General features: G+C 72.0%; 58 protein-coding genes and 1 tRNA gene (2 of these 59 running past the window's edge). 38 read left to right on the top strand and 21 right to left on the bottom strand.

Going from position 1 to position 54,788, the window contains the following annotated elements:
• The 5 genes from JNO54_RS09765 to JNO54_RS09745 form a co-directional block, all read left to right on the top strand.
• Positions 1–379 carry the 3' end of an ABC transporter ATP-binding protein gene (locus JNO54_RS09765; protein ID WP_204143729.1) on the top strand. The gene continues 407 nt to the left of window position 1, outside the view, so 379 of the gene's 786 nt are visible here — the last part of the coding sequence; the start codon falls outside the window, past its left edge; the stop codon is at positions 377–379.
• A gap of 35 nt (positions 380–414) precedes the next feature.
• Complete coding sequence (locus tag JNO54_RS09760; RefSeq protein WP_204143728.1) at positions 415–867, top strand: NfeD family protein; 453 nt, start codon at positions 415–417, stop codon at positions 865–867.
• Between the two features lie 62 nt (positions 868–929).
• Positions 930–2,132, top strand: a complete 1,203-nt coding sequence (locus JNO54_RS09755; RefSeq protein WP_204143727.1) for an SPFH domain-containing protein — start codon at positions 930–932, stop codon at positions 2,130–2,132.
• Positions 2,133–2,177: 45 nt separating this feature from the next.
• The gene (locus tag JNO54_RS09750) at positions 2,178–2,951 is read left to right on the top strand and encodes a sulfite exporter TauE/SafE family protein (RefSeq protein WP_204143726.1); all 774 of its coding nucleotides are present in this window, start codon (positions 2,178–2,180) and stop codon (positions 2,949–2,951) included.
• A gap of 116 nt (positions 2,952–3,067) precedes the next feature.
• Positions 3,068–3,883 (top strand): TrmH family RNA methyltransferase, encoded by an 816-nt coding sequence (locus tag JNO54_RS09745; RefSeq protein ID WP_204143725.1) that lies wholly within the window; start codon positions 3,068–3,070, stop codon positions 3,881–3,883.
• Between the two features lie 3 nt (positions 3,884–3,886).
• Here the strand turns inward: JNO54_RS09745 and JNO54_RS09740 are convergent, their stop codons facing one another.
• Genes JNO54_RS09740 through JNO54_RS09730 form a run of 3 tightly spaced genes read right to left on the bottom strand, consistent with a single transcriptional unit; the run spans position 3,887 to position 5,618 of the window.
• Entirely contained in the window at positions 3,887–4,447 is a 561-nt protein-coding gene (locus JNO54_RS09740; protein WP_204143724.1) for a YbhB/YbcL family Raf kinase inhibitor-like protein, read from the bottom strand.
• A 17-nt stretch (positions 4,448–4,464) separates the two neighbouring features.
• Complete coding sequence (locus JNO54_RS09735) at positions 4,465–4,845, bottom strand: DUF3037 domain-containing protein (RefSeq protein WP_204143723.1); 381 nt, start codon at positions 4,843–4,845, stop codon at positions 4,465–4,467.
• Positions 4,842–5,618 carry a HipA family kinase gene (locus tag JNO54_RS09730; protein WP_204143722.1) on the bottom strand — a complete coding sequence of 259 codons (777 nt, stop codon included), beginning with the start codon at positions 5,616–5,618 and terminating at the stop codon, positions 4,842–4,844. The genes JNO54_RS09735 and JNO54_RS09730 overlap by 4 nt, the downstream gene beginning before the upstream one ends.
• Before the next feature lie 117 nt (positions 5,619–5,735).
• On the opposite strand from JNO54_RS09730, the gene JNO54_RS09725 reads away from it, so the two are divergent.
• Positions 5,736–6,083 carry an HPF/RaiA family ribosome-associated protein gene (locus tag JNO54_RS09725; RefSeq protein WP_204143721.1) on the top strand — a complete coding sequence of 116 codons (348 nt, stop codon included), beginning with the start codon at positions 5,736–5,738 and terminating at the stop codon, positions 6,081–6,083.
• 63 nt (positions 6,084–6,146) lie between these two features.
• Here JNO54_RS09725 and JNO54_RS09720 read toward each other — a convergent pair.
• Positions 6,147–6,232 (bottom strand) — tRNA-Leu (locus JNO54_RS09720).
• 94 nt (positions 6,233–6,326) lie between these two features.
• Here JNO54_RS09720 and JNO54_RS09715 point away from each other — a divergent pair.
• Positions 6,327–6,983 carry an LON peptidase substrate-binding domain-containing protein gene (locus tag JNO54_RS09715; protein ID WP_204143720.1) on the top strand — a complete coding sequence of 219 codons (657 nt, stop codon included), beginning with the start codon at positions 6,327–6,329 and terminating at the stop codon, positions 6,981–6,983.
• On the opposite strand, the gene JNO54_RS09710 is transcribed toward JNO54_RS09715, so the two are convergent.
• On the bottom strand, positions 6,970–7,386 hold the full coding sequence (locus tag JNO54_RS09710) for a bile acid:sodium symporter family protein (protein ID WP_204143719.1): 417 nt from the start codon (positions 7,384–7,386) through the stop codon (positions 6,970–6,972). The genes JNO54_RS09715 and JNO54_RS09710 overlap by 14 nt on opposite strands.
• Before the next feature lie 198 nt (positions 7,387–7,584).
• Here JNO54_RS09710 and JNO54_RS09705 point away from each other — a divergent pair, with 198 nt between their 5' ends.
• Positions 7,585–8,907 carry a M20/M25/M40 family metallo-hydrolase gene (locus JNO54_RS09705; protein ID WP_204143718.1) on the top strand — a complete coding sequence of 441 codons (1,323 nt, stop codon included), beginning with the start codon at positions 7,585–7,587 and terminating at the stop codon, positions 8,905–8,907.
• Here the strand turns inward: JNO54_RS09705 and JNO54_RS09700 are convergent.
• Positions 8,891–9,103 (bottom strand): DUF5703 family protein, encoded by a 213-nt coding sequence (locus JNO54_RS09700; RefSeq protein ID WP_204143717.1) that lies wholly within the window; start codon positions 9,101–9,103, stop codon positions 8,891–8,893. The genes JNO54_RS09705 and JNO54_RS09700 overlap by 17 nt on opposite strands.
• 37 nt (positions 9,104–9,140) lie before the next feature.
• On the opposite strand from JNO54_RS09700, the gene JNO54_RS09695 reads away from it, so the two are divergent.
• Positions 9,141–9,467 carry a primosomal protein gene (locus JNO54_RS09695; protein ID WP_204143716.1) on the top strand — a complete coding sequence of 109 codons (327 nt, stop codon included), beginning with the start codon at positions 9,141–9,143 and terminating at the stop codon, positions 9,465–9,467.
• A 9-nt stretch (positions 9,468–9,476) separates the two neighbouring features.
• Here the strand turns inward: JNO54_RS09695 and JNO54_RS09690 are convergent, their stop codons facing one another.
• Positions 9,477–10,523, bottom strand: coding sequence for a magnesium and cobalt transport protein CorA (locus tag JNO54_RS09690; protein WP_204143715.1), 1,047 nt, complete (start codon positions 10,521–10,523; stop codon positions 9,477–9,479).
• A 31-nt stretch (positions 10,524–10,554) separates the two neighbouring features.
• Between JNO54_RS09690 and JNO54_RS09685 the strand changes: the two genes are divergently transcribed.
• Genes JNO54_RS09685 through mshC form a run of 4 tightly spaced genes read left to right on the top strand, consistent with a single transcriptional unit; the run spans position 10,555 to position 13,861 of the window.
• Positions 10,555–11,250: an MSMEG_4193 family putative phosphomutase gene (locus tag JNO54_RS09685; RefSeq protein ID WP_204143714.1), complete on the top strand. Its 696-nt coding sequence runs from the start codon at positions 10,555–10,557 to the stop codon at positions 11,248–11,250.
• A 10-nt stretch (positions 11,251–11,260) separates the two neighbouring features.
• Positions 11,261–11,794 carry a DUF3090 family protein gene (locus JNO54_RS09680; protein WP_204143713.1) on the top strand — a complete coding sequence of 178 codons (534 nt, stop codon included), beginning with the start codon at positions 11,261–11,263 and terminating at the stop codon, positions 11,792–11,794.
• The gene (locus JNO54_RS09675; RefSeq protein WP_307818241.1) at positions 11,764–12,594 is read left to right on the top strand and encodes an SCO1664 family protein; all 831 of its coding nucleotides are present in this window, start codon (positions 11,764–11,766) and stop codon (positions 12,592–12,594) included. The genes JNO54_RS09680 and JNO54_RS09675 overlap by 31 nt, the downstream gene beginning before the upstream one ends.
• A gap of 19 nt (positions 12,595–12,613) precedes the next feature.
• Complete coding sequence (gene mshC / locus JNO54_RS09670; RefSeq protein ID WP_204143712.1) at positions 12,614–13,861, top strand: cysteine--1-D-myo-inosityl 2-amino-2-deoxy-alpha-D-glucopyranoside ligase; 1,248 nt, start codon at positions 12,614–12,616, stop codon at positions 13,859–13,861.
• On the opposite strand, the gene JNO54_RS09665 is transcribed toward mshC, so the two are convergent.
• Positions 13,862–14,716: a PAC2 family protein gene (locus tag JNO54_RS09665; RefSeq protein WP_204143711.1), complete on the bottom strand. Its 855-nt coding sequence runs from the start codon at positions 14,714–14,716 to the stop codon at positions 13,862–13,864.
• Positions 14,717–14,852: 136 nt separating this feature from the next.
• Between JNO54_RS09665 and JNO54_RS09660 the strand changes: the two genes are divergently transcribed.
• Positions 14,853–15,506 (top strand): HAD family hydrolase, encoded by a 654-nt coding sequence (locus tag JNO54_RS09660; RefSeq protein WP_204144648.1) that lies wholly within the window; start codon positions 14,853–14,855, stop codon positions 15,504–15,506.
• Here JNO54_RS09660 and JNO54_RS09655 read toward each other — a convergent pair.
• Positions 15,483–16,328: a RecB family exonuclease gene (locus tag JNO54_RS09655; protein ID WP_204143710.1), complete on the bottom strand. Its 846-nt coding sequence runs from the start codon at positions 16,326–16,328 to the stop codon at positions 15,483–15,485. The genes JNO54_RS09660 and JNO54_RS09655 overlap by 24 nt on opposite strands.
• 173 nt (positions 16,329–16,501) lie before the next feature.
• Between JNO54_RS09655 and JNO54_RS09650 the strand changes: the two genes are divergently transcribed.
• The gene (locus JNO54_RS09650) at positions 16,502–18,238 is read left to right on the top strand and encodes an HNH endonuclease signature motif containing protein (protein WP_204143709.1); all 1,737 of its coding nucleotides are present in this window, start codon (positions 16,502–16,504) and stop codon (positions 18,236–18,238) included.
• A 15-nt stretch (positions 18,239–18,253) separates the two neighbouring features.
• Here the strand turns inward: JNO54_RS09650 and metH are convergent, their stop codons facing one another.
• A complete protein-coding gene (metH, locus tag JNO54_RS09645) occupies positions 18,254–21,925 on the bottom strand; it encodes a methionine synthase (RefSeq protein ID WP_233703669.1) in 3,672 nt (1,223 codons plus the stop codon).
• A 110-nt stretch (positions 21,926–22,035) separates the two neighbouring features.
• Here metH and JNO54_RS09640 point away from each other — a divergent pair, with 110 nt between their 5' ends.
• Genes JNO54_RS09640 through arc form a run of 3 tightly spaced genes read left to right on the top strand, consistent with a single transcriptional unit; the run spans position 22,036 to position 25,937 of the window.
• The gene (locus JNO54_RS09640; RefSeq protein WP_204143707.1) at positions 22,036–23,172 is read left to right on the top strand and encodes a site-2 protease family protein; all 1,137 of its coding nucleotides are present in this window, start codon (positions 22,036–22,038) and stop codon (positions 23,170–23,172) included.
• A 30-nt stretch (positions 23,173–23,202) separates the two neighbouring features.
• Positions 23,203–24,237: a tRNA (adenine-N1)-methyltransferase gene (locus tag JNO54_RS09635; protein WP_204143706.1), complete on the top strand. Its 1,035-nt coding sequence runs from the start codon at positions 23,203–23,205 to the stop codon at positions 24,235–24,237.
• 35 nt (positions 24,238–24,272) lie between these two features.
• Positions 24,273–25,937, top strand: a complete 1,665-nt coding sequence (gene arc / locus JNO54_RS09630; protein WP_204143705.1) for a proteasome ATPase — start codon at positions 24,273–24,275, stop codon at positions 25,935–25,937.
• A 3-nt stretch (positions 25,938–25,940) separates the two neighbouring features.
• Here arc and JNO54_RS09625 read toward each other — a convergent pair whose 3' ends face one another.
• From JNO54_RS09625 to JNO54_RS09615, 3 genes are read right to left on the bottom strand one after another with little or no spacing between them, the layout of a single operon-like run.
• Positions 25,941–26,369, bottom strand: a complete 429-nt coding sequence (locus tag JNO54_RS09625) for a DUF3054 domain-containing protein (RefSeq protein WP_204143704.1) — start codon at positions 26,367–26,369, stop codon at positions 25,941–25,943.
• Entirely contained in the window at positions 26,362–27,345 is a 984-nt protein-coding gene (locus JNO54_RS09620) for a ribose-phosphate diphosphokinase (protein ID WP_204143703.1), read from the bottom strand. Before JNO54_RS09620 ends, JNO54_RS09625 begins: the two co-directional genes overlap by 8 nt.
• A gap of 9 nt (positions 27,346–27,354) precedes the next feature.
• On the bottom strand, positions 27,355–28,338 hold the full coding sequence (locus JNO54_RS09615) for an alpha/beta hydrolase (protein ID WP_204143702.1): 984 nt from the start codon (positions 28,336–28,338) through the stop codon (positions 27,355–27,357).
• Between the two features lie 47 nt (positions 28,339–28,385).
• On the opposite strand from JNO54_RS09615, the gene dop reads away from it, so the two are divergent.
• From dop to JNO54_RS09590, 5 genes are all read left to right on the top strand, one after another.
• Positions 28,386–29,891, top strand: a complete 1,506-nt coding sequence (gene dop / locus JNO54_RS09610) for a depupylase/deamidase Dop (RefSeq protein ID WP_204143701.1) — start codon at positions 28,386–28,388, stop codon at positions 29,889–29,891.
• A 34-nt stretch (positions 29,892–29,925) separates the two neighbouring features.
• Positions 29,926–30,126 carry a ubiquitin-like protein Pup gene (locus tag JNO54_RS09605; RefSeq protein ID WP_204143700.1) on the top strand — a complete coding sequence of 67 codons (201 nt, stop codon included), beginning with the start codon at positions 29,926–29,928 and terminating at the stop codon, positions 30,124–30,126.
• A gap of 5 nt (positions 30,127–30,131) precedes the next feature.
• Positions 30,132–31,523, top strand: coding sequence for a Pup--protein ligase (gene pafA / locus JNO54_RS09600; protein WP_204143699.1), 1,392 nt, complete (start codon positions 30,132–30,134; stop codon positions 31,521–31,523).
• 87 nt (positions 31,524–31,610) lie between these two features.
• The gene (locus tag JNO54_RS09595; RefSeq protein WP_204143698.1) at positions 31,611–32,573 is read left to right on the top strand and encodes an FKBP-type peptidyl-prolyl cis-trans isomerase; all 963 of its coding nucleotides are present in this window, start codon (positions 31,611–31,613) and stop codon (positions 32,571–32,573) included.
• Positions 32,574–32,619: 46 nt separating this feature from the next.
• Positions 32,620–33,006, top strand: coding sequence for an FKBP-type peptidyl-prolyl cis-trans isomerase (locus JNO54_RS09590; RefSeq protein WP_204143697.1), 387 nt, complete (start codon positions 32,620–32,622; stop codon positions 33,004–33,006).
• A 13-nt stretch (positions 33,007–33,019) separates the two neighbouring features.
• On the opposite strand, the gene JNO54_RS09585 is transcribed toward JNO54_RS09590, so the two are convergent.
• Positions 33,020–34,132: a DUF3866 family protein gene (locus JNO54_RS09585; protein WP_204143696.1), complete on the bottom strand. Its 1,113-nt coding sequence runs from the start codon at positions 34,130–34,132 to the stop codon at positions 33,020–33,022.
• 34 nt (positions 34,133–34,166) lie between these two features.
• Here JNO54_RS09585 and JNO54_RS09580 point away from each other — a divergent pair, with 34 nt between their 5' ends.
• The 6 genes from JNO54_RS09580 to JNO54_RS09555 are packed head-to-tail and all read left to right on the top strand — an operon-like array spanning position 34,167 to position 41,003.
• Entirely contained in the window at positions 34,167–35,168 is a 1,002-nt protein-coding gene (locus JNO54_RS09580) for a helix-turn-helix transcriptional regulator (protein WP_204143695.1), read from the top strand.
• Positions 35,165–36,127 carry a helix-turn-helix transcriptional regulator gene (locus tag JNO54_RS09575; protein ID WP_204143694.1) on the top strand — a complete coding sequence of 321 codons (963 nt, stop codon included), beginning with the start codon at positions 35,165–35,167 and terminating at the stop codon, positions 36,125–36,127. The genes JNO54_RS09580 and JNO54_RS09575 overlap by 4 nt, the downstream gene beginning before the upstream one ends.
• Before the next feature lie 55 nt (positions 36,128–36,182).
• Entirely contained in the window at positions 36,183–36,485 is a 303-nt protein-coding gene (tatA, locus tag JNO54_RS09570) for a Sec-independent protein translocase subunit TatA (RefSeq protein ID WP_204143693.1), read from the top strand.
• Between the two features lie 31 nt (positions 36,486–36,516).
• Positions 36,517–37,338, top strand: a complete 822-nt coding sequence (gene tatC, locus JNO54_RS09565; RefSeq protein ID WP_307818152.1) for a twin-arginine translocase subunit TatC — start codon at positions 36,517–36,519, stop codon at positions 37,336–37,338.
• Between the two features lie 14 nt (positions 37,339–37,352).
• Complete coding sequence (locus JNO54_RS09560) at positions 37,353–38,246, top strand: diacylglycerol kinase (RefSeq protein ID WP_204143692.1); 894 nt, start codon at positions 37,353–37,355, stop codon at positions 38,244–38,246.
• Between the two features lie 27 nt (positions 38,247–38,273).
• Positions 38,274–41,003, top strand: coding sequence for a DEAD/DEAH box helicase (locus JNO54_RS09555; protein WP_204143691.1), 2,730 nt, complete (start codon positions 38,274–38,276; stop codon positions 41,001–41,003).
• A gap of 8 nt (positions 41,004–41,011) precedes the next feature.
• Here the strand turns inward: JNO54_RS09555 and JNO54_RS09550 are convergent, their stop codons facing one another.
• Positions 41,012–41,950: a 5'-3' exonuclease gene (locus JNO54_RS09550; protein WP_204143690.1), complete on the bottom strand. Its 939-nt coding sequence runs from the start codon at positions 41,948–41,950 to the stop codon at positions 41,012–41,014.
• 54 nt (positions 41,951–42,004) lie between these two features.
• Between JNO54_RS09550 and JNO54_RS09545 the strand changes: the two genes are divergently transcribed.
• Genes JNO54_RS09545 through JNO54_RS09530 form a run of 4 tightly spaced genes read left to right on the top strand, consistent with a single transcriptional unit; the run spans position 42,005 to position 45,336 of the window.
• Positions 42,005–42,430, top strand: a complete 426-nt coding sequence (locus JNO54_RS09545; RefSeq protein ID WP_204143689.1) for an Lrp/AsnC family transcriptional regulator — start codon at positions 42,005–42,007, stop codon at positions 42,428–42,430.
• Positions 42,431–42,462: 32 nt separating this feature from the next.
• A complete protein-coding gene (gene lnt, locus JNO54_RS09540; RefSeq protein WP_307818151.1) occupies positions 42,463–44,049 on the top strand; it encodes an apolipoprotein N-acyltransferase in 1,587 nt (528 codons plus the stop codon).
• Positions 44,042–44,824 (top strand): polyprenol monophosphomannose synthase, encoded by a 783-nt coding sequence (locus JNO54_RS09535; protein WP_204143688.1) that lies wholly within the window; start codon positions 44,042–44,044, stop codon positions 44,822–44,824. Before lnt ends, JNO54_RS09535 begins: the two co-directional genes overlap by 8 nt.
• Complete coding sequence (locus JNO54_RS09530; RefSeq protein WP_307818150.1) at positions 44,821–45,336, top strand: FxsA family protein; 516 nt, start codon at positions 44,821–44,823, stop codon at positions 45,334–45,336. The genes JNO54_RS09535 and JNO54_RS09530 overlap by 4 nt, the downstream gene beginning before the upstream one ends.
• A gap of 72 nt (positions 45,337–45,408) precedes the next feature.
• Here the strand turns inward: JNO54_RS09530 and JNO54_RS09525 are convergent, their stop codons facing one another.
• Positions 45,409–45,765, bottom strand: coding sequence for an RNA polymerase-binding protein RbpA (locus JNO54_RS09525; protein WP_204143687.1), 357 nt, complete (start codon positions 45,763–45,765; stop codon positions 45,409–45,411).
• Positions 45,766–46,017: 252 nt separating this feature from the next.
• Between JNO54_RS09525 and JNO54_RS09520 the strand changes: the two genes are divergently transcribed.
• Positions 46,018–47,409, top strand: a complete 1,392-nt coding sequence (locus tag JNO54_RS09520) for an MFS transporter (protein ID WP_307818149.1) — start codon at positions 46,018–46,020, stop codon at positions 47,407–47,409.
• Between the two features lie 21 nt (positions 47,410–47,430).
• Here JNO54_RS09520 and JNO54_RS14545 read toward each other — a convergent pair whose 3' ends face one another.
• Both JNO54_RS14545 and JNO54_RS09510 read right to left on the bottom strand, forming a co-directional pair.
• Positions 47,431–48,759, bottom strand: a complete 1,329-nt coding sequence (locus JNO54_RS14545; RefSeq protein WP_233703222.1) for a M15 family metallopeptidase — start codon at positions 48,757–48,759, stop codon at positions 47,431–47,433.
• Between the two features lie 56 nt (positions 48,760–48,815).
• Positions 48,816–49,976 carry a methyltransferase domain-containing protein gene (locus tag JNO54_RS09510; protein ID WP_204143686.1) on the bottom strand — a complete coding sequence of 387 codons (1,161 nt, stop codon included), beginning with the start codon at positions 49,974–49,976 and terminating at the stop codon, positions 48,816–48,818.
• Positions 49,977–50,108: 132 nt separating this feature from the next.
• Here JNO54_RS09510 and JNO54_RS09505 point away from each other — a divergent pair, with 132 nt between their 5' ends.
• From JNO54_RS09505 to arfB, 3 genes are all read left to right on the top strand, one after another.
• Positions 50,109–50,441, top strand: a complete 333-nt coding sequence (locus tag JNO54_RS09505) for a single-stranded DNA-binding protein (RefSeq protein WP_204143685.1) — start codon at positions 50,109–50,111, stop codon at positions 50,439–50,441.
• A gap of 498 nt (positions 50,442–50,939) precedes the next feature.
• Positions 50,940–51,707 (top strand): alpha/beta fold hydrolase, encoded by a 768-nt coding sequence (locus JNO54_RS14810; protein WP_204143684.1) that lies wholly within the window; start codon positions 50,940–50,942, stop codon positions 51,705–51,707.
• Entirely contained in the window at positions 51,700–52,155 is a 456-nt protein-coding gene (arfB, locus tag JNO54_RS09495) for an alternative ribosome rescue aminoacyl-tRNA hydrolase ArfB (protein WP_204143683.1), read from the top strand. Before JNO54_RS14810 ends, arfB begins: the two co-directional genes overlap by 8 nt.
• A gap of 10 nt (positions 52,156–52,165) precedes the next feature.
• On the opposite strand, the gene JNO54_RS09490 is transcribed toward arfB, so the two are convergent.
• The 3 genes from JNO54_RS09490 to JNO54_RS09475 form a co-directional block, all read right to left on the bottom strand.
• Complete coding sequence (locus JNO54_RS09490; RefSeq protein WP_204143682.1) at positions 52,166–52,573, bottom strand: DUF309 domain-containing protein; 408 nt, start codon at positions 52,571–52,573, stop codon at positions 52,166–52,168.
• On the bottom strand, positions 52,570–53,496 hold the full coding sequence (locus JNO54_RS14990; RefSeq protein ID WP_307818148.1) for a VOC family protein: 927 nt from the start codon (positions 53,494–53,496) through the stop codon (positions 52,570–52,572). Before JNO54_RS14990 ends, JNO54_RS09490 begins: the two co-directional genes overlap by 4 nt.
• A gap of 71 nt (positions 53,497–53,567) precedes the next feature.
• Positions 53,568–53,918: a hypothetical protein gene (locus JNO54_RS09475; protein ID WP_204143681.1), complete on the bottom strand. Its 351-nt coding sequence runs from the start codon at positions 53,916–53,918 to the stop codon at positions 53,568–53,570.
• A gap of 114 nt (positions 53,919–54,032) precedes the next feature.
• Here JNO54_RS09475 and tdh point away from each other — a divergent pair, with 114 nt between their 5' ends.
• Positions 54,033–54,788, top strand: partial view of an L-threonine 3-dehydrogenase gene (tdh, locus tag JNO54_RS09470; protein WP_204143680.1) — the 5' portion only. 282 nt of this gene lie beyond the right edge of the window; only the first 756 of its 1,038 coding nucleotides appear in the window; its start codon is at positions 54,033–54,035; the stop codon falls past the right edge of the window.

Genomic DNA, 54,788 nt, shown 5'->3' with positions numbered 1-54,788 from the left:
CGCAGAGCGCACCTTCGGCACCCTCTCCGAGGGGGAGCGCAAGCGCGTGCAGATCGCCCGGGCGCTCATGACCGACCCCGAGCTCATGCTCCTCGACGAGCCCGCCGCGGGTCTCGACCTCGGCGCGCGCGAGGACCTCGTGGCGCGCCTCGGGTCGATCGCCGCGGACCTCGCCGCCCCGGCGCTCGTCATGGTGACGCACCACGTCGAGGAGATCCCGCCGCACTTCACCGACATCCTGCTGCTCCGTGAGGGGCGCGTCGTCGCGCAGGGCCCGATCGAGATCACGCTGACCGCGGAGAACCTCTCGCGGACCTTCGGCCTGGACCTCGTCCTCGAGCAGCACGGCGACCGCTGGTCGGCCCGGGCAAGGCGTTGAGGGCATGACACCAACAGAGAGCAAGGGGTGCTGACATGGAGTGGCTCGCGGACAACCTGTGGCTGGCGTGGCTCGCGCTGGCCTTCATCTTCATCGCGATCGAGGCGAGCACGGTCGACTTCGTCTTCGTCATGCTCGCCGGGGGAGCGCTCGCCGGCGCGCTGACCGCCGTCGCCGGTGGGGGCCCGATCCTCCAGGTCATCGTGGCGGTGCTCGTCGCGATCCTCCTCATCGGCGTGATCCGCCCGATGGTCAAGCGACAGTTCATGTCGAGCGAGGCGTCGGGGACCATCGGGTCGGCGGCGCTCGAGGGGCGGCTAGGGCGGGTGCTCGAGACCGTGACGCCGACCGACGGCCGGATCAAGCTCGCCGGCGAGGTCTGGAGCGCCCGTGTGGCGCCCGGCTCCCCGGCCTGCGAGCCCGGTGAGGAGGTACGGGTCGTCCGCATCGACGGTGCGACCGTGATCGTGACCAACCAGCCTGCCTAGCAGGCTCATGCAGGGGGCGCCGGCGACCGCCGGGCCATGACGTACGACGGAAGGACAGCCTGATGGAGGGCCTCGGCATCCTCATCTTCCTGGCCGCGCTGGTGTTGTTCGCGCTGGTCATCCTCTTCAAGACGGTACGCATCGTGCCGCAGCAGACCGCGCTGATCATCGAGCGCCTCGGTCGTTACTCCCGCACGCTCGAGGGCGGCATCCACATCCTCATCCCGTTCGTCGACAAGGTGCGGGCCAACATCGACCTCCGTGAGCAGGTCGTGAGCTTCCCGCCGCAGCCGGTGATCACGAGCGACAACCTCGTCGTCAACATCGACACCGTCATCTACTACACGGTGATCGACGCCAAGAGCGCGGTGTACGAGATCGCCAACTTCATCCAGGGCATCGAGCAGCTCACCGTGACGACGCTGCGTAACGTCATCGGCTCGCTCGACCTCGAGCAGACCCTGACGAGCCGTGACCAGATCAACGCCCAGCTCCGCGGGGCGCTCGACGAGGCGACCGGCCGGTGGGGCATCCGCGTCAACCGGGTCGAGCTCAAGGCGATCGACCCGCCCTTCTCCATCCAGGAGTCGATGGAGAAGCAGATGAAGGCCGAGCGGGACCGCCGTGCGGCGATCCTCAACGCCGAGGGCACCAAGCAGTCCGCGATCCTCACGGCCGAGGGTGAGAAGCAGAGCCAGATCCTGCGTGCCGAGGGTTCGGCCCAGGCCCGCATCCTCGAGGCCCAGGGCCAGGCCCGGGCCATCCAGCAGGTCTTCGACGCGATCCACCGTGGCAGGCCGACGCAGAAGCTGCTCGCCTACCAGTACCTGCAGGTCCTGCCGCAGATCGCCCGCGGTGACAGCAACAAGATGTGGATCATCCCCTCGGAGCTCACCGACGCCCTCAAGGCGATGGGCGGCATGCTCGGGAAGGGCGACGGGGGACCCGACGGCGGCGGTGACGACGACGCCTGGGTCGTGCCCGAGGGCCCGATCGACAACGCCTTCGCCGAGACCTCGCTGGAGGACCCCGCCGAGGCCCTCAAGGAGGCCCGCGGCCAGGCCGGCCAGGCCAGCCGTGAGGCGAGCGAGCACGCGACCCCGACGAGCCGGGTCCAGCCCTCCCAGGAGCGGCCCCGCATGCCGGAGGCCGACCCGGTCGCCGCGCCGCAGGTCGAGGACGTCGTGCCCCCCACGCCGCCCGTCCTCCCGCCGGTCGCCGACGGTCCGCAGACCCCGCCGGAGCCGCCGCGCACCTCGCTCTGAGGAACCCCCTCCGGCGACACCCGGTCAGCCACCTAGGCTGACCGGGTGTCGTGGTGGGAGGTGCTGCTCGTCGTCGTAGCAGGCGTGTGGGCGGGCGGGATCAACACCGTCGTGGGCTCCGGCACCCTCGTCACCTTCCCCACCCTCCTCGCACTCGGCGTGCCGCCCGTGACGGCGAACGTGTCGAACTCGGTCGGGCTCGTCGCCGGCGGGATCACGGGCACGTGGGGCTACCTGCCTGAGCTCAAGGGTGCGGGGCGCTTCGTCGCCCGGCTCGTCCCGATGTCGCTGCTCGGTGCCGTGACCGGCGCCCTCCTGCTGCTGTGGCTGCCGCCGGAGGCCTTCGAGGCGGTCGTGCCGGTGCTCATCGGGCTCGGCGTCCTCCTCGTGATCCTCGGGCCCCGCATCCAGGCGTGGGCGCGCCGGCACCACGTCGAGGGCTCTCCCGACCCCGCCTGGCACGTCGTCGCGCTCATGGCCGGTGTGCTCGTCGCGGGGGTCTACGGCGGCTACTTCGGGGCTGCCCAGGGAGTCATCCTCATGGGGCTGCTGAGCACGCTGAGCACCGAGCCGATCCAGCGGCTCAACGGGATCAAGAATGTCCTCGGGATGGTCGTCAACGCCGTGGGCTCGCTCGTCTTCATCATCGTCTCGCCCGAGCTCGTCTCGTGGCCGGTCGCCCTGATGGTCGGGACGGGCGCCCTCCTCGGCGGGGTCATCGGCGCGCGCGTGGGCCGGCGCCTGCCGCCGGACGTCCTACGGGCCGTCATCGTCGTCATCGGTGTCGTGGGCATCGTCAAGATGGTCTTCTTCCCGTGACGCGCCCGGCGCTCCTCGTGCTCGGGGTCGCGGTCCTGCTGGGCGCGGGTGCGGGCGACGCTCGCGGTCTTCCTCGTCGCCGGACGATGGCGCTGAGCGCGCACTAGGCTGCCGCGGTGCCTCTCGAGATCTCCGATCCGTCAGACCCGCGGCTGCGCGACTACGTCGGCCTCACCGACGTCGCGCTGCGGCGCGTGCTCGAGCCCGAGGGCGGTCTCTACCTCGCCGAGTCCGAGAAGGTCATCCGCCGGGCGCTGGCGGCCGGTCACGAGCCACGCTCGCTCCTCATGTCGCCGCGGTGGTTGGAGGACCTCGCGGACGTCATCGAGATGGTGGAGGCGAAGGGGGCGCCGGTGTACGTCGGTGACCCGGTGGTCGTCGCGGGGATCACCGGCTTCAACCTCCACCGTGGGGCGCTGGCCTCGATGCACCGGCCCGAGCTGCCGAGCGTCGCGGAGGTATGCGCTGACGCGCGGCGGGTGCTCGTCCTCGAGGACCTCGTCGACCACACCAACGTGGGGGCGGTCTTCCGCTCCGCGGCGGCGCTCGGGGTCGACGCCGTGCTCGTGACGCCCCGCTGCGCCGACCCGCTCTACCGCCGGTCGGTGCGGGTCTCCATGGGGACGGTCTTCCAGGTCCCGTGGACCCGGCTCGAGCGGTGGCCGGCGGACGTGGCCACCCTCCAGGCGCTCGGCATGACGGTGGCCGCCCTCGCGCTGGCCGACGACGCGGTCTCGCTCGACGACCTCGCCGGGGACCCGCCGGAGCGGCTCGCGCTCGTCGTCGGCACCGAGGGGGACGGGCTCTCGCGGCGCACCCTGGCCCAGGCCGATGTCACCGTCACCATCCCCATGGAGGGCGGCGTGGACTCGCTCAACGCGGCGGCGGCGAGCGCGGTGGCGGCCTGGGCCCTGCGGGTGCGCGGTGGCTGACCGTCAGCCCTTGTTCTCGTACGTCCCGGTGATGACACCGCGGGCGATCGTCTGGCCGAGGTAGTTGAAGGCCGCGACCGTGCACGAGACCGAGTCGTCGATCGGCAGGCCGTCGGGCTCGACGTCGAGGGCGTGCACGGCGAAGACGTAGCGGTGCGGCCGGTCGCCCTCCGGGGGAGCGGCGCCACCGAAGGCCTTGGTGCCGTAGTCGGTGGCGGTCATGAAGGCACCGGCGGGGAGCCCCTCGCCCCCCTCGTGGCCCGCATCCTCGGCGAGCTCGGTGACGTCGGCGGGGATGCCGACGACGGTCCAGTGCCAGAAGCCGGCCGGCGTGGGGGCGTCCGGGTCGAAGCAGGAGACGGCAAAGCTCTTCGTCCCCTCCGGGGCGCCGCTCCACGAGAGCTGCGGGCTGCGGTTCTCGCCGCTGAATCCCCAGTCGTCGAAGACGTGGGTCTCGGACAGCGCCGCTCCGTCGGTGAAACTCTCGCTCGTCACCTCGAAGGAGGGCACCTCCGGCAGGAGGGAGTACGGGTCGGGGGCGGTGGGACGGCTGTCGATGTCCATGTCCCGACCCTACGACCTCAGCGCACGAGTCGGTCGAGAAGGCGCTCGAGCTCTGCGGCGGGGTCGGTCGTCAGGCCGGTGTGGACAGGACCGGGGCGCACGACGGTGGACCTGGGTGCACTGAGCCACCCGAAGCGGCGGCCGTCGTCGGGCAGGTCGGGCAGCCCTCCGCCGCTGCGGCCCTGGGTGATCTCGCAGAAGGTGCGCAGCGACGCGCGGACCGCCTCGACGTCGAGGTCGGGGGCGAGCGCCCGCAGCCGTGACGCGTCGACGTCGAAGCCGGCGCCGAGGTAGTCGGCGGCCTGGCAGCGCAGCACGACGCCGACGTTGACGAACTCCTCACGCTCGGCCCGCGGCACGCACCGCAGGACGACGTACTGGTAGGTCTGCGCGGTCATCGTCGACCCCCGGGCAGCCAGGCAGCCGGGCTGGCGAGCCGGGCGAGGAGGTGCTCGACGTATGCCTCGCGGACGGCGTCCGGCGACGGCAGGTGCACCCCGTCCTCGTCACTCTCCAGCCACTCGTCCGGGACGATGTCGACGACCCCGCGGACCACCCCTTCGTCGAGGACGTCGACGGCCCGGCCGTGAAAGGCCCCGACGTCCGACGTGAGGTCGCGCAGGACGTGGGTCGAGGCGTCGAAGGGCTGCGCCGCGAAGCGCTCGGCACTGGGTGCCTTGCGTACCCAGCCGTGGTGGAACCACAGCGCCGCACCGTGGTCGATGGCCCAGACCCGGTCGTGCCAGAGCAGCAGGTTGGGGTTGGACCAGGTGCGGTCGACGTTCGCGGTGAAGGCGTCGAGCCAGACGATGGCGTCCGCGACGTCGGCGGGTGCGGGCCGCGAGCCGTCGTAGCCGAACGCCCCCGGCAGGTAGTCCATGCCGAGGTTGAGCCCGACGGAGGCGGTGAGCAGGTCCTGAACCTCCTCGTCGGCCTCGAAGCGGGCGATCTCGCGGGAGAGGCCGACGGTCACGAGGTCGGGGACCGCGATGCCCAGGGCTCGGCCGATCTCGCCGACGATGACCTCGGCGACGAGGACCTTGAGGCCCTGGCCGGCCCCACGCATCTTGACGACGTACATCCCGAGGTCGTCGGCCTCGACGAGACCGGGCATGGATCCCCCTTCGCGCAGGGGGACCGCGTAGCGGGTCGCGGTGACGTGGGGGAGCACGGCGGCAGCCTACGTCGGACCCCGGCGCCTCCTGGGAGATGGGGCGGCATAGGGTGGAGGTGAGCTGCTGGGAAGCACCTCGGTCGCTCGACCCACTCGACGACGAGGAGCGCCACCATGAGCGACGCAACCAGCACCTTCACCGCTGAGGACATCCGTCTCGCCGGGGGAGTGGGTGAGTCCGACCGGGCGCTCGTCGCGGAGACGATGCAGGAGATCATCGGTCGCCTCGGGCAGCTGCGCGAGCAGGCCGACGCCGAGCTGAGCGTCAAGGACCGCGACTCCGCCGACCCGCGCACCACCCTGGAGGTCACCGTCCACGGGCTGCCGAAGGTCGTCGCCGCCTCCTCGGAGGTCGAGCTGCGCGACGCCCTCAACGAGGTCAGCGACCTGGCCGTCCGCCAGCTCCGCAAGGTCATGGAGCGGCGTGACCCGAGCAACAGCCGGGACACCATCCGCGGCTGAGCCCCCGGCTCCCGAGCACGGCGAAGGCCCCGAACCATGCGGTTCGGGGCCTTCGCCGATCTGTGTCCGAGGGGGGACTTGAACCCCCATGCCCTAATACGGGCACTAGCACCTCAAGCTAGCGCGTCTGCCAATTCCGCCACCCGGACGAGGTACCGATGTCCGACCCAGGGAGGGCCGTGCACCGAGGAGAAAACTTAGCACGCGCCCCGCGGGACGGTGAAATCCGCCAGGATGGCCGACATGCCCGTCCTGCCGGTCTTCCCGCTGGGAGCCGTCCTGCTCCCGGGGGCGCCGCTGCAGATGCAGATCTTCGAGCCGCGCTACGTCCAGCTGCTCATGGACCTGCGTGAGCTCGAGCCGCTCGCCCGGGTCTTCGGGATCGTCGCGATCCGGCGTGGTCACGAGGTCGGTCCGGGCCAGGCGAGCGATCTCTACCCGGTCGGGTGCCTCGCCCGGATCCACGCCGCCGAGGTCGTCCGGCCCCAGGGTCGGCCGGTGTACCGGCTCGTCGTCGTGGGCACCGAGCGCTTCCACCTCGACGCGCTCGTCGACGTCGGCCGGCCCTACCCGACGGCCGAGGTCACCGTGCTCGACGAGACGGACGGGGAGAAGCCGGTCGAGACCCGCCGCGCTGCGGAGCGGCTCGTCTCCGCCTTCGTCACCTACCGACGGGCGGTCGGCGCTCCCGAGACCGACATCCCCGGACCCGAGGAGCGGGTGGCGGCCCAGGTCGTCGACGCGATGCCGATGGGCCTGCGCGACCGGCAGCGGGTCCTGGAGGCGGGCGGGACGACGGCCCGGATCCGGGCGGCCCTCGCGCTCGTGCAGCGGGAGAACGCCATCATCGCGACGTTCGGGGCCGTCGCCGGACCCCGGGGTGAGGTCAGCCCGAACTGACGGTGCGGTCGCCGCGGCGGCTCATGATCGCGCCGAAGGCCGCGGCGAGGAAGAACATCGCGATGCCGTAGACGGCCGGGGGTACCGCCATCTGCGCGGAGTCGAGGACCGTGAGCGCGACGGTGATGGCGAGCGTGCTGTTGTGCAGCCCGATCTCGAAGCCGGACACGAGCGCCTCAGGGTGGGTCATGCCGAGCACCTTGGGCACGATGTAGCCGACGGTCAGCGAGATGGCGCAGAAGAGCACGCTGATGAGGCCGACGTCCTTGATGTAGCCGCCGATGCTGTCCTTCTCACCGAGCATCGCGCCGGCGATGACGAGGACGAGGAAGATCGCCGAGGCGATGCGCACCGGCTTGTCCATCCGCTCCGCGAACGCGGCCGAGCGGTGCCGAACGGCCATGCCGATGGCCTGTTGCGCGCCACGTCGCCGCGGAAGTGGTGGCTGTAGAGGTTGGCCGTGGTCCCGCCGGGGGAGGCCGCCAGGAGCATGAAGCCGACGGCGAGCACAGTGACGAGTCCATGGGCGGGAGGGTAGGCGCAGGGCTACCCGTCGGTAGGAACGAAGGGGTGGATCCGTCGCGTGTCTACAGTGGCCGTCATGGAGATCACCGCGCCGCAGGACGAGGTCGTCCGGCTCTGCCAGGAGCTCATCCGGATCGACACGACGAACTACGGGCCCGACCGCGAGGGTCCGGGCGAGCGTGAGGCGGCGGCCTACGTCGCCGAGCGGCTGCGCGAGGTGGGGCTCGAGCCGCAGACCTACGAGTCCGCCCCGGGACGGGTGAGCGTGACCGTCCGGATCCCCGGTGCCGACCGCGAGCGCGGGGCCCTCTGCATCCACGGGCACCTCGACGTCGTCCCCGCCGACGCGGCGGACTGGAGCGTCGACCCCTTCGCCGGTGAGATCAAGGACGGCTGCGTGTGGGGCCGCGGCGCCGTCGACATGAAGGACATGGACGCGATGATCCTCGCCTGCGTGCGCCATCTCGCACGGACGGGCACGGTGCCACCCCGCGACCTCGTCGTCGTCTTCTTCGCCGACGAGGAGGCCGGTGGTGACTTCGGCAGCCACTTCATGGTCAAGGAGCACCCCGAGGTCTTCGACGGGGTGACCGAGGCGATCAGCGAGGTCGGCGGCTACAGCGTGACCGTCCCGACGAAGGAGGGCGGCGAGAAGCGGGCCTACCTGCTCCAGACCGCCGAGAAGGGCATCGCCTGGCTGCGCCTCCACGCCGAGGGTCGCGCCGGGCACGGGTCCGTCCCGACGGACGACAACGCGATCGTCCACCTCGCCGAGGCGATCGGCCGGATCAACGCGCACAAGTGGCCGCGGGAGTACATCGCGTCGGTGCGCGAGCTGCTCGACGGGCTGAGCGAGATCACCGGTGTCGGCTACAGCGACGAGGACCTCGACGAGCTGCTCGACCACCTCGGCGGCGCGCAGGGCTTCGTGCGCGGCACCCTCCAGGACACGGCCAACGTCACGATGCTCGAGGGCGGCTACAAGCACAACGTCATCCCGCAGACCGCGTCCGCGGCGCTCGACGCCCGATTCCTGCCCGGCCACGAGGAGCAGCTCATGGAGACGATCCGTGAGCTCGCCGGCGACAAGGTACGGGTCGAGGTGGAGCACCGCGACATCGCCCTGGACTCTCCCTTCGGCGGGGAGCTCGTCGAGCGGATGAAGGAGGCGCTGCGCTCGGAGGACCCCGGCGCAGAGATCCTCCCGTACTGCCTCTCCGGCGGCACCGACAACAAGGCGCTGTCGATGCTGGGGATCGTCGGCTACGGCTTCGCGCCGCTGCGGCTGCCGGCCGACCTCGACTTCGCCCCGATGTTCCACGGGATCGACGAGCGGGTGCCGACCGAGTCCCTCGAGTTCGGGGCGAAGGTCCTCCTGCGGCTCATCGAGACGTGCTGAGCGACCTGCGGGAGTCGTCGCGCGGGACCCGGATGATCTTGCGGCGCAGCCACGAGCGCTGCTGACCGCCCATGTAGCGCACCGTGCGATGCAGCTCCCAGCGGCCGTACTCGGCGTGATCGGCGAGGGCCGCGCGGATCTGCGACCGCGTGGCGTCACGGGGGAAGCGCAGGACCTGGAACTCGTACTCAACCATTGTGCGCCATTGTGGCCCGGGACGGTACGTTGATGCCATGACCGCCGACCCGCGCGCCGCACTCAACAAGCTCATCGCGACCTTCGAGCGGCACCTCGAGGCATCGGCGGGTCGCAACGGGGAGGACGACCCCCGCGTCGTCGCCGCGTACGAGGACCTCGCGGACGCCTTCGAGGCCTACGACGACGCCCTCAACGACGCCTACGGCGAGATGACCCCGCTCATCGTCGTCGACGACTCCGACCTCGAGGGGATCGACAGCGGCGACGAGGAGTACGACGACGACGAGGACGACGACACCTACGTCGGGCTCGACGACGAGGAGTACGACGAGGACGACGACAGCGACGACGACCGTCGCTGAGGGGCTGCCTCAGAGCCAGCCGGAGCGCTTGAAGAGCCGGTAGAGCGTCAGGCAGGCCAGCAGCATGAGGCCGATGACGACGTAGTACCCGTAGTAGATCTCTCGCCCCGCCAGCTCGACGCTCGCGTCGAGCTCGGGCATGTGGGTGAAGTTCATCCCGTAGATGCCGGCGATCATCGTCGGCAGGGCGGCGATGGCGACCCATGCCGAGATCTTGCGCATGTCCTCGTTCTGCTGCACCGCCACCCTGTTCTGCTCGACCCCGACCTGCGCGAGGTGCGCGCTGAGCACGTCGGTGAGCAGCCGGTCCATCGACTCGAGGTTGTCGATCGCCTGCGAGAGGTGGTCGGCGACGTCGCGGAAGAGCAGCCGCACCTCGTCGTCGCCGACGGGTGACGACAGCGAGGTGAGCAGCGAGAGCGGCCGGGTGAGCGGGACCGCCGCGCGCTTGAACTCGAGGACCTCGCGCTTGAGCCGGTAGATGTCCCCTGAGCTCACGGACGAGTGCTCGGCGAAGACCGCGGACTCGATCTCCTCGAGGTCGATCTGGAGCTCGTCCTCGATCCGCAGGTACTCGTCGACGACGGTGTCGAGGATGCCGTGCAGGACGCCCCACGGCCCGTGGCGAAGGGTGCCCGGGTCACCCTCGAGCCGCTGCCGGAGGTTGGCCAGCGGGCTCGCCTCCCCCCGCCGGACGGTGAGCACGTAGGTCGGGCCGACGAAGACCATGAGCTCGCCGGTCTCGATGTCGGACGTCGCGTCGTCGTAGCGCAGCGGCTTGAGCACGGCGAACCACGTCTCGTCGTAGCGCTCGATCTTGGCCCGCTGGTCACCCGTGACGGCGTCCTCGATCGGGAGGGGGTGGAGGCGCAGCTCGTCACCGACGATGTGCTGGAAGGTCTCCGGGCTCGGGTCCTTGAGGCCGATCCACACGAAGTCGGACACCGGGGTGCCGCCCTCGGGGGCCGTCTCGGACCGGATCGCGTTCACCGTCTCGCTGATGTCATGGCACGGGAGGCGCTGCCCGTCGCGGTAGCGGGCCTGGTCGACGATCACCGCGCCATCATGACGCACGTAGCCTGGGCACGTGGCCTACTGCGTCCTGCTCCGACATGCCCGCTCGAGCGCGAACTCCGCCGGCGTGCTCGCCGGCTGGGCCGAAGGGGTCAGCCTCGACGACTCGGGGCGGGAGCAGTCGGCCGCCGTCGCCGACCGGCTGGCCGACCTCCCCTTCGTCCGGATCGTGAGCAGCCCGCTGCCCCGGTGCCTCGAGACGGTCGCCCCGCTCGCCGACCGGCTCGGGGTCGACGTCGAGCAGAGCGACGACCTCGGCGAGGCCCGCTACGGCGCCTGGACCGGACGCCCGCTCGCCGAGCTGGCCAAGGAACCCCTCTGGGAGACCGTGCAGCGCACGCCGAGCCGGGCCGTCTTCCCCGCCTCGGACGAGCACGAGCACGAGTCGATCGCCGAGATGGCCCAGCGGGCCGTCGCCGCGGTGCGACGCATCGACGCCGAGGTCGAGGCCGAGCACGGTGCCCACGCGATGTGGCTCGCGGTCAGCCACGGCGACATCATCAAGTCGGTCGTCGCCGACGCCGCGGCGACCCCGCTCGACGACTTCCAGCGCATCGTCATCGACCCCGCGTCGGTCAGCCTCGTGCGGTACACCCAGGACCGCCCCTTCGTCATGCGGCTCAACGACACCGGGACCCTGCGTGCCGTCCCGGCACCGGACCCGCAGACCCCCGACGGCGACGCCGTCGTCGGCGGGGGAGCGGGCTAGGGTCGGCAGCATGAGCGTCATCGAGTTCGACCCGCCGGAGCGCTTCGTCGTCGGCACCGTCGGCCCGCCCGGGCAGCGCACCTTCTTCATCCAGGCTAGCGACGGCAGCCGCCGCACGCAGGTGTCGGTCGAGAAGATGCACGTCGGGGTCCTCGCGGAGCGGATCGAGACCCTCCTCGACGAGGTCGGCGGGCACGAAGGGGGAGTGAGCGCGGCCGTCGAGGCGGCCGACAACGCCCCCCTCGACACCCCGATCTCCGAGGACTTCCGGGTGCAGGCGCTCTCGCTGGCGTGGGACGTGGAGCGCCGCGTCGTCGTCATCGAGGCGCACGACCACGACCCCGACGAGGTCGACGAGGCGCTGGCCGCCACGAGCCCCGACGTCAGCACCCTCAAGGTGATCCTCAGCCCGAGCCAGGCCCGGGCCTTCGCCCGTCGCTGCGAGACCGTCGTCGCCGCCGGGCGCCCCTCCTGCCCCTTCTGCGGCGGGCCGCTCGACCCCGAGGGGCATATCTGCCCGCGGGCCAACGGGTACAAGCGCTGACCGGGACCGCGGCCTCGCTCACCGAGGACGACCTCGCCCTCGGTGAGCTGAGCGTGCTCGGCGCCCACCCCGCCGCGAGCAACCTCGCACTCGTCGGCACGGTCGAGCGTGAGGGTCGACGCCGGCTCGTCATCCACAAGCCGGTGCAGGGGGAGCGACCGCTGTGGGACTTCCCCGACGGTCATCTCGCCCATCGGGAGCGGGCTGCCTATCTCGTGGCGCGGGCGGGGGGATGGACGTGCGTGCCGGTCACGGTGCTCCGTGAGGGACCGCTGGGCCGCGGGTCGGTGCAGGAGTGGATCGGCGGCCTCGACGAGCCGGCGCCCACCCCCGTCGCGGTCTCGGCCCCCCCGGCGGTGCCGGCTGGTCACCTCGTCGTGCTCCACGGCGAGGACGAGGAGGGCCACGAGGTGGTGCTCAGCCACCCCGACGACCCCGCCCTGCGCTCGCTTGCGGTCCTCGACGTGATCCTCAACAGCAGCGACCGCAAGGGCGGCCACGTCCTCACGGACGAGCGCGGCGTCCACGGCGTCGACAACGGCGTGAGCCTGCACGTCGAGCCCAAGCTGCGCACCGTCCTCTGGGGCTGGGCCGGCCAGCCGCTCACGGCAGGCGACCACGCCGCCGTCGAGCGGGTCGGGCGATCGCTCGACGGCGGTGCTCTCGCCGCCGAGCTCGCCGATCTGCTCACCCCGGCGGAGCTCGACGCCCTGCGCGCCCGGTGCGCCGACCTGCTCGACGACGGCCACCACCCGCTCCCCGGTACCGGGTGGCCGAACCTCCCGTGGCCCCCGATGTGACGGACCGTAGGCTGACCCGGTGAAGTCCTGGTCGCCCCCCTTCGTCCCCACGCTCCCCGGCACCGGACGCGCCCCCGAGGTCCACGACGTGCTCGACGACACCGTCCGGCCCGTGACGCCCGTCGACGGCCGGGTCAGCCTCTACGTGTGCGGGGTGACGCCCTACGACACGACCCACATGGGGCACGCCGCGACCTACGTGACCTTCGACCTGCTGCACCGGGCCGCGCTCGACGCCGGCCTGCCCGTGGACTACGTGCAGAACGTCACCGACGTCGACGACCCGCTGCTCGAGCGCGCCGCACGGGACGGCATCGACTGGCGCGACCTCGCCGTCGACCAGACGGCGCTCTTCCACGAGGACATGACGGCGCTGCGGGTCATCCCGCCGAAGGCCTACGTCGGCGTCGTCGAGGCGATGCCCACGATCGTCGCGGTCGTCGAGCGTCTCGTGGATGCGGGCGTGACGTACGGGCTCACCGACGACAGCGGTGCCACCGACAGCTACCTCGACCTCGAGGCCGTCGGCGGGACCGAGGGCGTGAGCGTGCTCGACGAGGCGACCATGCTCGAGTACTCCGCCGAGCGGGGTGGCGACCCGGACCGGCCCGGCAAGCGCGGGCGCCTCGACCCCATGCTCTGGCGCGGGCACCGCGACGGCGAGCCGTCCTGGGAGAGCGAGCGGCTCGGCCCCGGCCGGCCAGGCTGGCACATCGAGTGCACCGCGATCGCGATGGAGCACCTCGGCGACACGATCTCGGTCCAGGGCGGCGGCTCCGACCTCGTCTTCCCGCACCACCCGATGACTGCCGTCCAGGCGGTCGCGGCGACGGGACGCTCCCCCTTCGCCGCGCACACGACGCACCAGGCCATGGTCGGGCTCGACGGCGAGAAGATGAGCAAGTCCAAGGGCAACCTCGTGCGGGTCAGCGACCTGCGGCGCGAGGGCGTCGACCCGGCCGCGATCCGGCTCGTGCTGCTCGCGCACCACTACCGCACCGAGTGGTCGTGGACCGACGACGCGCTCACCGAGGGCCGCGAGCGGCTGGCCCGCTGGCGAGCCGCGACGGCCCTGCCGGCGGGACCGGACGCGGCCGAGACACTGGCGGCGGTGCGGGCGGCGCTGGCCGCGGACCTCGGCACGCCGGCTGCCCTCGCCGCGGTCGACGCCTGGTGCGCGGCCGCTGAGGCGGGAGAGGGCTCGGACGCCGTGGCGCCCGGGCTCGTCCGCGACACCGTCGACGCGCTGCTCGGCGTCGCGCTCTAGTCAGCTGCGCCCGGGCCCCTCGGGTCTGCGCCGCAGGTAGCGCTCGAACTCCTTGGCGATCGCCTCGCCGCTCGCCTCGGGGAGCTCGGCCGTGTCGGTGGCGTGCTCGAGCTGGGCGACATACTCACGGATGTCGTCGTCGGTCTCCGCGGCCTCGTTGACCCCGAGCTCCCAGGCCTGACCGTCGACCTCGAGGTCGGCATGGGGCAGCTCGACGTCGAGGAGCGACTCGAGCGCCCGGACGATGGCGAAGGTCGCCTTCGGCGAGGGGACGTGACCCGCGTAGTGGGGGATCCCCGCCCACAGCGAGATGGAGGACATGCCCTCGAGCCGGGCAGCCTCGGCGAGCACGCCGACGATGCCCGTGGGCCCCTCGTAGGTGGCCGCCTCGAGGTCGTGGCGGTGGACCGTGCGCTCGTCGTCGCTCGTCGCGGTGACCGGGATCGGGCGGCTGTGCGGCACGTCGGCGAGCAGCGCCCCGACCGCGATGACCGTGCGGACCCCGAGCGCCTGCGCCATGCCGACGATCTCGTCGGCGAAGGTCCGCCACCGGAAGGACGGCTCGATGCCGTGGACGAGCACGACGTCACGGTCGAGCTCCTCGGGGGAGGCGATGAGGATGCGCGTCGTGCGCCAGTCGATCCGCCGCTCGCCAGGACGGCCGAGGACGAAGGGGCGGGTGACCTGGAAGTCGTAGTAGTCCTCCGGGTCGACCGCCGCGACGGTGTCCGCCTCCCACTCCTGGGCGAGATGGAGGATCGTGGCGGTCGCCGCCTCGCCGGCGTCGTTCCACCCCTCGAAGGCGAGGATCATCACCGGGTCGTGCAGCTCAGGGATGTCCTGCAGCTCGATCACGTGCGCGCTCCTGACCTCTGTCGACGGGCCCCGGCGTCCACCGAGGGGCCTTCCCGCCAGCCTACGTCTCGAGCCTGGGTAGCGTGGCCGCGTGACGTCACCCGCCACCGCCCGGCCCGCCGCGCTCCTGTGGGACATGGACGGGACCCTCGTCGACACCGAGCCCTACTGGATCGAGGCCGAGTACGCCCTCGTCGAGCGCTTCGGCGGCCGGTGGAGCGACGAGCTGGCCCACCAGCTCGTCGGCAACCCGCTCCTCGTGAGCGCCGACGTCATCATCGCGAGCTCGCCGGTGACGCTCACGCCCCACGAGGTCGTCGACGAGCTCATGACGGCCGTCATCGGGCGGGTGCGCGAGCACGTGCCGTGGCGGCCGGGGGCGCGCGCGCTGCTCGACGAGGCGGTGGCTGTGGGCGTGCCCAACGCGCTGGTGACGATGTCCTGGCAGCCGCTGGCCCGGGCCGTGGCCGACGCGCTGCCGGGGTCCCCCTTCGCCGTCCTCGTCACGGGCGACGAGGTGACGCACGGGAAGCCCCACCCCGAGCCGTACCTCCGGGCGGCGGAGCTGCTCGGGGTGGCGCCGCGCGACTGCGTGGCCCTCGAGGACAGCCCGACCGGGGTGCGTTCGGCGACGGCCGCGGGTGTGCCGACGGTCGCGATCCCGCACGTCGTCCAGATCCCCGACATCGCCGGGGCGGTGCGGGTCGACAGCCTCGACGGGCTCGACCTCGCCGGGCTGACCCGGACCGCCCGCGAGGGTGTGCGCTCAGTCGTCGCCGGGCAGGGCTGAGCCGGAGACCGCCGGGTCGGCAGCCCTGGCCTGCTCCCCGCGGTCGGGGAGCGGCGGTGGGGTACCACCCCACGCGGGGCACAGCGGCTTGAAGTCGCACCAGTCGCACAGCCGCGAGGTCCTCGGCCGCCAGTCGCCGGTCTCGGTGGCTCGCTCGATGGCGGCCCAGACGGCGTGGACGTTGCGCTCGAGCGCGCGCAGGTCGTCCTCGTCGGGGACGTAACGGACGACCTGGGAGTCCTTGAGGTAGACGAGCTGGAGGAGGTCCGGGACGCGGCCCGTGAGGCGCCACAGGACGAGGCCGTAGAACTTCATCTGGAAGAGCGCGCTCGACTCGAAGCGCTCGGAGGGGGAGCGGCCGGTCTTGTAGTCGACGACCCGGACCTCGCCGGTCGGGGCGATGTCGAGGCGGTCGATGATGCCGCGCAGGGTGAGCCCGTCGACGTCGACCTCGACGAGCAGCTCGCGGTCGGACGGCTCGAGGCGGGTCGGGTCCTCGAGGGTGAACCAGCGTCGGACGAGGTCCTCCGCGTCGGCGAACCAGGTGCTCTCGTCGAGCTCGCGGTCGGTGAGCATCGGGGCGAGCTCGGGCCGCTCCTCGACGAGCTCGGCCCAGCGCTGCGGCAGCATCGCGACGGCGGCCTCCGGCGTGCGCTCGGTCGCCGGCAGGTCGAAGAGGGTCTCCAGCGCCGCGTGCACGAGGGTGCCCCGAGCAGCCGCCGGCGACGGCGCCTCGTAGAGGCGGTCGATCGTGCGGAAGCGGTACTTCAGCGGGCACTGCTTGAAGTCCGCCGCTCGGCTGGGGGAGAGGGCGGGAGGCATGACCCCACCCTACGAAGGGGGGCCGACAACCCCCTTCGCACTGCTCGAGACGCGCTCCTCAGAGGTCCATGAGCGGTCTCAGCTGCTGCTCACGCGCGCACGCGGAGCGTGCCAGCACTCCTGTGCTGTGCAGGTCAGCATCGTTGTCGGTGGTCACCTCTAGCGTTGTTCCCATGACGACGACGTCCACGATCGACCACCCGGAGCAGGCGGCTGCCGACCTGCTCGGTGGTGACGTGGATGCCGTGCGGCAGATGGGGATCGGCGATCTGGCCAGGGTCCTCACCGCGCTCGGCGATGACGTCCTCCAGACCCTGTCGCGGGCAGAGGCAGAGGTCGTCGTCGCGGCCACCCAGAGGGTCGCCAACGTCATGGCGGCCATCCAGGCCGAGGCGATCACGACCTTCGCCGACGAGACCGAGCGGCGCCTGGACGAGCTGGAGCGCGAGCGTCGCCGTGACTACGAGGAGCGACGGGACGCGGCCGAGCGGCGCGGGGAGCGCTTCACCGAGCGGTGGCACCCGATCCCTGGCGGGCAGGGTTTCGCCGCGGCGGAGCTGGCACCTCTGCTGCACGTCTCACCGCGGTCCATGGCCACCCGGGTCACCCGCGCGCGGCGGCTTGTCTGCCATCTCCCGGGCATCCGGGCGATGGCACGAAGGGGTGAGCTCGAGCCCTGGCGGACCGAGGCCGTCGTCCGGGCCGGCGAGGTCCTCGAGGTGGCGGACCTCGAGGAGCTCGAGGCCCGGGTCCTCGCGACCGATGTCCGCGACATCTCCACCGCAGAGCTGAGGAGGCGTGCCCGCCGGGCGGCCGCGGCCACGGACCCGAAGGGGTTCGAGGAGGTGGCGCAGCGCGCGCGGGCCCGGCGCGGTGTCGGGTGCGGGCCGGACCCCGACCTGCCCGGCCTGACCACGTGGACGCTCCGACTGCCTACCGACGTGTCCGCACGGGTCTGGAGCGCTGTCGACGCCCTCGGGCGGGAGCACCACGCAGCCCGACGCGAGGCCGGAGACCCGGTGACGCTCGACCAGGCACGAGCCGACGCCCTCGTCGACCTCGTTCTGTCGCGCGCAGACATCACGACGACCCTCGAGCTCGTCGTTCCCGTCGCCGCGCTGGCGACGGGGGAGGAGGGCATGGGGGCCGCGCCCGGGATCTACCACCAGGCAGAGCGCTCGAGCCCGTCCGAGATCCTGCAGGGACAGGGCACCACAGACCCGCTCATCCTCAGCTGGGTCGAGGGCCGCGACCTCCACCTCGCATCGGTCGTCGAGGCCGAGGTCGCGCTGATGCTCATGGGGCACCTCGAGGTCACCGGCAACCCGCACCTCACGCCCAGCCCACCAGGGACGGGTCTGCCACCGGATCCGGACCGACCTCCAGATGCTGATCCACCTCCAGATCCTGCTCGACCCCACGATGCCGCTCGACCATCAGATGGTGATCGATGGCCGCGCACGTCATGGTTCGTCCCCGGTCTCGTCGAGGCCGGCCGGGTCGGAGAGCTCCTGCCGCAGGACATCAGCGCGATCCTCGCCGACCCCGACACGCGGATCCGGCTCCTCGGGTCCGGCGGCGCCGAGGTGGGGCAGGTCGTCACCGACGCCACGACCGCCTACCGCCCCGGCCAGACCCTCGCGAACCGCGTCCGACGACGCGACGGCGCCTGCCGCTTCCCCGGGTGCGGGACGCCGGCCGGGCGCTGCCAGCTGGACCACGTCGAGCCGTGGCCCGAGGGAGAGACCACCGACGGCAACCTCGTCGCCCTGTGCGTGAGCCACCACGGCTTCAAGCACCATGCCGGCTGGCGGCTGAGCATGACCGCCGACGGCACCTGCACCTGGACCGCCCCGACCGGGCGCACGCACGTCACCCGACCGCGGGCCGTCCACGACCCCGCGACGTGAGCAGGTGACCGCGGGTCAGTCCTCCGGGTGGTAGCCGAGGTTCGGCGACAGCCAGCCCTCGGCCTCCTTGAGCGACCAGCCCTTCCGCTCCGCGTAGTCCTCGACCTGGTCGCGGCCGATCCGCCCGACGACGAAGTACTGGCTCTCCGGGTGCCCGAAGTACCAGCCCGACACCGCCGCACCCGGCCACATCGCCATCCGGTCGGTGAGCTTCATCCCGATCTCGTCGACATCGAGGAGCCGCCAGAGCGTCTCCTTCTCGGTGTGCTCGGGGTTCGCCGGGTAGCCGGGGGCGGGCCGGATGCCCTGGTACTGCTCCTTGATGAGCTCCTTGTTGTCCAGCGACTCGTCGGGGGAGTAGCCCCAGTACTCCTTGCGGACGCGCTCGTGGAGCAGCTCCGCGAAGCCCTCGGCGAAGCGGTCGGCGAGCGACTCGAGGAGGATCGCCGAGTAGTCGTCGTGCTCGGCCTTGAACTCCGCGATCCGGTCCTGCACACCGAGCCCACCGGTGACCGCGAACGCACCCACGTGGTCGGGCAGCCCGCTCTCCTTCGGCGCGACGAAGTCCGCCAGGCTCCGGTTCGGCACGCCCGCGCGGTGCTGGCCCTGCTGCCGCAGCATGTGCAGCCGCTCGAGCACCTCGGTCCGCGAGTCGTCCGTGTAGATCTCGATCGAGTCGCCGACGGTGTTCGCGGGGAAGAGACCGATGACGCCGTTGGCCTGCAGCCACTTCTCCTCGATGATCCGGCCGAGCATCTCCTGCGCGTCGTCGTACAGCCGGCGCGCGGCCTCCCCGGTCGCCGGGTTGTTGAGGATGTCGGGGAAGGAGCCCCTCATCTCCCACGCGTTGAAGAACGGCTGCCAGTCGAAGTACGGCACGATCTCGGCCAGCGGGTAGTCCGTGAGCACGGTCCGACCCGGCGTCGCCGGCGAAGGGGGGATCCCCCCTTCGTCCCAGTCGATGGGGGTGCGGTTGGCCCGGGCCGCCTCGACGGAGAGGAGCGGCCGCTCGTTCTGCTTCGCGGCGTGGCGGGTGCGGATCGAGTCGAAGTCCGCGGTCACCTCGGCCATGAGCTGGGTGCGGCCCTCCTCGGAGAGCAACGCGGCGACGACCGGCACGGAGCGGGAGGCGTCCTTGACCCAGACGACCGGACCGTCGTACTTCTGGTCGACCTTGACCGCGGTGTGCGCGCGCGAGGTCGTCGCACCCCCGAGGAGCAGCGGGATGTCGAAGCCCTGCCGCTTCATCTCCTCGGCGACCCCGACCATCTCGTCGAGGCTCGGCGTGATGAGGCCGGAGAGCCCGATGATGTCGGCCTTCTCCGCCTTGGCCGTGTCGAGGATCTTCTGCGCCGGGACCATGACGCCGAGGTCGACGACGTCGTAGTTGTTGCACTGGAGGACGACGCCGACGATGTTCTTGCCGATGTCGTGGACGTCGCCACGCACGGTCGCCATGACGACCTTGCCCTTGGCGGTCGGCGGCGCGTCCGGGTCCTTCTCCGCCTCGATGAAGGGGATGAGGTAGGCAACCGACTTCTTCATGACCCGCGCCGACTTCACGACCTGGGGGAGAAACATCTTGCCGCTGCCGAAGAGGTCGCCGACGACGTTCATGCCGTCCATGAGCGGCCCCTCGATGACCTCGATCGGCTTGCCGCCGCGTGCGGCGATCTCCTGCCGCAGCTCCTCGGTGTCGCTCTCGGCGTAGTCGTCGATGCCCTTGACGAGGGCGTGCGTGATCCGCTCGGCGACGGGCAGCGAGCGCCACTCGTCCAGGGCCTTCTCAGCGACCTCACCCGTGCCGCGGTGCTCCTCGGCGATCTCGAGCAGCCGCTCGGTCGCGTCCGCGCGCCGGTTGAGCACGACGTCCTCGATCCGCTCGCGCAGCTCGGGGTCCACGGTGTCGTAGGGGACGAGGGCGCCCGCGTTGACGATGCCCATGTCCATGCCCGCGGCGATCGCGTGGTAGAGGAAGACCGCGTGGATCGCCTCCCGCACGGGGTTGTTGCCGCGGAAGGAGAACGAGACGTTGGAGACGCCGCCGGAGACAAGGGCGTGGGGGAGGTTCTCGGTGATCCATCGCGTGGCCTCGATGAAGTCCGTGCCGTAGGCGGCGTGCTCCTCGATGCCCGTCGCGACCGCGAAGATGTTCGGGTCGAAGATGATGTCCTCGGCGGGGAAGCCGACCTCGTCGACGAGGATCCGGTACGCCTTCTCCGCGATCTCGACCCGCCGCTCGTATGTGTCGGCCTGGCCGTCCTCGTCAAAGCCCATGACGACGACCGAGGCGCCGTACTTGCGGCACAGCCGCGCCTGCTCGACGAAGGGCTCGACGCCCTCCTTCATCGAGATCGAGTTGACGATGCACTTGCCCTGCGCGCGCTGCAGGCCCGCCTCGATGACCTCCCACTTGCTCGAGTCGATCATCAGCGGCACCCGGCAGATGTCCGGCTCGGACCCGACGAGGTTGACGAAGCGGGCCATCGCGGCGACGCCGTCGAGCATCCCCTCGTCCATGTTGATGTCGATGACCTGGGCGCCGGCCTCGACCTGCTGCCGCGCGACGGTCAGGGCAGCCGGGTAGTCCTCGGCCTGGATGAGCTTGCGGAAGCGCGCCGACCCGGTGACGTTGGTCCGCTCGCCGACGTTGACGAAGAGCGAGTCCGCCGTGACGGTGAAGGGCTCGAGCCCCGAGAGGCGCAGCGCCGGCTCGACCTCGGGGACCTGCCGCGGAGGGATCCCGGCGACGGTCTCACCGATGAGCCGGATGTGGTCGGGGGTGGTGCCGCAGCACCCGCCGAGGATGTTGACGAGCCCGGCGCGAGCGAACTCCTCGACGATCCCCGCCATGTGCTCGGCCGTCTCGTCGTACTCGCCGAAGGCGTTCGGCAGGCCCGCGTTGGGGTAGACCGACACGAAGCAGTCGGCCACCCGCGAGAGCTCGGCGACGTAGGGCCGCATCTCCTCGGCGCCGAGCGCGCAGTTGAGCCCGACGGCCAGCGGCTGGGCGTGGCGCACCGAGTTCCAGAACGCCTCGGTCGTCTGACCGGTGAGGGTGCGCCCGGAGGCGTCGGTGATCGTGCCCGAGATGATGACCGGCCAGCGTCGACCGGTCTCCTCGAAGAGCGTCTCGATCGCGAAGATCGCCGCCTTCGCGTTGAGCGTGTCGAAGATCGTCTCGACGAGCAGGATGTCCGAGCCGCCGTCGACGAGCCCCCGGGCCTGCTCGAGGTAGGCCGTGACGAGCTCGGGGAAGGTGATGTTGCGCGCGCCGGGGTCGTTGACGTCGGGGGAGATCGACGCGGTCCGGTTCGTCGGGCCGAGGGCGCCGGCGACGTAGCGGGGGCGGTCGGGTGTCTCGATCGTGTCGCACGCCTCGCGGGCCAGCCGCGCCGCCTCGTAGTTGATCTCGTAGGACAGGTCCTCCATGCCGTAGTCGGCCATCGAGATCCGCTGCGCGCTGAAGGTGTTGGTCTCGATGATGTCGGCGCCGGCCGCGAGGTAGTCGTCGTGGATCTCGCGGATGACCTGCGGCTGGGTGATCGAGAGCAGGTCGTTGTTGCCCTTGAGGTCGCTCGGCCAGTCGGCGAAGCGCTCGCCCCGGAAGTCCTCCTCGGACAGGCCCCGCCGCTGGATGTAGACCCCCATCGACCCGTCGAGCATGACGACGCGCTCCCGGAGCATCGCGGTCAGCGCATGGGTGGCGTCGGGGCGGTGGAGCGGGGCGGTCACGTCGAGTGGGTCCTGTTCATGGCTCGGGCAGGGGACATCGCATTATCGCCTAGGGTTCCCTCATGCCCTCGCCGCCCGACGATCCGCGAGACGGCTGGCGCATCGCGACCGTCGCCGGCATCCCGATCTTCATCGGCCGGTCCTGGGTCATCCTCGCGGTCGTCGTCGTCGCCCTCGTCGGGCCGAACATCGCCGCCCAGCGGCCAGACCTCGGCGCCCTCGCCTACGGGGTGGGCTTCCTCTACGCCCTCGGCCTGCTCGTCGCCGTCCTCGTCCACGAGGGGGCGCACGCCGTCACCGCCCGGGTCTTCGGCCACGAGGTGCACCGGGTCGTCGCGGACCTCTGGGGCGGCCACACGACGTACGACCCCTCGCGTGGGGCGCCGGGCAGCGCCGCCGCGATCGCGGTCGTCGGGCCGCTGAGCAACGCTCTGCTCGGCCTCCTCGCCTTCGCCCTCCTGCCGGTCGTGCCCGAAGGGGTGCCGAGCGGCCTTGTCGGGGCGTTCGCCTTCGTCAACGGACTCCTGGCCATCTTCAACCTCCTGCCCGGCCTGCCGCTCGACGGCGGTCAGCTCGTCGAGGCCGGGGTGTGGAAGCTCACCGGGAGCCGTCCCCGGGGTCGGGTCGTCGCCGGGTGGTTCGGCCGGGCGGTCGCCATCCTCGTGGTCCTCTGGGCGATCGGGCTCCCGCTCCTCTCGGGGGGACGGCCGGACCTCTTCCGGGTCGTCTGGACCGTGCTCATCGCCGGCTTCCTCTGGCAGGGAGCCTCCGCCGCGATCAACGCCGGGACCTCGCTCGGGGTGCTCGCCCGGGTCGACCCGCGCCAGGTCATCCGCCCGGCCCGGCCGGTGCCCGCGCGCGCGACCGTCGCCGAGATCGACGGCCTCGACACCCGCCGGTCGGTCCCGGTCGTCGTCGACGGGCGGGGCCTGCCCATCGCGATGCTCTCCGGCCCGGCCCTCGACGGCGTGCCCGCCGAGGTGCGGGACCGCACGCCGGTCTCGGCCGTCATGGCACGCCAGCCCCCGGAGTGGGTCGTCCCCCTCGACGGAGCGCCCGAGGACGACCTCGTCGCCCTCGTCCGCGCCTTCCAGACGACGAGGGTCCCGCTCCTCGCGGTGACCCGCCAGGGTCGGCTTGACGGCGTCGTGTCAGCGCACGAGCTCGGGGCCGCCCTCGAGGCCGTCGATGGTCGGTAGGCGCCGGCGGCGTCCGTAGACTCGTGACTCATGAGTGCCACCGGATCCCAGTACCGCCGCGGACCCTTCCGTGAGGGCGACCGTGTCCAGCTGACCGACCCCAAGGGACGGCTGCACACGATCACGCTGACGCCGGGCAAGCAGTTCCACACCCACCGCGGTCACGTGAGGCACGACGACCTCATCGGGGCCCCCGACGGCTCGACGATCACCAACACCGCCGGGACCGAGTACCTCGCGCTGCGTCCGCTGCTGTCCGACTACGTCATGTCGATGCCGCGAGGTGCTGCCGTCGTCTACCCCAAGGACGCCGGGCAGATCGTCACGATGGCCGACATCTTCCCCGGCGCGACCGTCGTCGAGGCGGGCGTGGGCTCGGGCGCCCTGTCGATGTCGCTGCTGCGGGCGGTAGGGGAGCACGGCCTTGTCCACTCCTTCGAGCGGCGCGCCGACTTCGCCGAGATCGCCCGGGCCAACGCTCGTGCCTTCTTCGGCGAGGACCACCCTGCCTGGACCGTGACGGTCGGTGACCTCGTCGAGTCCCTCCCCGGCACCGTCGAGCCGGGCACGGTCGACCGGGTGGTCCTCGACATGCTCGCCCCCTGGGAGTGCCTCGAGGTCGTCGCCGACGCGCTCGCGCCGGGCGGCGTGCTCATCTGCTACGTCGCGACGGCCACCCAGCTGAGCAAGGTCGCCGAGGCGATGCGCGACCACGGCACCTTCACCGAGCCCGAGGCGTGGGAGTCGCTCGTGCGCGGCTGGCACCTCGAGGGGCTCGCGGTCCGCCCGCAGCACCGCATGCACGGCCACACCGGGTTCCTCATCACCACCCGGCGGCTCGCCCCCGGTACGACGCCACCCCTTCGCAAGCGTCGGCCGGGTCGCGGCTACGCCGCTGCCGAGGAGCAGGCGGGCGAAGGGGTGGAGGCGCCGGCCAGCGACGCGGCGAGCGTCCTCGGCCCGGAGCACCAGGACTGGAGCAGCGAGGCCCTCGGTGAGCGGGTCGCCTCGGAGAAGAAGATGCGCAAGCTCGTCCGGGGCGTGGTGCCGCCCGAGCCGCGCTGACCTGCGTGAGTGATGATGGGACGAGGAGGTAGTCGATGAGCACTGGACCCACGAGCGGCGCTGCCGGCTCGACGCCCGACCGACGTGACGCCGCGGCGGAGACCGCCCGCGTGACCTCGCAGGTCTCGACCCTGTCGTCGCAGAACGAGCGACTCGTCCGCACCCTCAAGGAGGCGCGCGAGCAGATCGTCACGCTCCGCGCCGAGATCGACCGGCTCGCCCAGCCACCCTCTGCCTACGCCCAGATCGTCGGCGTCCACGACGACGGCACCGTCGACGTCCTGAGCAACGCCCGCAAGATGCATGTCGCCGTCTCGCCGACCGTCGAGGCGTCCGACCTCGAGGTGGGCCGCGAGGTCCTCCTCAACGAGGCGATGAACGTCGTGTCCGTCCACGGCCACGAGGACGCCGGCGACGTCGTCCTCGTCAAGGAGGTCCTCGACGACGACCGTCTGCTCGTCCTCGCCCGCCAGGACGAGGAGCGCGTCGTCCGCCAGTCCGCCGGGCTCGCCCGCGACACCGTCCGGGTCGGCGACGCCGTGCTGCTCGACGCCCGGAGCAACATCGCCCACGAGCGCATCCCCAAGGCCGAGGTCGCCGACCTCGTCCTCGAGGAGGTGCCGGACCTCTCCTACGAGGACATCGGCGGTCTCTCCGGCCAGATCGAGGCGATCCGTGACTCGGTCGAGCTGCCCTACCTGCACGCCGACCTCTACCTGCGTCACCAGCTCAAGCCGCCGAAGGGCGTGCTGCTCTACGGCCCGCCCGGGTGCGGCAAGACGATGATCGCCAAGGCGGTCGCGGCCTCGCTGGCCCGCAAGGTCGCCGAGCGCGAGGGGGCCGCCTCGGGGCGTGAGCGCACCGCCTACTTCCTCAACATCAAGGGCCCGGAGCTGCTCAACAAGTACGTCGGCGAGACCGAGCGGCACATCCGGCTGATCTTCCACCGTGCCCGCGAGAAGAGCAGCGACGGCACCCCCGTCGTCGTCTTCTTCGACGAGATGGACAGCCTCTTCCGCACGCGTGGCTCGGGTGTCTCCTCCGACGTCGAGACGACGATCGTGCCGCAGCTGCTCGCCGAGATCGACGGTGTCGAGGGGCTGGAGAACGTCATCGTCATCGGTGCGACGAACCGTGAGGACATGATCGACCCGGCGATCCTGCGCCCGGGACGGCTCGACGTGAAGATCAAGATCGAGCGCCCCGACGAGGCCGGCGCCCGCGACATCTTCGGCAAGTACCTCACCGCGGACCTCCCGCTCCACCCGCACGACCTCGAGGCGCACGGCGGCGACCGCGAGGCGACCGTCGCCGGCATGATCGAGGCCGTCGTCGAGCGGATGTACGCGCTCATCCCGGAGAACCAGTTCCTCGAGGTGACCTACGCCGGCGGGGACAAGGAGATCCTCTACTTCAAGGACTTCTCCAGCGGCGCGATGATCCAGAACGTCGTCGACCGGGCCAAGAAGCTCGCGATCAAGGAGCTGCTCGTCACCGGCGTGGAGGGTCTGCGCGAGGAGCACCTGCTCGCCGCCTGCCTCGCCGAGCTCCGCGAGAACGAGGACCTGCCCAACACGACGAACCCCGACGACTGGGCCCGCATCTCCGGCAAGAAGGGGGAGCGGATCACCTACATCCGCACGCTCGTGGGGACCGGGTCCGGCCGGACCTCTGGCAAGAGCCTCGACCTCGACAGGTAGCGGTCAGCGGGCGGTCAGCCGCCCCGCTCTCCCGGTCGCGAACGTCCGCACCGCTCGCCAGGCGAGCAGCCCCAGCCCGAGCGTCCCGGTCGCGACGAGGACGAAGGGCAGCGCCGTCCCCTGGTCGGTCATGTCACGCAGCGCCATGCCGCCACCGACCGTGGCCAGCCACACGGGGAGGCCGGTGAGGATCGTCACCGGCGCGCGTCGCGTCATGAGGACGACCGTCAGCCACCCGATCCCGAGCCCGACGAGGAAGGGCCAGGTGGTGTGCCACCAGCCGGCGAGAGTCATCGCCTCGTCGTGACTGCGCCGTCCGGCCAGCGCGAAGGCCGCGACGACGAGGACGTCGAGGGCGAGCGCGGCGGCGACCAGCCGTGCAGACGCGGCCTCGTCGTGCCGACGCCGGGCCTCGCGGCTCGCCTCAGCCACGGTCGAAGAGGGAGAGCTGCGGGGGCGCGTGCGTCGGGTCGACACCGTCGAAGAGGCTGGAGACCGACTCGCCGGCGTGGATGCGTGAGATCGCCTCCGCGAAGAGCTTGCTCACCGAGCGCACCTGGAGCGCGTCCCAGCCCTGCGGCGCGGGGAGGGTGTCGGTGGTGATGACCTGGTCGATCATCGGGTGGTCACGGAGCCGCTCGACCGCCCGGCCCGCGAAGAGGCCGTGGGTGCACGCGACGGAGGCGCTGGGGCAGCCGAGCTCCTCGAGCTTGTCGAGCAGCTCGATGATCGAGCCGCCCGTCGCGATCTCGTCGTCGAGGATGATCGCCCGCCTGCCCGCGACATCGCCGACGATCGAGTCGATGACGACCTTGTCGTCGGACTTGCGCTGCTTGCTCCCGGCGGCGACCGGCAGGCCGAGCAGCCGGGAGAACTGCGTGGCCTCCTTGGCGTTGCCGAGGTCGGGGGAGACGACGACCGAGTCGCCGAGGTCGGTGCCGCGGAAGTGCTCGGCGAGCACCCCGAGGGCCGTGAGGTGGTCGACGGGCACGGAGAAGAAGCCGTGCACCTGGGGGGCGTGCAGGGTCATCGTGATGACCCGGTTGGCCCCGGCGGCGGTGATCATGTCGGCGACGAGGCGCCCCCCGATGGAGATCCGGGAGGCGTCCTTCTTGTCCGAGCGCGCGTACGCGTAGTGCGGGATGACCGCGGTGACCTGCGCGGCCGAGGCGCCCCGGGCCGCGTCGATCATCATGAGCAGCTCCATGAGGTGGTCCTGCGTCGGCGGCGCGAGCGGCTGGACGATGTAGACGTCGCGCAGGCGGCAGTTCGCGAGGAGCTGGGTCTGGAGGCAGTCGTTGCTGAAGCGGGTCGTGGTGCTCGGTGAGAGCGGGACCCCGAGGTGCGCGCAGATGCGCCCGGCGAGGTCGCGGTGGGCGCTCCCGGAGAAGACCACGATCTCGCGCATGTCCAAAGCCTACCCAGGCGAAGGGGTGAGATGTCGGGCGATCTCGCCGGCCAGCTCCTCGAGGGCCGGCCCGCCGGCGGCGGTCAGGCCGGGGAGGTTGAGGTAGCCGTGGGGTGAGCCGCGGTAGCGGGTCTGGCGGACCTCCACGCCCGCCGCCTCGAGGGCCGCGGCGAAGGCCTCCCCGTCCGAGCGAAGGGGGTCGAGCTCGGCGGTCTGGATGAGCGTCGGCGGCAGGCCGACGAGGTTGCCCAGTGCGGGGGAGACGAGCGGGTCGGAGCCGTCGGAGTCCCCGAGGTAGAGGCTGCGGAAGGCACGGAGCATGTCGGGGGTGATCACCGGGAAGCCGCGCGGCGGCTCCTCGACGTCCTGACCGAGGAGCACCTCGGCCTCACGCTCGGTGAGGTCGGGGGCGGGGTAGACCAGCGCGAGGTGGCGCAGCCCGGCGAACCCCTTCGCCACGAGCGTCTGGGCGACCGCGGCGGCGAGGTTGCCGCCCGCGCTGTCCCCGGTGAGGGCCACCCGCTCGGGGTCGACCCGCAGCGACGCGGCGCTGGCGAGCGCCCACTCCGTGATGTCGAGGCAGTCGTTGATCGCCGCCGGCGCCTTGTGCTCCGGTGCCATCCGGTAGCCGACGCTGATGACGACGGCCTGGGCCTCCTGCGCGATCCGGGAGCACACAGGGTCGAAGATCGTCGGGTGCCCCATGACGAAGCCGCCGCCGTGGAAGTGCAGGACGAGAGGCAGGACCCCTTCGACATAGCTCGGGCGGTGCACCCGGATGCCGACCGACCACCCGTCGCGGACGGTGACCCGACGCGCGGTCGTGGTCACCCCCTTCGCCGGACGCCCGATGACCCAGGTGACCGGGCGGTGGACCGGCACCGCCCGACGGGTCATCCTCAGCTGGCGCGGGTTCATCGCGTCGACCGGGCCGCTCGTCGCGCGCAGGAGGGCGGCGAGCGCCCGGGTACGGAGAGGCATCCAGACGGGCATGCCTCCATTGAACATCGCCGCCGACGGGGCTCTCTAGGGTGGGGCCCATGACTGTCCGTCGGATCATGGGGATCGAGACCGAGTACGGCATCGCCGTCCCGGGCCAGCCGTGGGCGAACCCGATCGAGACCTCCGGGATCGTCGTCTCGCGCTACGCCCGGGCGCACGGGCTGCGGGCCACCCACGGTGCGTGGGACTACTCCGACGAGCAGCCGCTCGTCGACGCCCGCGGCTTCTCGATGCCCCGCGCCGACGCGCACCCGAGCCAGCTCACTGACGAGGACGACCCGAGCCTGGCCAACGTCGTCCTGCCCAACGGCGCCCGGCTCTACGTCGACCACGCGCACCCCGAGTACTCCACCCCCGAGGTGACGACGCCACGCGACGCTCTCGTCCACGACCGGGCCGGCGAGCTCGTGATGCGCGAGGCCGTGGCGCTCGTCGCTGCCGGCGGGACCCCGTACCCGGAGATCAACCTCTACAAGAACAACACCGACGGCAAGGGCCAGTCCTACGGCACCCACGAGAACTACCTCATCGCCCGGGAGAGCCCCTTCGACCGGGTCGTGCGCGACCTCACCCCCTTCTTCGTCGCCCGCCAGGTGATCATCGGTGCCGGCCGGGTCGGCCTGGGCCGCGAGAGCGAGGGGGAGGGCTACCAGGTCTGCTCGCGGGCGGACTTCTTCGAGGCGGAGGTGGGGCTGGAGACGACCTTCCGCCGGCCGATCATCAACACCCGTGACGAGCCGCACGCCGACCCCGACCGCTACCGGCGGCTGCACGTCATCGTCGGCGACGCCAACCTCGCCGAGGTCGCGGGGCTGCTCAAGATCGGCGTGACCTCGCTCGTCCTCACCCTCATCGAGGCGGACGCGGTCCGGGGCGCGCTGACGCTGCGCGAGCCGCTCCGCGCGCTGCGGGAGGTGTCGCACGACCCGACGTGCACGGCCCTCGTCGAGCTGAGCGACGGTCGCCGGATGACGGCGGTCCAGCTGCTGTGGGCCTACCGCGAGCTCATCGGGGAGCACCTCGAGCAGCGGGGGAGCGACCCCGCGACCGACGAGGTCCTCGGACACCTCGACCGGGTGCTCAGCCTGCTCGAGCGCGACCCGATGTCCGCCGCCCGAGACCTCGACTGGGTGGCCAAGCTCGCCCTGCTCCAGGGCTACCGCGACCGCGACGGCCTCTCGTGGGGCGACCCGCGGCTGCGGGCCATCGACATCCAGTACTCCGACGTCCGCCCGGACAAGGGGATCTTCGCCCGGCTCGAGGCGGCCGGCCGCGTCACCCGGCTGACCACGCCGGAGGAGGTGGAGACGGCCGTGGGCACTCCACCCGCAGACACCCGTGCCTGGCTGCGTGGCGGGCTCGTCGCCCACCACCCGGGCTCGGTCATCTCGGCCTCGTGGGACTCGGTCGTGCTGCGGGTCCCCCGCGGGATCGCGCGGGTCTCCATGCCGGAGCCGACCGCCTTCGGCCGGGAGCAGACGGCCGGCGCGCTGGCCCACGAGGACATCCTGGACGTCGTCGCCGATCTCGAGAGGCTGGCCTAGGGTTGAGCCGACCGGACGAGCAGAGGAGCGGCTGATGGCAGGCCAGGAGCAGGTACGACGCAGCGGCGGCGGGGGAGGGGACGAGCTCCCCGAGGACGACGCCTTCGGCCAGGTCAGCGCGAGCAACGCGGCCCGCGACGAGGGGCTCGACTCCGTGCTCGCCGACATCGACGGGGTCCTCGAGACCAACGCCGAGGAGTTCGTCAAGAGCTTCGTGCAGAAGGGCGGCGAGTAGCCGGCGTGCATCGGCGGATCTACGGGATAGAGACCGAGTTCGGCGTCACCTGCACGAGCGAGGGACGCCGACGGCTCACCCCTGACGAGGTGGCGCGGTACATGTTCCGCTCCGTCGTGCGCTGGGGCCGCTCGAGCAACGTCTTCCTCGGCAACGGCGCACGCCTCTACCTCGACGTCGGCAGCCACCCCGAGTACGCGACCGCCGAGTGCGACGACCTGCTCGACCTCATCGCCCACGACCGCGCCGGCGAGGTGATCGTCCAGCAGCTCGTCGACGATGCGCAGGCCAAGCTGCGCGAGGACGAGGTCGACGGCGAGATCTTCGTCTTCAAGAACAACGTCGACTCCGCCGGTAACTCCTACGGCTGCCACGAGAACTTCCTCGTCGCCCGCACCGACGACTTCGCCGCCGTCACCGAGGCGCTGCTGCCCTTCCTCATCTCCCGCCAGCTCATCGCCGGCACCGGCAAGGTCATGCAGACGAGCAAGGGCGCCGTCTTCTCGGTCAGCCAGCGCGCCGACCACATCTGGGAGGGCGTCTCGTCGGCGACGACGCGCTCCCGCCCGATCATCAACACCCGCGACGAGCCGCACGCGGACGCCGAGCGCTACCGGCGCATGCACGTCATCGTCGGGGACTCGACGATGACCGAGACGACGACCCTGCTCAAGGTCGGCTCCGCGGCGCTCGTGCTCCGGATGCTCGAGGAGAGGGGTGTCGGCGAGCTTGCCGACACCCGGCTCGACAACCCCATCCGGGCGATCCGTGACATCAGCCTCGACATCACCGGCCGGGCCCCGGTGAGACTGGCCACCGGCGAGACGATCACCGGCCTCGCGATGCAGCAGCGCTACCTCGCGGCCGTGCAGGACTTCGTCGCCGCGGCCGGCATCGACGACCCGGTCTCGGCCCAGGTCCTCGACCTCTGGGAGCGCACCCTCACCGCGATCGAGACCGACCGGCTCGACCTCGTCGGCACCGAGATCGACTGGGTCATCAAGCACCGGCTGCTCGACGCCTACGCCACCCGTGACGGGCTCGACCTCGACCACCCCCGGCTCGCCCAGCTCGACCTCGCCTACCACGACATCGACCCCCGACGCGGGGTCCACCACCTGCTGCAGAGGGCGGGACGGGTCGCCCGGGTCGTCGACGACGCCCGCGTCGCCGCCGCCGTCGACACCCCGCCGCAGACGACCCGGGCCAAGCTCCGCGGGGACTTCGTCCGGGCCGCGCGGGAGCACGGACGAGACTTCACCGTCGACTGGGTCCACCTCAAGCTCAACGACACGACCGCGCGCACCGTCCTGGTCAAGGACCCCTTCGCCGCCGAGGACCCGCGCGTCGCCGGACTCATCGACTCGATGACCGCCGCCACACCCACGACCCCCTGACCGATCCGCCGTCGCCCGCGATCAGGCCCCTCCCAGCCGCTTCTGGTTATGGTGGAAACGATCTACCCCCGAACCAAGGACATATCTGTGCTCTCTTCGCGTGCCCGTGCGGCTGCCGCCCTCACCGCGGCTGCCGCCCTCACCCTCGCTGCCTGCGGCAGCGACGAGCCGTCTCAGGCCGATCGCACGGCCACCGGCGTCGTCGACCAGGTCGAGGTGACCCCCGGGACCGACAAGGACGCCCCGAAGATCACCCTCGAGGACAAGACCGTCTCGGTCGAGAAGACCGAGGTCAAGACCGTCAAGGAGGGCAAGGGCGCACCCGTGGCCGAGGACGACATCGTCGTCCTCGACATCGCCCTCTTCAACGGCAAGGACGGCTCGGCGCTCGAGGGCACCGAGACCTACACGCAGGAGCCCCTCGCCTTCGACCTCGGCAACGCGCAGATGATCCCAGGCCTGCGCAACGCCATCCTCGGGCAGAAGGTCGGCAGCACCGCCACCGCGATCGCCCCGCCCGCCGAGATGTTCGGCGAGGCCGGCAACGAGCAGCTCGGCGTCTCCGGCACCGACTCGATCGTCATGGTCTACGACCTCAAGAGCACGATGCTCAAGGAGGCGAAGGGCAAGGAGGCCAAGCCCAAGAAGGGCGTCCCGGTCGTCCAGTACGCCACCGACAAGCCGGCGACCTTCACCATGCCCAAGGGCACGGCGCCCAAGGAGACCGAGGTCGAGACCCTCGTCGCCGGCGAGGGCCCGGAGGTCAAGAAGGGCGACACCGTCTACGTCACGTACACCGGGGCGCTCTGGAAGGACGGCAAGGTCTTCGACTCGAGCAAGCAGGAGGGGCGCCGCCCCTTCCCCGTGACCCTCGGGGGCGGCCAGGTCATCAAGGGCTGGGACGAGGGCCTCGTCGGCACCAAGGTCGGCGACCGCGTCCTCATCACCGTCCCGCCGAAGGACGGCTACGGCAAGGCCGGCAGCCAGGACGGCTCGATCAAGGGCGACGACACCATCGTCTTCGTCGTCGACGTCCTCGGCGCCGTCTGACCCGCACGACAGCACACCCACCCCACCCGAACCCCAAGGAGCACCGATGCCGTTCGACCCCAGCACCACCAAGCCCGAGATCGAGTTCCCCGGCGACACCCCGCCCACCGAGCTCGTCGTCGAGGACATCACCGTCGGTGACGGCGCCGAGGCCACGCCCGGCGACCCGATCCAGGCGCACTACGTCGGTGTCGCGCACAGCACGGGCGAGGAGTTCGACGCCTCGTGGAACCGTGGCGCCCCGCTCGCCTTCACCGTCGGCGTCGGCCAGGTCATCCAGGGCTGGGACCAGGGTCTGCTCGGCATGAAGGAGGGTGGTCGTCGCAAGATCACCATCCCGCCGCACCTCGGCTACGGCGACCGGGGCGCCGGCGCGGCGATCAAGGGTGGCGAGACCCTGATCTTCGTCGTCGACCTCGTCAAGGTCGGCTGACCGACCTCAGCGATCACTGCAGCAGCCGGGCGGCGTACCGCCCGGCTGCTGCTGTCGTGAGGAAGGCGGCCGGGTCGTCGTCGAGGCCCCGGCCCATGGTGCGCAGGGGGACCGGGCAGGCCCGCAGGGCCTCCTCCAGCCCCGTCGCGAGGACCGAGACGGGTCGCAGGTCCCCGGCAGCCCGGGCGCACAGGTCCTCGACGGCCGCCCGGAGCCCGGGGGAGAGGGCCTCGTCGTCGGCGAAGGGGAGGTCGGCCGCCCCGAGGACGACCCGACCGAGCGCGGTCCCGGCGTGGTGGGAGAGGCCGCGGTGGCGCTCTCGCGGGTCTGCGCCGGAGACGCGCAGCGCGGCGATCCCGCGACCGCCGAGGGTGTGGACGGCGTTGAGCGACTCGCCCTGGCTGATCCCGGAGTAACCCCACGTCGTCGCCGACCCGGCGTTGCCCGGGCCCTGGGCGACGACGATGACGTCCGCGCCGAGGACGTAACGGGCCGCCAGCAGGCCGGAGTGCAGGGTGATCGCCTCGTGCTCGCCGCCGTAGGCCTGGCCGACGGTCACCGTGCTCGCGAGCATGCCCCGTGCACGCATCTGCGCCACTCGTCGGGAGAAGGCGAGCGGGAGCGCACCCGTGTCCGTCATGACGTAGACGACGCGCGCGCCGGGACGCTCGAGGTGGAGCCCGGCGACGACGGCGGGCAACGCCGAGTGCAGCTCGGCGACGACGACCGGCATCCCGTCGAGGTCGCCGGCGACCACCTCGGCCCGGGTCCGGAGGGCGTCGTGCGCCGCCGACTCCTGCTCCTCGAGGGCGAGGACCATCGTCTGCAGCGGCGTGTACCTCGCCTTGACGATGTGCCCCGCGGGCTGGGCGCCCGTCTCGTCGGCCGGGTCCGGCGGCAGCCGGTCGGGGAGCGCGACGACGAGGGCATGGCCGCCCGTGCCCAGGCTCTTGAGCAGCGCCGAGACGTTGAGCACGACGGTGTCCCCGACCTCGGGGGACCCGACCTCGGGGCTGTAGGCCAGCGCGGGGACGCTCGACCCGTCCTCGAGGGCCACCTCGCAGGTGATCACCTCGCCCCAACCGCCGGTGAGCGCCGAGACCTCGCCACGTCGCCAATGGATCATGGCTGGAGGCTAACGGTCGGGTAGGTTCGCGGGCATGGCCGCACCGAACACGCCGAGGGCCAAGACCGAGCGCCTGATGAACCTCACGATGTGCCTGCTCTCGACCCGGCGAGCGTTGCCCAAGGCGAGGATCCGTCGCATGGTCGAGGCCTACCAGGGTGTCGAGTCCGACGAGGCCTTCGACCGGATGTTCGAGCGGGACAAGGACGAGCTCCGCGGGCTCGGCATCCCGCTCGTGACGGAGAACATCGGCGGAGCCTTCGAGGACGAGCCCGGCTACCGGATCGACCAGCGTGACTACGCCCTGCCCCAGATCGAGCTGACGGGCGACGAGCTGGCCGTCGTCGGCCTCGCGACCCGGATGTGGTCGCACGCCGCGATGGCACCGAGCGCGGCGACCGCGTGGCGCAAGATCGCGGCGGAGAGCACCGAGGACGACGGGGGCACCGACCCCTTCGTCGGGATCGAGCCGAGCCTCGGAGGCAGCGAGCCCGCCTTCGCACCCCTGCAGGAGGCCGCGACGAGGGGCCGCTCGGTCCGCTTCGGCTACCTCGGGGCGGGCTCCGGCGAGGCCGCCGAGCGGCACGTCGACCCCTGGGCCCTCACGTCGTGGCGCGGGCGGTGGTACCTCGCCGGGCACGACCACGACCGGGACGCGCCCCGGGTCTTCCGCCTCTCGCGTGTCGTCTCCGACGTCCGCGACGCCGGGGCGGTCGAGGTGCCCCGCCCCGACGACTACGACGCCAGGAAGGCCGTCGCCGACCTCGCGCGGACCGACCAGGAGTCGGGGACCGCCACGCTCCGGGTCCGGACGGGCGCCGGTCACTCGCTCCGCTCGCGGGCCACGACAGTCGGGCCGGCTGCGACGGACGACGGGTGGGACGAGCTGAGGCTGCCCTTCGGCTCGGTCCGCGCGCTGGCCGACGAGCTGGCCTCCTACGGCCCCGACGTCGTCGTCGCCGACCCGCCGGAGCTGGTCGCCGAGGTCCGCGGGCGACTCGAGGGTGTCCTCGCCAGCCTGGAGGTGGCCGGATGAGCCCCCGGACGCCGGCCGAGCCGGCGACGAGCCGGGTGTCGCGCCTGCTCACCATGGTCCCGTGGCTCGTCTCCCGGCAGGGCATCTCGATCGCCGAGGCCGCCGCGGGGCTCGGCGTCAGCGAGAGGCAGCTGCGGGACGACCTCGACCTCCTCTTCCTCGTCGGCTACGGGCCGATGACCGACGAGCTCATCGAGGTGAGCTACGAGGAGGACCGGGTCTACATCTCCAACGCCGACGCGATCCGTCGCCCTCTGCGCCTCACCGTCGCCGAGGCGGTCACCCTGATCACCGGCCTGCGGGCCCTCCAGGCCGCCGGCGTCGCGCCCTCGGACGCCGTCGGTCGCGCCCTGGACAAGGTCGAGGGCGCCGCGGCCTCGCTGCCCGGTCTCGAGGCCGTGGCGGTCGCCGAGGAGGACGGTGCCGGTCTCGAGACGCGGCGCGTCGTCACCGATGCGCTGCGCCGCCGGCGACGCCTGCGCCTGGCCTACCTCGTGCCGTCGAGGGACGAGCGCACGGAGCGCGAGGTCGACCCCATGCGGGTCGTCTCGCAGGACGGCCAGTGGTACCTCGAGGGCTGGTGCCACGTCGCACGCGACACCCGCCTCTTCCGGCTCGACCGCATCGAGCGGGTCGAGGTGCTCGACGACGACGGCACCCCGCCGCCCGAGGCCGAGCAGCGCGACCTCAGCCAGGGTGCCTACGCGGGCCGCGAGAGCGACCCGGTCGTCACGCTCCGGCTGCGCCCCGGGGCCCGCTGGGTCGCCGAGTACTTCCCCGTCCTCGGGCGCGAGGAGGCCGGGGCGGACCTCCGGGTGCGGCTCACCGCCCGGGACGACGCCTGGCTCGCCCGGCTCGTGCTGCGCTGCGGCGGCGACGCGGTCGTCGAGGGCCCCCAGAGTGCCGTCGACGCCGTCCGGTCCCGGGCCCAGCAAGCGCTCAGCGGCTACCAGGGCTGATGCGTACACTGACGACGAAGGTCATCCGATACACCCGCGTACCGAAAGGCACCCCATGCCTCAGTGGCTTGGCCCTGGCGAGCTCCTCGTCGTGCTCCTCATCGTCTTCCTGCTCTTCGGGTTCAAGAAGCTGCCCGACGCCGCCCGCAGCCTCGGCAAGTCCGCGCGCGTCTTCAAGTCCGAGGTCAACGAGATGAAGGAGGAGGACCGTGCCCGCGAGGAGGCCAAGCGCGCCCGTGGTACCGGCACGTCCCCCGTCCGCGACGACGTGCGGGACGACCTCTCTGCCCGGGACGGCGACGCCGTGATCGACGAGGCCAAGCCGCGCACGGACAACCAGTCCGGCCCGGTCGCCTGACGCCGACCCCTTCGCCCCACCGACGACCCACGTGGCCATCCGCCGACGCACGCCCAAGGATCCCGAGGGGCGCATGCCCCTCATGGAGCACCTTCGGGAGCTCAAGCGGCGGATCACCGTCTCGGCCCTGGCCGTCCTCGTCGGCACCGTCGTCGGCTGGATCTACTACGACGACGTCTACCGTCATCTGTCGCAACCCTTCCGCGACTACAAGATGCAGAACCCTGAGAGCATCGTCGCGCTGAACTTCGGCAACCCGACGGCCGCCTTCAGCCAGCAGATCTCGATCTCGATCTTCGCCGGGCTGCTGCTCTCCAGCCCGATCTGGCTCTACCAGATCTGGGCCTTCATCATGCCGGGCCTGACCAGGCGCGAGAAGAAGATCTCGATGGCCTTCTTCGCCGCCACCATCCCCCTCTTCGCCGCCGGCAGCTGGTTCGGGTACATCACCCTGCCGAAGGCACTGGCCATCCTCTACAGCTTCACGCCGGACGAGGACACGAGCAGCAACATCCAGCAGACGACGGACTACTTCACCTTCGTCATGCGCTTCATCTTCGCCTTCGGAGCCGCCTGGCTGCTCCCCGTGGTCCTTGTCGCGCTGAGCGCGCTGGGTGTCGTCACCGGCCGCCAGCTGCTCAGGGGCTGGCGCCCGGCGGTCCTGCTGATCTTCATCGCCTCGGCGATGATCACCCCGACCCCCGACCCGGTGACGATGTTCCTCCTCGCCGGGCCGCTCGTGCTCCTCTACTTCGGGGCCGTCGGCATCGCGATGCTCATCGGCCGCAAGCGTCAGGAGGCGCGACCCGACTGGCTCGACACGCCCGAGGACCAGGCCTCCGTCCTCGACTGACCCAAGGAGCCCGGGTGCACCGTCGCATCGGCCTGCTCGTCAACCCCACCGCCGGCAAGAACGCCGGGGCCCGCGTGGGGACGGTCGTGGCCGACCTCCTCGAGGCCGGGGGAGCGGAGGTCGTCGACCTCACCGGGCTCGACGCGACCCGGGCCGAGGCGAAGGCCCGTCGTGCGGTCGCCGAGGGTGCCATCGATGCTCTCGTCGTCGCGGGCGGGGACGGCGCCGTCCACCTCGGGGTGAACATCTGCGCCCAGACCGACGTGCCGCTCGGGATCGTCGCGGTCGGGACCGGCAACGACAACGCCCGAGAGGTCGGCCTGCCCGTCAAGGACGTCGAGACCGCCGCCGAGCGGATTCTCCACGGGCAGCCGCGCCCCTTCGACCTCGGCAGGGTCCGGTCGGTCGACGGGACGCAGGAGCGGTGGTTCCTCGGTGTCCTGTGCGGCGGCTTCGACGCCGTCGTCAACGAGCGAGCCAACCAGATGCGCTGGCCCCGTGGACCGGCGCGCTACAACATCGCGATCGCCCGCGAGCTGCCCGTCTTCGCCCCGATCCCGTACACGCTGACCCTCGACGGCGAGGAGGTCGAGGCCCGCGCCATGCTGACGTGCGTCGGCAACGGGCGGGCCTACGGCGGGGGCATGAAGGTCACCCCCGACGCCGACATGACCGACGGGCTGCTCGACGTCCTCGTCGTCGACGAGATCGGGGTCCCCGAGTTCCTCCGCGTCTTCCCCAAGGTCTTCAAGGGCGCCCACACGAGCCACCCGAGGGTGAGCGTGCGCCGCGCCCGCACCGTGCGGCTCGACGCGGCCGGCATCGTCGCCTACGCCGACGGCGAACGCCTCTTCCCGCTCCCGCTCGACGTCGAGGTCGTCCCCAGGGCCGTCCAGATCCTCCTGTGAGGCGCCCCCGCGGTTAGCCTGGCGCTCATGTCAGCAGCCGTGGAGGACTTCGCCGCCGGTCTCGTCTTCCCGCTCGACGACTTCCAGGAGCAGGGCTGCGAGGCCATCGCCGCCGGCCACGGCGTCCTCGTCGCGGCACCGACCGGCGCCGGCAAGACAGTGGTCGGGGAGTTCGCCGTCCACCTCGCGCTCCAGCGGGGGCAGAAGGCCTTCTACACCACCCCGATCAAGGCGCTGTCGAACCAGAAGTACCACGAGCTCGCCGCCCGCTACGGGCACGACAAGGTCGGGCTGCTCACCGGTGACAGCTCGATCAACGGCGAGGCGCCCGTCGTCGTCATGACGACCGAGGTCCTGCGCAACATGATCTATGCGGGCAGCAGCACCCTCGAGCAGCTCGGCTTCGTCGTCATGGACGAGGTGCACTACCTCGCCGACCGCTTCCGCGGGGCGGTGTGGGAAGAGGTGATCATCCACCTGCCCCCGTCCGTGCAGCTCGTCTCGCTCTCGGCGACCGTGAGCAACGCCGAGGAGTTCGGCGCCTGGCTCGCCGAGGTCCGGGGCGGCAACGAGATCGTCGTCTCCGAGACGCGGCCGGTGCCGCTGTGGCAGCACATGCAGGTCGGTCAGGAGATCTACGACCTCTTCGTCGACGGGGCGACCCCCGACGCGCTCCAGGACCGGGTGCGCGTCAACCCGCACCTCATGGACGCGGTCCGGCGCCAGGTGCGCTCGACCGCGGAGGTAGCCGGCCAGGGTCGGGGTCGTGGGGGACCGCGCGACCGTCGGGGCGGCGGGCGAAGGGGTGGCACCGAGCGTTTCGGCGGGGGAGCCTCGCGCACCCAGGTCATCACCCAGCTCGACCGTGAGGGTCTGCTGCCCGCGATCACCTTCATCTTCAGCCGGGTCGGCTGCGAGGGGGCCGTCGGCCAGCTGCTCGGCAACGACGTGCGGCTCATCAGCGCGGCGGAGGGGGAGCGCAACCGCCGCACCCTCGAGGAGCGCTCGATGATCCTCGAGGGCGAGGACCTCACGGTCCTCGGCTACCACCAGCTCCTCGCCGGGCTCGAGCGCGGCTACGCGCCGCACCACGCGGGGATGCTCCCGATCTTCCGCGAGGTCGTCGAGGAGCTCTTCACCGCGGGCCGGCTCAAGGCGGTCTTCGCGACCGAGACGCTCGCGCTGGGCATCAACATGCCGGCGCGCACGGTGGTCCTCGAGAAGCTCGTGAAGTTCAACGGTGAGGCCCACGTCGAGGTGACCCCGGCGGAGTACACGCAGCTCACCGGGCGGGCCGGCCGTCGCGGCATCGACATCGAGGGTCACGCCGTCGTCGTGTGGTCCCGGGGGATGGACCCCCTCTCCGTCGCGGGGCTGGCCTCGACCCGGACCTACCCGCTGCGCAGCTCCTTCGCGCCGACCTACAACATGGCGGTCAACCTCGTCGCGACCGTCGGGCGCACCACGGCACGGGAGATCCTCGAGAGCTCCTTCGCCCAGTTCCAGGCGGACCGCGCCGTGGTGGGCCTGGCGCAGAAGGTGCGCTCGATGCAGGAGTCCCTCGACGGCTACGCCGAGGCGATGCACTGCGAGCAGGGGGACTTCCGCGAGTACGCCGAGATCCGGCACAAGATCAGCGAGCTGGAGAAGAAGGGGCGCAAGCAGCGCTCGGCCGCGCGTCGCGCCCAGACCGCGGTCTCGCTCGACGAGCTCGAGCTCGGAGACATCGTGCGGATCGGCGGGCGCCGCAGCGGGCTCGCCGTCGTCGTCCAGCCCGCGAAGAACTACAAGGGGCAGACGAGCGAGCCGGTGGTCCTCACCGAGCACAAGCAGGTGCGCCGGCTCAGCCCCGGCGACCTCGACGGGCCGCTCACCCCCTTCGGCCGGCTCGAGGTCCCGCGCTCCTTCAACCCGCGCTCGGCCAAGCACCGGACCGACCTCGCGACCACCCTGCGCATCAAGGCGCCCCACGAGGGTGCCCCGTCGATCCGCGAGGAGGCGAAGGAGGCCGCGGCCGGCGACGACGGCCGTATCGCACAGCTGCGCGACCAGCTCAAGGCGCACCCCTGCCACACCTGCCCGGACCGCGAGGAGCACGCGCGCTGGTCCGAGCGGTGGTGGCGCCTCAAGCGCGAGCAGACCCAGCTCCAGCGCACCGTGGACTCGCGCACCGGGTCGGTCGCCGCCCGCTTCGACCGGATCGTCGCCGTCCTGCTCGACCTCGGCTACCTCGCCGACGACGGCGACACCATCACCGACGAGGGCTCCCGGCTGCGCCGGCTCTACTCCGACAAGGACCTGCTCGCCGCCGAGTGCCTGCGCGCGGGCACGTGGAAGCGGCTCACCCCCGCCGAGCTCGCCGCCGTCGTCTCGATGCTCGTCTACGAGCCTCGCCGTGACGAGGCCGACGTCATGCCCCGCATCCCGACCGACGAGGTCGCGCTGGCATGGGAGGGCATGCAGGAGCGGTGGCGCGAGATCGAGGCACGCGAGGAGCGCGCCGGGCTCGACCCGACGGGCTACCCCGACGCCGGGATCGCCTGGGCGGTCCACCGATGGGCCAGCGGCCGCCGGCTCGACGAGGTCCTCGACGGGACCGAGATGACGGCGGGCGACTTCGTCCGGCGGTGCAAGCAGATCGTCGACCTGCTCGACCAGGTGGCCAAGGCCTCCGGCGAGGAGCGCATGCGCACGACAGCACGCAAGGCCATCGAGGGCGTCATGCGCGGCGTCGTAGCGGCCGACCGGATCGACTGAGCCGTGCCTCAGTCCTGCGGGTAGAGCGCAGCCGCGGCCCGGCCGAGCGGGCCGGCGATGGCGTGGTCGAGCGCGAGCCGGCTCATGCCGGCCGGGTCCGGCAGCTCGTCGCCGATCGTCAGGTCGACGTGGGTCACCGGCACGTCGCGCGCGACCCGGACGACGAGCGGCGCCGCGTCGAGGTAGGCCGAGCCGGCCTCGAGCCGGGTGCGCTGGGCCCCCTTGATCGCCGGGTCGCCCGAGTCGACGGCAGCGCGGATCCCCTCGAGGGAGCCATAGGTGGCGATGAGCTTGGCCGCCGTCTTCTCGCCGACCCCGGCAACCCCGGGCAGGCCGTCGCTCGTGTCCCCGCGCAGGACCGCCATGTCAGCGTACGCGTCGCCGGTCCCCACGCCGTACTTCCCCATGAGGAAGGCCTGGTCGACGACGTCGGGGTCCCGCACGCCACCCCGGGCCGTGTAGAGCACCCGGGTCTGCGAGGCGTCGTCGACGAGCTGGAAGAGGTCACGGTCACCGGTGACGATGTCGACCGGCATCCGCCCGCGGTAGTGGTAGGCCAAGGTCCCGATGACGTCGTCGGCCTCGTAGGTGGCCGCGCCCGCACGCGGGACGCCGAGGACCTCGAGGCACTGCGCGATGACCGGCACCTGGGGGCTCAGGGCCTCGGGCACCTCCTCGCCCTCGGCGGGGTCCTCCGCCATCCGGTGCGCCTTGTACGTCGGGATGGCGTCGACCCGCCACTGGGGCCGCCAGTCGTCGTCCCAGCAGGCGGCGATGTGGGTGGGGGAGCAGCGGCCGACCAGCGTGGCGACCATGTCGATGAAGCCCGCGACCGCGTTCGTCGGGATCCCGGACGGCGCCGGGTCACGCTCAGGCACGCCGTAGAACGCCCGGAAGTACAGGCTGGCGGAGTCCAGGAGGAGCAGGCGGGGCGCGCGGGAGGACATGACGCGCAGCCTATTGGGCCGGTGCGACGCGGCGCCGTCACCTATGGTCGGCCCATGGAAGAGCCGGACCGCCGCATCGTCGAGCTGCTCGTCGCCAACGGACGGATGAGCTACACCGACCTCGGCAAGGCGATCGGCATGTCCACCTCGGCCGTGCATCAGCGCGTGCGACGACTCGAGGAGCGCGGCGTCATCCAGGGCTTCACCACCCGGGTCGACCACGCGGCGCTCGGCCGCCCCCTCACCGCCTTCATCGCCGTCGAGCCGCTCGACCACCGCGCCCCCGACGACATCCCGGAGCGGCTGCGCGACGTCGAGGAGGTCGTCTCCTGCTACTCCGTCGCCGGGGACGCGAACTACCTGCTCACGGTCCGGGTCGGCACGCCCCAGGACCTCGAGGACCTCATCGCCACGGTCCGCTCCCGCGCCGGGGTCTCCACCCGCACGACCGTCGTCCTCTCCACGCCCTGGGAGGCGTGAGAGGCACCCAGCGGCGCGGGTTAGGGTCAGGCGTGCCCCAGCCCGCCCCCTTCGCCCCGCCCGCCTGGGTGCGCGCTGCGCTGGCCGTCGCCGGCGGGCTGCTCGTGTGGCTCTCCTTCCCCGACCACGACCTCCACCTCGCCGCGATCCCCGGGATGGCCCTCGTCGGGCTCGCGCTCTGGGACGTGCGGGCCCGGACCGGTGCCCTGCTCGGCCTGCTCGCCGGCTGGGCGATGTTCCTGCCCACGCTGCACTGGTCCGGGGTCTTCGTCGGCGACCTGCCGTGGATCGCGCTCTCGACGCTCGAGGCCCTCTACGTCGCCGCCTTCGGTGCCGTCATGGGGTGGGTGCAGCGGCCCCTGGTGCGACGCGGCGCCCCCGTCCTGGCGGTCCTCGCGCTGCCCGTGGGATGGGTCGTCCAGGAGCTGCTGCGGGGCACGACACCCTTCGGCGGCTTCCCCTGGGCGCGGCTCGCCTTCGGCCAGGCCGACTCGCCGCTCGCCCGGCTGGCCTACCTCGGGGGCGCCCCGCTCGTGAGCCTCGCCGTCACGCTGCTCGCGGTCCCGATCATCCTCGTCGTCGTGCGCAGCCCGCGCGCGGCCCTCGCCTCGGCCGGGATGGCCGCGCTCCTCGTCGGCGCAACCCTGGTCGTCCCCGTGCCCACGGAGGCGCCGGAGGACTCCGTCCCCGCCCGGCTCGCGCTCATCCAGGGCAACGTCCCGCGCGCCGGTCTCGACTTCAACGCCGAGCGGCGCAAGGTGCTCGACAACCACGTCGTCGGCACCGAGGCGGTCGCGGGAGAGGACCTCGACCTCGTCGTCTGGCCGGAGAACTCCAGCGACATCGACCCTCTCCGCAACCTCGACGCGGGCGCCCAGGTCCGCCGGGCCGTCGACGCCGTCGGTGTCCCGGTCGTCGTCGGCGCGATCCTCGACGAGCCGAGCCCCGAGGTGAGCAACGCCAGCCTGCTCTACGAGCCGGGGCAGGACGAGCCCACGGCGCGCTACGTCAAGCAGCACCCCGTCCCCTTCGCCGAGTACGTCCCGTACCGCGACTTCTTCCGGATCTTCTCCGACAAGGTCGACCTCGTCCGGGTGGGCTTCGCGAAGGGGCCCGCCCCCGCCTCCTTCGACGTCACCGGGGCCGCCGGCCCCTTCGCCGTCGTGCCGACGATCTGCTTCGAGGTGGCCTACGACGGGCTGATGCGCGAGGCCGTCCACCACGCCGAGGACAGCGGCAGCCCGAGCATCCTGCTCGTCCAGACCAACAACGCGACCTTCGGATACACCGACGAGTCGACCCAGCAGCTCGCGATCTCCCGGATCCGCGCCATCGAGCACGGGCGCCCCGTCGCCCACGTCTCGACGGTCGGGGTCTCGGCCGTCATCGCGCCGGACGGCAGCGTGTCGCAGCCGACCGAGCTCTTCACCGCCGCCCAGATCGTCGAGACCCTCGACGCCCGGGCGGGCCTGACTCCCTCAGACCGGCTCGGCCCGTGGGTGGAGTGGGTGAGCGGGATCGCGCTCCTCGCCCTCGTGGCGGTGGGGCGAAGGGGGTCCCGCCGGGCTAGGGTCGTTCCCTCACCGACCACCGAGCTGGAGACCTCTGCCCGTGCCTGAGACCGCCGCACGCCCGCCGATCGAGCGGGTCGCCGTCCTCATCCCGACGTACAACGAGCGGGAGAACCTCCCGCGCATCGTGGCGCGGGTCCGCGAGAGCGTCCCCGAGGCGGACGTCGTCGTGCTCGACGACAACAGCCCGGACGGCACCGGGGAGGTCGCCGACGAGCTGGCCGCCGCCGACCCGCAGGTCAGCGTGATCCACCGTCAGGGCAAGGAGGGTCTCGGCGCCGCGTACCTCGCCGGCTTCCGCTGGGCCCTCGACGCGGGCTATGAGGCCGTCGTCGAGATGGACGCCGACGGCTCGCACCGGCCCGAGGACCTGCCCGCGATGCTCGCGGCAGCGCAGGACGCCGACCTCGTCATCGGCTCCCGCTACGTCCGGGGCGGCGAGATCGTCAACTGGCCGCTCTCGCGCAAGGCGATCTCGATGGGCGGCAACCTCTACATCCGCGCGATCCTCGGCATGCCGGTCAACGACGCCACGGCCGGCTACCGCGTCTACCGCACCGACACCCTGCGCCAGATCGGCCTCGACGAGGTCGAGAGCGCCGGCTACGTCTTCCAGACCGACCTCACCGTGCGCACCGTCCGCGCCGGCCTGCGCGTCGTCGAGGTCCCGATCACCTTCGTCGAGCGCGAGATCGGTGAGTCGAAGATGAACGGCGACGTCGTCAAGGAGTCGATGCGCCGGATCACCGGGTGGGGCGTCGCTCACCGCCGGCGGCAGGCCGAGCGGCTCCTTGGCCGCGAGCGGCGGTGGCACGCGCTGTGAGGCAGGTGCAGGGCGCCCCTGGACGTCGCCGCCGGCGGCGCCTCCCGTGGGTCCTGCTCGCGCTCGTCGCCCTCGTGGTCCTCGAGCTCGCGGTGATCATCGCGGTCGGCCGGCAGGTCGGCGTGCTGTGGACCCTGCTCGCGCTCGTGCTCATGTCAGTCCTCGGTCTGTGGCTGCTGCGCCGCGAGGGCGCGCGGGCCTGGCGGGCGCTGCGTGAGACGGCCCGCTCCGGCGAGATGCCCTCGCGGCAGATCGCCGACGGCATCCTCGTCCTCGTCGGCGGGGTGCTGCTCATGCTGCCCGGCTTCGTCACGGACGCGGTCGGCATCCTCCTCGTCCTGCCCGTCACCCGGCCGCTGGCCCGTCCCGTGCTCGAGGCCGCGATCGGTCGGCGGGTCTTCCACGACCTCGGCGTCGTCCACGTGACCCGGACCGGACCGCCCCCGCGGACGCCGGGCCCGCGGCGCACCCAGCGGCCCCCGGACGTCGTCGAGGGCGAGATCATCGAGTAGGCGAGCTCCCCCCTTCGCCCCAGACGACGAAAGCCGCCCGGAGGACCGGGCGGCTCTTCGCGTGCGGGAGGCTCAGGCGGTGCGCTTGCGCGTCTTCTCGCCGCGGGTCTCGCGGAGCAGCTGCAGCCGCTCCTCGAGGAGCTCCTCGAGCTCGGGGATGGAACGACGCTCGAGGAGCATGTCCCAGTGGGTACGGGCCGGCTTGGTCGGCTTGAGCTCCGGCTCCGGGCCGTCGATCAGCTTGCCGAGGAGACCGCAGCGGCACTCCCAGGTGCTCGGGATCTCGGCCTCGACGGAGAAGGGGAGCTCGGTGCGGTGACCCTCGTCGCAGACGTAGGTCGTGATCTGGCGCTCGCTGGGGACGACGTTGGCGGTCGTCTCCATGCTGAAGGACACCATCCGGGTGCCGCGAAGCGTGCGCTCTGCCATGTCGATACTCCTCGATCGTCTGGGTCGGTGCCTGTCCTGCCGTGGACATGGGCACCAGTGATGACAACGCTGGTAGGCGCTCTCTTGTTCCGACGCTCTGGCGGGTGCGATCTGCTGCGTCCGCGATGCAGGTCACATCGACAGTGATGCTCGGTGCGCTCCGCGGGGCCCGCGGCGTCGGCAAACCATCAGGTTAGCGGCAATGCACCGTGTCGCGCACATCGGCGGCGTCGCCGACGATACGGTCCCGGTGTGACGCACGAGAGCAACGCCGCCCCCGTCGACCTCCCGCTCGCGCCCGTCGGCTCGGCGCTGGAGCACGGACCGGCCGACACCAGCCGCAAGAAGGTCCTCTCGTGGGCGATGTGGGACTGGGGGAGCCAGCCGTACAACACGGTGATCATCACCTTCGTCTTCGCGGTGTACATCACGAGCTCGTCCTTCGGCGACACCAACGCCACCTCGACGGCCCTGGCGATCGCGACCGGTCTCTCCGGGCTCCTCGTCGCGGTGCTCGCACCGGTCCTCGGCCAGAACTCCGACCGCACCGGCCGGACGGTGCGCAACCTGCGCTGGCAGACCTGGCTCATGGCCCTGCTCGCTGCGGCCCTCTTCTTCGTCAAGCCCGAGCCGGAGTACCTCGTCCTCGGGCTCGTCCTGCTCGGGGTCGGCTCGATCATCTCCGAGATCGCCGGCGTGACGTACAACGCGACGATCGAGCAGGTGGCGACGCCGGCCAACGTCGGCCGCGTCTCGGGCTTCGGCTGGGGGATGGGCTACCTCGGCGGCATCGTCGTGCTGCTGCTGCTCAACTTCGCCTTCATCGCGCCGGCCAGCGCCGACGGGCCCGGTGCCGCGGGGCTCTTCGGCGTGACCGACGACGGCGGGATGCACATCCGCGTCTCGATGCTCGTGTGCGGCCTGTGGATCGCGCTCTTCACCATCCCGGCCTTCCTCGCGCTCAAGGACGCCCCGCGCGAGAAGGCTCCGCGTGTCGGGGTGGTCGACTCCTACCGGCTGCTCTTCGCCTCGATCAAGGCGCTGTGGGGCACCTCCCGGCACACCGTGTACTTCCTCATGGCCTCGGCGCTCTTCCGGGACGGGCTCGCGGGTGTCTTCGCCTTCGGTGCCGTGCTCGCCGCGGGGACCTTCGGCCTGAGCGCCGGCGAGGTGATCATCTTCGGGGCCGTCGCGAACATCGTCGCGGGGCTGAGCACCATGGCGATGGGGATGCTCGACGACCGGATCGGGCCGAAGCGCGTCATCATCATCAGCCTCGTCTTCCTCATGGTCGTCGGCATGCTGATCTTCGTCTTCCACGACGGCGGCAAGCCGGTCTTCTGGAGCCTCGGCCTCGTGATGACGGCCTTCGTCGGCCCGGCGCAGGCCGCGTCCCGCAGCTTCCTCGCGCGGCTCATCCCGGAGGGCAAGGCGGGCGAGATCTTCGGTCTCTACGCGACGACCGGTCGCGCGATCTCCTTCCTCAGCCCGCTGGCCTTCGCCGCCTTCATCGCCCTCGGCGCGGTGATCACCGGTGAGGAGAACACGCAGTACTGGGGCATCCTCGGCATCGCGCTCATCCTGCTCGCCGGCCTGCTCGTGCTCATCCCCGTGAAGGGCCACGAGGAGCAGCGGATCGGCTGACCCGGGCTGGGAGGGCCGGCGTCAGCCGGCGAACTCCCAGTGCCACGGCTCGGGCAGCGAGCCACCGGCCTGGGCCCAGGTCGGGTGGAACCAGCCGTAGAGCGGGGCGTTCTGCTGCATCCAGGCGTGCGCCGCGGTGCCGAAGCTGTTGATGCCGCCGCAGAGGTCGAGCGCCAGGCCGAGGCCGTGGTTGGAGGTTCCGGGAGCCGCGGCCCAGCCACCGCGCTGCTGCTTGACGATGACCTGCTCGGCGTACGAGCGGTAGCTGTCGGTGATGCAGATGGTCTGTCCGGTGTCGCGCGCGTAGGCCGTGGACATCGTGTTGAAGGCGGCGGCGGCCCGCGGCCGGAGGGCCTCGCCGGCACCACCGATGAGCGGGCACAGCGCGCCGGGGGGCAGCTGGCCGTTGGGGTAGGACGCCTCGTTGTCCGAGCACGGCCGCCCGCCCTCGAAGGAGCTGACGTCCTGGCCGGCCTTCTCCATCGCCTCCATGAGCGCGGACTGCGCCTGCTCGGCATCCGAGCCGGTGACGCCGAAGAGCGCCTGGACGAGCGGCCCGGCGGCCTGGAGCTCGTCGGTGTAGTCCTTGCGCAGCGTCTCCAGCTTGGCCTTGCGGTCCTTGATGACCGCATCGAGCTCCTTGCGCGCCGTGTCGGCCTTCGCCTTCTCCGCCGCGGCGCGCTCCTCGGCCTGCTCGGCCCTGCGGGCGAGCGCCGCCTGCTCCTCGGTCTCCTCACGGACGAGGTCGACGGTGTGGATGCGCTCGTCGGTGAGATAGGTGAGGTCACCGGCGGAGTCGCCGGCCTGGGCCGGCTGCTTCGTCATGATGTTGAGGAAGGCGAGCGTGTCGGAGTAGCCGCCGGCCTCGGTGAAGGTGCCGAAGGCCCAGTCCCTGAGGTCCTTGCGCCCCGCCGCGAGGCGGTTCTTCAGGGCCTCGGCGGCGCGGCGGGCCTCCTTCGCCTCCTCCTCGGCCTCGTCGTGCTTCTGCCTGGCCGTCGAGTACCGCTGGAGGAGGGTGTTGGCCCGCTCGGAGTGCTTCTGGAGCTCCTTGACGAGCGCCGAGATCTCCTGGTTGTTGGCCAGGATCCGCTCGGCGAGGGCGTTCGCCTCGTCGACCTGGGCCGCGACCTCCTCGGGGGAGAGGGACGCGTAGGGCTGGGCGGCCGGACCCGTGTAGACGAAGGGGTCGGTGCCCCCGGTCGGGGTGGGGTCGCCCGGGGAGGTGGGCTGGGCCGTGGCGCTGGCGCCGGGGTCGCTGGGGGAGGGGAGCGGCTCCGCAGCCGCGGTGGGCAGGAAGAGTGCTCCGGCGGCGGCCAGGGCCAGGGCGCCCTGCGCCCTGCGCAACAACATGGTCCCCACCTGGTGTGTCCTCTTGACAATCGACGAGCAGCCGGTCCGGCCATCGGTCACGATACGCCGTTCACGTCCATTCTTGAAGGGCTTGGCGGCTCTGCTCCGCGCTCGAGCAGCACGATAACCTCGTGGTGGTCGGTCTGCGGGAACATGTCGACGAGGCGCGCGCGCACCGGTCGCCACGACGACATCTGCTCGAGGTCGCGGGCGAGGGACTCGACGTTGCAGCTCGAGTAGATGATCCACCGGGCGTCACCGGCCTCGAGGGTCTCGGCGAGGGGGCCGATCCCGCGACGTGGCGGGTTGACGATCACGAGATCGGCCGTGGGGACCGCTCCGGACGCGTCGCCGACGGTGAACCTCACGTCGAGGTCAAGGTCTGCCGCCGCCTGGCGGGCGGCCACGACGGCCTCCTGCGCGATCTCGATGCCGTGGACCGGCATCCCCCTCGTCGACCCGGCGGCGGTCAGGGCGAAGCCCCCGACCCCGCAGTAGAGGTCGAGGACCGAGGCGGGTGCCACGTCACGGATCCAGCGCCCGGCGCTCTCGTAGAGGGCCTCGGCGGCACGTGTGCTCGTCTGGAAGAAGCTGTGGGGGCGGAGCCGGAGCGGCAGGCCGGCGACGTCCATGACGAGGTGGTCGTGCTCGGTGACCACCTCCTCGACGGCTCCCTCGATGACCGCCTTGTGCTCCGGCTGGAGGTTGACGCTGAGCACCCTCAGGCTCGGCAGGGCCGCCTGCAGGCGGGGCAGGTCGGACCGGAGCCGCTCGAGGTGACGGTCCGTGCGCAGGACGAGGCGGACCATGAGCTCGCCGCGCGGGTTGACCGTGACGAGGACGTGCTTGATCTCGCCGCGGCGGCGTGGGACGTCGTACGGCGGGACCTGGAGACGGTCCAGCCAGGCCTTGACCGGGGCGAAAGAGCGCGCCAGCTCGGGGGAGTAGAGGCCGCACGACCGGAGGTCGACCCCTCGCCCGTCGTCGTCAAGGATGCCCAGGGTGATGTCACCCGGGCGTCCGCCGACGACGAGCTTGGCCTTGTTGCGGAAGCCGTCCTCGGAGGAGGCGAAGGGAGTCTCCCAGGTGAGCTCCGGGGCGACCTCGGCGAGGCGCTGGGCGACATGGGCCTGCTTCGCGGCGAGCTGGTCGGCGTACGGGACGCCCATGAGGGTGCAGGAGCGGCACGCGCCGGCATCGAAGTAGTCGCACTGCACCGGGCCATCGTGCCACCCGGGATCCACAGGTGGGCGCCCTCGTCACGCGTCGCCCACAGGTGCGCCTCGTCGGGTACCGAGAGCACGACCGCCCGGGGATCGTCTGGCAGAACGACACGAGAGGGAGATGTTATGTCAACCAAACCACGGTCTGCGGCCGACGAGGGGGAGGACGTCAACGAGGTGCACCTCGTGGGCCGGGTCAGCGGAGACCCCGAGGAGAAGGAGCTGCCCAGCGGCGACGCCCTCGTCACCTTCCGGCTCGTCACGTCTCGTCGCCGGGGCGAGCCGGTCGACACGATCGACGTCGCGTGCTGGTCCGCCGGCGCTCGTCGCTCGGCGCAGCGTCTGGGCGACGGCGACCGCGCCGAGGTCCAGGGGGCGCTGCGCCGGCGGTTCTTCCGGACGCCCGGTGGGGCGGTGAGCCGCTACGAGGTCGAGGCCCGGCGGCTGCGCAAGGCGTAGGCCGCTCTCGCGCCCCGCCTGACCGATCCACGTTGTGCCGATAATCGACATTATGTCAGGTGAAGGGGTGGTGGACCGGTGCTTGATCGACCGCTCGCTCCCCCCACCTGGGCAGCGACGGTGGCGTTTCGTCCCACTTCCCCCCCTGTGGTTCAGTGGATCGAACCGGGCGTCGAGCACCGACCGCGATATGCCTCTGCCGATGACAGTGTCGTGTCCAGGAAGCCCGGCCGACCTTGACAACACGGGCTCATGCAGCGCCCGGCCGGGAAAACCGCACTTGACCAGGAAACCGCTTCGCGGCCTGGATACTTCGCGGTCCACCCCAGCTTTGTCGGCCACGTCGGGGTTTCCCGGCCCAAGCACGCCCATGCCGCGGTCAGAGCCCACGAGACGTCACGGCGAGCTCGAAGCGTGACGATCCCAGTCCGAGATCGGGATCCCGGGTGGACAGGTCACGGCCGCTCCCCCCTCCGCCGTCGTGCCACACTCCCGAGCGTGCGACAGCCATCGGCCACGATCGAGCACCGACGCGAGCGCGTCGGTGGGCTGCGGACCGCCTGGGTGGAGCGTCACGCCGATGTCGCCACCTCGCGCGTCCCGCTCGTGCTCGTGCCCGGGCTGTCGATGTCCTGGCAGGCATACCGCTGGGTGCTCGACGCCCTCCCGACGGATCGGGACGTCATGGTCGTCGATCCTCCGGGCGCCGGTCGCAGCGCCCGCCTCCGGGGCGGCATGAGCGCCGGTGCCCAGGCCCGCCACCTCGCTGCCTGGCTGGACCATCTCCAGCTGCCGGGGCTCGACCTCGTCGGCCACTCGCTCGGTGCGCTCACAGCCGCCCGGCTCGCTGCTGCCCGCCCGGAGCTGGTGCGCGCCGTCACGCTCGTGTCGCCCTCGCCGGACCCCCGCATGCCGCGGCTGCGCGAGCATGTCGGCGCCCTCGCCGCCGGAGTCCCGCAGGAGGCCCCCCGCGTCCTGGTGCAAGCGGCCTACGACTACGTGCGCTCGAGCCCCCGGGTGGTCGCCGGATTCCGTCGCGAGATCGGCACCACCGCCGACGAGGTGATGGAGGGCGTCCGGGCCACGGTGCTCGTCGTCCGCGGCTCCGAGGACCGAGTGTCCAGCGAGCGCTGGTGCGGCGACCTCGCCGAGGCCGGCGGCGGGCGACTCGTCACGGTGCCCGACGGCGCGCACGGACTCCCTCAGCAGCACCCGCGAGAGCTCGTGGCGCTCCTCGACGACCGCTCGACAGATCGTCATGGCTGACCTCGGAGACCTCCAGGTCCCGCCAGGACCGGGCATCCCCGGCGGCCTCGTCATCCCCGCGGCGGACCTCGTCGAACGCTTCTCCCGCGCCTCCGGCCCCGGAGGGCAGGGCGTCAACACCACCGACTCGCGGGTGCAGCTCTCGCTCGACCTGGCCGCGAGCACCGCACTCACCGACGCGCACCGTCAGCGAGCGCTGCGCCGGCTCGAGATCCGGCTCGTCGGGACCACCCTCACCGTCGACGCGTCGGAGCACCGATCGCAGCGGCGCAACCGGGTCGCCGCCCGCGAGCGGCTCGCGGCACTGCTGCGGGAGGCGCTCGCCCCGCCTCCCCCGGCCCGCCGCCCGACCCGGCCGACGAAGGGCTCCCAGCGGCGCCGGCTCGAGGCGAAACGTCAGCGCTCGGCGACCAAGGCCCGGCGCGGGCGGCCCCGCGCCGAGGACTGACGGGTCGCGCTCACGACGCGCGTGCGCAGCGCAGGACCTCGGTGAGGTCGAGGCCGTAGGTCTCCCCGCTCCCCCGGCCGTACTCCTCGACCCGGTCGCTGCCCCGCTGCAGCAGCCGGCGGCCTCCGACCTCGTTGCCCCGTGCGAGATGCGTCAGACCGACACAGATCTGCGCGAGCCCCTGCCACAGGTCGCGCTCAGCCCCGGGTGCCGCCTTCCACCGGGCCTCGAGCACCTCGTGGGCCGAGAACGGGCGCCCCTCGTCGAGCAGGCGGCGGGCCTCGGCGATCGTCTCGAGCGGGGGCAACGGGTCCTCGCTCACCGGTTCGACCCCCTTCGCCCCGTAGGGCAACGGACGCCCGAGGGCGTCTCGAGGACGCGCCTGGCGGGCCCGTCCAGCGTCGTCCCGGTCCCTCATGCGCGCATCTCGTCGGGCAGCTGCAGCGCGACGACGCGCCCCTCGGCGACGACCGAGCCGGCGGCCTCCACGGTGAGCAAGACGGTGACCTTGCGCCCCTTGAGCTCCTCGATCCGCCCGGTGACCACGAGCTCCTCCCCCATCGGGGTCGGCCGCACGTAGCGGACCTCGAGGGTCCCGGTGACGAACCGCAGGGCACCCTCGGCCTCGAGGTCACGCCCCGCGGCGTGGGTCGCCGCGAGCGCGGCCGATCCGGTGCCGGAGCAGTCGACGACCGAGGCGACGAGCCCGCCGTAGACGTAGCCCGGCATGGCAGTCTGCTCGGCGCCGGGGACGAAGCGGGTGACCGTCTCGGTCCGGGACTCCCCCGCCCACCGGGTCTTCAGCTGGTGACCCTGCGGGTTGCGCGCACCGCACCCGTAGCAGTGCGCGGCGTCCTCCGGGTAGTGGTCCTGGACCGCGGGTGCCACCCCGGCCACGGGCGAAGGGGTGCGGGCGGCCAGCCATCGTCGGCTCTGGGTCACGAGATCATCACCCAGGGGCGAGGGATCGTGCGCGACCTCCCAGCGGTAGCCGTCGGGGTCGGCGAAGTAGCCCGAGTAGCCGCCCCACTCACGCTGCTCCCCCGGGGTGACCGGGGCGCCCGCGGCGGCTGCCCCGGCCAGCACCTCGTCGACCTCCGCCGGGCTGAGGACGTTGTGCGCCAAGGTGATCGGCGCCAGGCCGGTGCTGGGCTCCCCCACCTCCGCGGTGAATCCTGCCCGCGACCAGAGCGACAGCACGAGCCCGTGGCCGACGGGGAGGAAGAGCACCTCCCCGGGCGCCTCGAACACCGGCTGCCAGCCCAGCCCGTCGACGTAGAAGGCCCTCGATCGGTCGACGTCCTCGACGGCGAGGGTGACGAAGTTCGCGCGCTGCTCCATGCGGGCACGCTACTGCCGGCAGCGAGCCAGGGGTTGGGCTCGACGGTGCATGGCTGACGCTACCGGCGCGGCTACGTCCCGGAGGCGAAGGCCGCGAACGAGGCGAGCCAGACGAGGAAGAGACCGACGAACATCACGACGACGAAGGCCAGCAGCAGCGTGCCGACGATCCCGAGGATGCGCCCGACGTTCACCCAGTCGCGGCGGCCGTAGCGCCCCGGCTGCGCGTCGATCTCCCGGAGCGCCTGGGCCCCGAGGTACCACGCGACCGGCGCGGTGAAGGGAACCATCGAGACCCCGAGGATCCCGAGGACGAGGACCGTGAGGGCCTGCGGGTGGTCGGGTGGCAGCGGGGCGAAGGGGTAGGCCGGCGGGGGGCCGGAGGCAGGCGGCCCAGCGATCGGCGTGGTGGGCTCGGTCATGCCCCGACCCTACGGTCCCCGCTGCCGACCGGCCAGGGGGCGGACCCCCCTTCGCGCTACCGTGACCCAGGTCTCGACCGAGACCGTCCCGCGACCCAGGAGGGAGCTCCACCGATGCGTGCCCTCGTCAAGACCCGCCCCGGACCGGGCCTGGAGATGATCGACGTCCCCGAGCCCACGCCCGGACCGCGGGAGGTGAAGATCCGGGTCCTGCGTGCCGGTCTGTGCGGCACCGACCTGCACCTCCACGACTGGGACCCGTGGGCCGCCGAGACGGTGCGGACCCCGATGATCCTCGGGCACGAGTTCAGCGGCATCGTCGCCGAGGTCGGCCCCGACGTCACCGACGTCGAGGTCGGCCAGCTCGTCTCCGGGGAGGGACACATCGTCTGCGGCCGGTGCCGCAACTGCCGCGCCGGCCGTCGCCACCTGTGCATCAACACCCAGGGCATCGGGGTCAACCGGGACGGGGCCTTCGCCGAGCACGTCGTCATCCCCGCGAGCAACGTCTGGGTCCAGCCCGAGGACTTCGACCCCGACCTCGCCGCGGTCTTCGACCCGCTCGGCAACGCGACCCACACGACCCTCTCCTTCCCCCTCGCCGGTGAGGACGTGGTCGTCACTGGCGCCGGGCCGATCGGTGTCATGGCCGTGGCGATCGCCCGGCACGTCGGGGCGCGCTACGTCGCCGTCACCGACCTCTCCGGGGAGCGCCTCGCGCTCGCCCGGGCAGCGGGCGCCGACATCTGCGTCAACCCGGCCGAGGGCGACCTGCGTCAGGCGATGCGTGCCCTCGGGATGCGCGAGGGCTTCGACATCGGCCTCGAGATGAGCGGTGCTCCCCCGGCCGTCGCGTCGATGATCGACCAC

The sequence above is a fragment of the Janibacter endophyticus genome, from assembly GCF_016888335.1.
In the GTDB taxonomy this organism is placed as follows: Bacteria; Actinomycetota; Actinomycetes; order Actinomycetales; family Dermatophilaceae; genus Marihabitans; species Marihabitans endophyticum.
The sequence above is the reverse complement of the archived record's forward strand: the minus strand, read 5'-3'. Positions and strand labels throughout refer to the sequence as shown.

What these genes read in the sequence shown, in the direction of transcription:
- arfB (WP_204143683.1), top strand. Translation starts at nt 51,700, where the DNA reads ATGGCTGACCTCGGAGACCTCCAGGTCCCGCCAGGACCGGGCATCCCC.
- JNO54_RS09545 (WP_204143689.1), top strand. Translation starts at nt 42,005, where the DNA reads ATGGAAGAGCCGGACCGCCGCATCGTCGAGCTGCTCGTCGCCAACGGA.
- JNO54_RS09755 (WP_204143727.1), top strand. Translation starts at nt 930, where the DNA reads ATGGAGGGCCTCGGCATCCTCATCTTCCTGGCCGCGCTGGTGTTGTTC.
- tatA (WP_204143693.1), top strand. Translation starts at nt 36,183, where the DNA reads ATGCCTCAGTGGCTTGGCCCTGGCGAGCTCCTCGTCGTGCTCCTCATC.
- JNO54_RS09655 (WP_204143710.1), bottom strand. Translation starts at nt 16,328, where the DNA reads ATGCCTCCCGCCCTCTCCCCCAGCCGAGCGGCGGACTTCAAGCAGTGC.
- JNO54_RS09555 (WP_204143691.1), top strand. Translation starts at nt 38,274, where the DNA reads ATGTCAGCAGCCGTGGAGGACTTCGCCGCCGGTCTCGTCTTCCCGCTC.
- JNO54_RS14545 (WP_233703222.1), bottom strand. Translation starts at nt 48,759, where the DNA reads ATGTTGTTGCGCAGGGCGCAGGGCGCCCTGGCCCTGGCCGCCGCCGGA.
- arc (WP_204143705.1), top strand. Translation starts at nt 24,273, where the DNA reads ATGAGCACTGGACCCACGAGCGGCGCTGCCGGCTCGACGCCCGACCGA.
- JNO54_RS09740 (WP_204143724.1), bottom strand. Translation starts at nt 4,447, where the DNA reads ATGGACATCGACAGCCGTCCCACCGCCCCCGACCCGTACTCCCTCCTG.
- JNO54_RS09580 (WP_204143695.1), top strand. Translation starts at nt 34,167, where the DNA reads ATGGCCGCACCGAACACGCCGAGGGCCAAGACCGAGCGCCTGATGAAC.
- JNO54_RS09635 (WP_204143706.1), top strand. Translation starts at nt 23,203, where the DNA reads ATGAGTGCCACCGGATCCCAGTACCGCCGCGGACCCTTCCGTGAGGGC.
- JNO54_RS09590 (WP_204143697.1), top strand. Translation starts at nt 32,620, where the DNA reads ATGCCGTTCGACCCCAGCACCACCAAGCCCGAGATCGAGTTCCCCGGC.
- JNO54_RS09505 (WP_204143685.1), top strand. Translation starts at nt 50,109, where the DNA reads ATGTCAACCAAACCACGGTCTGCGGCCGACGAGGGGGAGGACGTCAAC.
- JNO54_RS09475 (WP_204143681.1), bottom strand. Translation starts at nt 53,918, where the DNA reads ATGACCGAGCCCACCACGCCGATCGCTGGGCCGCCTGCCTCCGGCCCC.
- JNO54_RS09605 (WP_204143700.1), top strand. Translation starts at nt 29,926, where the DNA reads ATGGCAGGCCAGGAGCAGGTACGACGCAGCGGCGGCGGGGGAGGGGAC.
- JNO54_RS09705 (WP_204143718.1), top strand. Translation starts at nt 7,585, where the DNA reads ATGGAGATCACCGCGCCGCAGGACGAGGTCGTCCGGCTCTGCCAGGAG.
- JNO54_RS09550 (WP_204143690.1), bottom strand. Translation starts at nt 41,950, where the DNA reads ATGTCCTCCCGCGCGCCCCGCCTGCTCCTCCTGGACTCCGCCAGCCTG.
- JNO54_RS09525 (WP_204143687.1), bottom strand. Translation starts at nt 45,765, where the DNA reads ATGGCAGAGCGCACGCTTCGCGGCACCCGGATGGTGTCCTTCAGCATG.
- JNO54_RS09700 (WP_204143717.1), bottom strand. Translation starts at nt 9,103, where the DNA reads ATGGTTGAGTACGAGTTCCAGGTCCTGCGCTTCCCCCGTGACGCCACG.
- JNO54_RS09660 (WP_204144648.1), top strand. Translation starts at nt 14,853, where the DNA reads ATGGACGGGACCCTCGTCGACACCGAGCCCTACTGGATCGAGGCCGAG.
- JNO54_RS09725 (WP_204143721.1), top strand. Translation starts at nt 5,736, where the DNA reads ATGAGCGACGCAACCAGCACCTTCACCGCTGAGGACATCCGTCTCGCC.
- JNO54_RS09650 (WP_204143709.1), top strand. Translation starts at nt 16,502, where the DNA reads ATGACGACGACGTCCACGATCGACCACCCGGAGCAGGCGGCTGCCGAC.
- JNO54_RS09575 (WP_204143694.1), top strand. Translation starts at nt 35,165, where the DNA reads ATGAGCCCCCGGACGCCGGCCGAGCCGGCGACGAGCCGGGTGTCGCGC.
- JNO54_RS09760 (WP_204143728.1), top strand. Translation starts at nt 415, where the DNA reads ATGGAGTGGCTCGCGGACAACCTGTGGCTGGCGTGGCTCGCGCTGGCC.
- metH (WP_233703669.1), bottom strand. Translation starts at nt 21,925, where the DNA reads ATGCTCCGGGAGCGCGTCGTCATGCTCGACGGGTCGATGGGGGTCTAC.
- JNO54_RS09490 (WP_204143682.1), bottom strand. Translation starts at nt 52,573, where the DNA reads ATGAGGGACCGGGACGACGCTGGACGGGCCCGCCAGGCGCGTCCTCGA.
- JNO54_RS09710 (WP_204143719.1), bottom strand. Translation starts at nt 7,386, where the DNA reads ATGGCCGTTCGGCACCGCTCGGCCGCGTTCGCGGAGCGGATGGACAAG.
- JNO54_RS09640 (WP_204143707.1), top strand. Translation starts at nt 22,036, where the DNA reads ATGCCCTCGCCGCCCGACGATCCGCGAGACGGCTGGCGCATCGCGACC.
- JNO54_RS09620 (WP_204143703.1), bottom strand. Translation starts at nt 27,345, where the DNA reads ATGCGCGAGATCGTGGTCTTCTCCGGGAGCGCCCACCGCGACCTCGCC.
- JNO54_RS09615 (WP_204143702.1), bottom strand. Translation starts at nt 28,338, where the DNA reads ATGCCCGTCTGGATGCCTCTCCGTACCCGGGCGCTCGCCGCCCTCCTG.
- JNO54_RS09715 (WP_204143720.1), top strand. Translation starts at nt 6,327, where the DNA reads ATGCCCGTCCTGCCGGTCTTCCCGCTGGGAGCCGTCCTGCTCCCGGGG.
- dop (WP_204143701.1), top strand. Translation starts at nt 28,386, where the DNA reads ATGACTGTCCGTCGGATCATGGGGATCGAGACCGAGTACGGCATCGCC.
- JNO54_RS09735 (WP_204143723.1), bottom strand. Translation starts at nt 4,845, where the DNA reads ATGACCGCGCAGACCTACCAGTACGTCGTCCTGCGGTGCGTGCCGCGG.
- JNO54_RS14990 (WP_307818148.1), bottom strand. Translation starts at nt 53,496, where the DNA reads ATGGAGCAGCGCGCGAACTTCGTCACCCTCGCCGTCGAGGACGTCGAC.
- JNO54_RS09680 (WP_204143713.1), top strand. Translation starts at nt 11,261, where the DNA reads ATGAGCGTCATCGAGTTCGACCCGCCGGAGCGCTTCGTCGTCGGCACC.
- JNO54_RS09695 (WP_204143716.1), top strand. Translation starts at nt 9,141, where the DNA reads ATGACCGCCGACCCGCGCGCCGCACTCAACAAGCTCATCGCGACCTTC.
- JNO54_RS09585 (WP_204143696.1), bottom strand. Translation starts at nt 34,132, where the DNA reads ATGATCCATTGGCGACGTGGCGAGGTCTCGGCGCTCACCGGCGGTTGG.